Annotated in this window: 52 protein-coding genes, 1 tRNA gene, 2 pseudogenes and 1 riboswitch; of the genes and pseudogenes, 19 read left to right on the top strand and 36 right to left on the bottom strand. The window is 71.4% G+C overall.

Features of this window, described 5'->3' with window-relative positions:
• Positions 1-212: 212 nt before the first annotated feature.
• The gene (locus tag ABZW11_RS19235) at positions 213-644 is read right to left on the bottom strand and encodes a PadR family transcriptional regulator (protein ID WP_355418853.1); all 432 of its coding nucleotides are present in this window, start codon (positions 642-644) and stop codon (positions 213-215) included.
• Between the two features lie 5 nt (positions 645-649).
• On the opposite strand from ABZW11_RS19235, the gene ABZW11_RS19230 reads away from it, so the two are divergent.
• From ABZW11_RS19230 to ABZW11_RS19215, 4 genes and pseudogenes are all read left to right on the top strand, one after another.
• Positions 650-892, top strand: coding sequence for a hypothetical protein (locus ABZW11_RS19230; RefSeq protein ID WP_355418770.1), 243 nt, complete (start codon positions 650-652; stop codon positions 890-892).
• A gap of 48 nt (positions 893-940) precedes the next feature.
• A complete protein-coding gene (locus tag ABZW11_RS19225; protein WP_355418768.1) occupies positions 941-1,141 on the top strand; it encodes a DUF5302 domain-containing protein in 201 nt (66 codons plus the stop codon).
• 167 nt (positions 1,142-1,308) lie between these two features.
• Positions 1,309-1,449, top strand: a riboswitch (cyclic di-AMP (ydaO/yuaA leader).
• Between the two features lie 245 nt (positions 1,450-1,694).
• A pseudogene (locus tag ABZW11_RS19220) lies at positions 1,695-2,120 on the top strand (hypothetical protein); the annotation flags it as partial.
• A 164-nt stretch (positions 2,121-2,284) separates the two neighbouring features.
• Positions 2,285-3,130 (top strand): alpha/beta hydrolase, encoded by an 846-nt coding sequence (locus tag ABZW11_RS19215; protein WP_355418766.1) that lies wholly within the window; start codon positions 2,285-2,287, stop codon positions 3,128-3,130.
• A 33-nt stretch (positions 3,131-3,163) separates the two neighbouring features.
• Here ABZW11_RS19215 and ABZW11_RS19210 read toward each other — a convergent pair whose 3' ends face one another.
• A complete protein-coding gene (locus tag ABZW11_RS19210; RefSeq protein WP_355418764.1) occupies positions 3,164-3,520 on the bottom strand; it encodes a helix-turn-helix domain-containing protein in 357 nt (118 codons plus the stop codon).
• Between the two features lie 54 nt (positions 3,521-3,574).
• Here ABZW11_RS19210 and ABZW11_RS19205 point away from each other — a divergent pair, with 54 nt between their 5' ends.
• Positions 3,575-4,180: an NAD(P)-dependent oxidoreductase gene (locus tag ABZW11_RS19205; RefSeq protein WP_355418762.1), complete on the top strand. Its 606-nt coding sequence runs from the start codon at positions 3,575-3,577 to the stop codon at positions 4,178-4,180.
• A gap of 6 nt (positions 4,181-4,186) precedes the next feature.
• Here ABZW11_RS19205 and ABZW11_RS19200 read toward each other — a convergent pair whose 3' ends face one another.
• The gene (locus ABZW11_RS19200) at positions 4,187-5,395 is read right to left on the bottom strand and encodes a DUF4032 domain-containing protein (RefSeq protein WP_355418760.1); all 1,209 of its coding nucleotides are present in this window, start codon (positions 5,393-5,395) and stop codon (positions 4,187-4,189) included.
• Positions 5,396-5,417: 22 nt separating this feature from the next.
• On the opposite strand from ABZW11_RS19200, the gene ABZW11_RS19195 reads away from it, so the two are divergent.
• Entirely contained in the window at positions 5,418-6,986 is a 1,569-nt protein-coding gene (locus ABZW11_RS19195; RefSeq protein ID WP_355418758.1) for a DUF885 domain-containing protein, read from the top strand.
• 5 nt (positions 6,987-6,991) lie between these two features.
• Here ABZW11_RS19195 and ABZW11_RS19190 read toward each other — a convergent pair whose 3' ends face one another.
• Both ABZW11_RS19190 and ABZW11_RS19185 read right to left on the bottom strand, forming a co-directional pair.
• A complete protein-coding gene (locus ABZW11_RS19190; protein ID WP_355418756.1) occupies positions 6,992-7,624 on the bottom strand; it encodes a class II aldolase/adducin family protein in 633 nt (210 codons plus the stop codon).
• Positions 7,625-7,643: 19 nt separating this feature from the next.
• Positions 7,644-8,264, bottom strand: a complete 621-nt coding sequence (locus ABZW11_RS19185; RefSeq protein ID WP_355418754.1) for a TetR/AcrR family transcriptional regulator — start codon at positions 8,262-8,264, stop codon at positions 7,644-7,646.
• 46 nt (positions 8,265-8,310) lie between these two features.
• Between ABZW11_RS19185 and ABZW11_RS19180 the strand changes: the two genes are divergently transcribed.
• The 4 genes from ABZW11_RS19180 (at position 8,311) to ABZW11_RS19165 (ending at position 11,459) form a co-directional block, all read left to right on the top strand.
• Positions 8,311-9,225: a carbohydrate kinase family protein gene (locus ABZW11_RS19180; RefSeq protein ID WP_355418752.1), complete on the top strand. Its 915-nt coding sequence runs from the start codon at positions 8,311-8,313 to the stop codon at positions 9,223-9,225.
• 32 nt (positions 9,226-9,257) lie between these two features.
• On the top strand, positions 9,258-10,472 hold the full coding sequence (locus ABZW11_RS19175) for an aminotransferase class III-fold pyridoxal phosphate-dependent enzyme (RefSeq protein ID WP_355418750.1): 1,215 nt from the start codon (positions 9,258-9,260) through the stop codon (positions 10,470-10,472).
• 53 nt (positions 10,473-10,525) lie between these two features.
• On the top strand, positions 10,526-10,810 hold the full coding sequence (locus tag ABZW11_RS19170; RefSeq protein WP_355418748.1) for a 4a-hydroxytetrahydrobiopterin dehydratase: 285 nt from the start codon (positions 10,526-10,528) through the stop codon (positions 10,808-10,810).
• An 85-nt stretch (positions 10,811-10,895) separates the two neighbouring features.
• Positions 10,896-11,459, top strand: coding sequence for a hypothetical protein (locus ABZW11_RS19165; protein ID WP_355418746.1), 564 nt, complete (start codon positions 10,896-10,898; stop codon positions 11,457-11,459).
• A gap of 137 nt (positions 11,460-11,596) precedes the next feature.
• Here the strand turns inward: ABZW11_RS19165 and ABZW11_RS19160 are convergent, their stop codons facing one another.
• Positions 11,597-12,976 (bottom strand): serine hydrolase, encoded by a 1,380-nt coding sequence (locus tag ABZW11_RS19160; protein ID WP_355418744.1) that lies wholly within the window; start codon positions 12,974-12,976, stop codon positions 11,597-11,599.
• 160 nt (positions 12,977-13,136) lie between these two features.
• On the opposite strand from ABZW11_RS19160, the gene ABZW11_RS19155 reads away from it, so the two are divergent.
• Complete coding sequence (locus tag ABZW11_RS19155; protein ID WP_355418742.1) at positions 13,137-14,888, top strand: ATP-binding protein; 1,752 nt, start codon at positions 13,137-13,139, stop codon at positions 14,886-14,888.
• Positions 14,881-15,555, top strand: coding sequence for a response regulator transcription factor (locus tag ABZW11_RS19150; protein ID WP_355418740.1), 675 nt, complete (start codon positions 14,881-14,883; stop codon positions 15,553-15,555). The genes ABZW11_RS19155 and ABZW11_RS19150 overlap by 8 nt, the downstream gene beginning before the upstream one ends.
• Positions 15,556-15,559: 4 nt before the next feature.
• Here the strand turns inward: ABZW11_RS19150 and ABZW11_RS19145 are convergent, their stop codons facing one another.
• The 6 genes from ABZW11_RS19145 to ABZW11_RS19120 form a co-directional block, all read right to left on the bottom strand.
• A complete protein-coding gene (locus ABZW11_RS19145; protein WP_355418738.1) occupies positions 15,560-16,717 on the bottom strand; it encodes a DUF418 domain-containing protein in 1,158 nt (385 codons plus the stop codon).
• 228 nt (positions 16,718-16,945) lie between these two features.
• Positions 16,946-17,596 (bottom strand): GPP34 family phosphoprotein, encoded by a 651-nt coding sequence (locus ABZW11_RS19140; RefSeq protein ID WP_355418736.1) that lies wholly within the window; start codon positions 17,594-17,596, stop codon positions 16,946-16,948.
• Positions 17,571-17,822: a hypothetical protein gene (locus tag ABZW11_RS19135; RefSeq protein ID WP_355418734.1), complete on the bottom strand. Its 252-nt coding sequence runs from the start codon at positions 17,820-17,822 to the stop codon at positions 17,571-17,573. Before ABZW11_RS19135 ends, ABZW11_RS19140 begins: the two co-directional genes overlap by 26 nt.
• A 3-nt stretch (positions 17,823-17,825) precedes the next feature.
• Positions 17,826-18,674, bottom strand: a complete 849-nt coding sequence (locus ABZW11_RS19130; RefSeq protein WP_355418851.1) for an SPFH domain-containing protein — start codon at positions 18,672-18,674, stop codon at positions 17,826-17,828.
• A gap of 254 nt (positions 18,675-18,928) precedes the next feature.
• Positions 18,929-19,234, bottom strand: a complete 306-nt coding sequence (locus tag ABZW11_RS19125) for a hypothetical protein (protein ID WP_355418732.1) — start codon at positions 19,232-19,234, stop codon at positions 18,929-18,931.
• 44 nt (positions 19,235-19,278) lie between these two features.
• Positions 19,279-20,100, bottom strand: coding sequence for a fused MFS/spermidine synthase (locus ABZW11_RS19120; RefSeq protein WP_355418730.1), 822 nt, complete (start codon positions 20,098-20,100; stop codon positions 19,279-19,281).
• Between the two features lie 50 nt (positions 20,101-20,150).
• Between ABZW11_RS19120 and ABZW11_RS19115 the strand changes: the two genes are divergently transcribed.
• From ABZW11_RS19115 to ABZW11_RS19105, 3 genes are all read left to right on the top strand, one after another.
• Positions 20,151-21,683 (top strand): penicillin-binding transpeptidase domain-containing protein, encoded by a 1,533-nt coding sequence (locus ABZW11_RS19115; protein WP_355418728.1) that lies wholly within the window; start codon positions 20,151-20,153, stop codon positions 21,681-21,683.
• 234 nt (positions 21,684-21,917) lie between these two features.
• Positions 21,918-22,565 carry a hemolysin III family protein gene (locus ABZW11_RS19110; RefSeq protein WP_355418726.1) on the top strand — a complete coding sequence of 216 codons (648 nt, stop codon included), beginning with the start codon at positions 21,918-21,920 and terminating at the stop codon, positions 22,563-22,565.
• A 93-nt stretch (positions 22,566-22,658) separates the two neighbouring features.
• Positions 22,659-23,879 (top strand): NAD(P)/FAD-dependent oxidoreductase, encoded by a 1,221-nt coding sequence (locus ABZW11_RS19105; RefSeq protein WP_355418724.1) that lies wholly within the window; start codon positions 22,659-22,661, stop codon positions 23,877-23,879.
• A 6-nt stretch (positions 23,880-23,885) separates the two neighbouring features.
• On the opposite strand, the gene lat is transcribed toward ABZW11_RS19105, so the two are convergent.
• From lat to ABZW11_RS19050, 11 genes and pseudogenes are all read right to left on the bottom strand, one after another.
• Positions 23,886-25,166: an L-lysine 6-transaminase gene (lat, locus tag ABZW11_RS19100; RefSeq protein ID WP_355418722.1), complete on the bottom strand. Its 1,281-nt coding sequence runs from the start codon at positions 25,164-25,166 to the stop codon at positions 23,886-23,888.
• A 58-nt stretch (positions 25,167-25,224) separates the two neighbouring features.
• A complete protein-coding gene (locus tag ABZW11_RS19095; RefSeq protein WP_355418720.1) occupies positions 25,225-25,767 on the bottom strand; it encodes an HdeD family acid-resistance protein in 543 nt (180 codons plus the stop codon).
• A 171-nt stretch (positions 25,768-25,938) separates the two neighbouring features.
• Complete coding sequence (locus tag ABZW11_RS19090; protein WP_347699805.1) at positions 25,939-26,163, bottom strand: helix-turn-helix transcriptional regulator; 225 nt, start codon at positions 26,161-26,163, stop codon at positions 25,939-25,941.
• A gap of 211 nt (positions 26,164-26,374) precedes the next feature.
• Positions 26,375-26,450 (bottom strand) — tRNA-His (locus tag ABZW11_RS19085).
• Between the two features lie 68 nt (positions 26,451-26,518).
• Positions 26,519-27,112: an oligoribonuclease gene (orn, locus tag ABZW11_RS19080; RefSeq protein ID WP_355418718.1), complete on the bottom strand. Its 594-nt coding sequence runs from the start codon at positions 27,110-27,112 to the stop codon at positions 26,519-26,521.
• Positions 27,113-27,181: 69 nt separating this feature from the next.
• Positions 27,182-28,114, bottom strand: a complete 933-nt coding sequence (locus ABZW11_RS19075; protein WP_355418863.1) for a hypothetical protein — start codon at positions 28,112-28,114, stop codon at positions 27,182-27,184.
• A gap of 147 nt (positions 28,115-28,261) precedes the next feature.
• Positions 28,262-28,366, bottom strand: a pseudogene (locus tag ABZW11_RS19070) (DUF2510 domain-containing protein); the annotation flags it as partial.
• Between the two features lie 46 nt (positions 28,367-28,412).
• Positions 28,413-29,774, bottom strand: coding sequence for a hypothetical protein (locus ABZW11_RS19065; RefSeq protein WP_355418716.1), 1,362 nt, complete (start codon positions 29,772-29,774; stop codon positions 28,413-28,415).
• Positions 29,775-29,912: 138 nt separating this feature from the next.
• Positions 29,913-31,481 carry a serine/threonine-protein kinase gene (locus ABZW11_RS19060; RefSeq protein WP_355418714.1) on the bottom strand — a complete coding sequence of 523 codons (1,569 nt, stop codon included), beginning with the start codon at positions 31,479-31,481 and terminating at the stop codon, positions 29,913-29,915.
• Positions 31,482-31,663: 182 nt separating this feature from the next.
• Complete coding sequence (locus tag ABZW11_RS19055) at positions 31,664-34,081, bottom strand: serine/threonine-protein kinase (RefSeq protein ID WP_355418712.1); 2,418 nt, start codon at positions 34,079-34,081, stop codon at positions 31,664-31,666.
• A gap of 85 nt (positions 34,082-34,166) precedes the next feature.
• Positions 34,167-34,805 (bottom strand): pyridoxamine 5'-phosphate oxidase family protein, encoded by a 639-nt coding sequence (locus ABZW11_RS19050; RefSeq protein WP_355418710.1) that lies wholly within the window; start codon positions 34,803-34,805, stop codon positions 34,167-34,169.
• 71 nt (positions 34,806-34,876) lie between these two features.
• Between ABZW11_RS19050 and ABZW11_RS19045 the strand changes: the two genes are divergently transcribed.
• Entirely contained in the window at positions 34,877-36,262 is a 1,386-nt protein-coding gene (locus ABZW11_RS19045; protein ID WP_355418708.1) for a PLP-dependent aminotransferase family protein, read from the top strand.
• 5 nt (positions 36,263-36,267) lie between these two features.
• Here ABZW11_RS19045 and ABZW11_RS19040 read toward each other — a convergent pair whose 3' ends face one another.
• The gene (locus ABZW11_RS19040) at positions 36,268-37,392 is read right to left on the bottom strand and encodes a DegT/DnrJ/EryC1/StrS family aminotransferase (RefSeq protein WP_355418706.1); all 1,125 of its coding nucleotides are present in this window, start codon (positions 37,390-37,392) and stop codon (positions 36,268-36,270) included.
• Positions 37,389-38,243 (bottom strand): GNAT family N-acetyltransferase, encoded by an 855-nt coding sequence (locus ABZW11_RS19035; protein WP_355418704.1) that lies wholly within the window; start codon positions 38,241-38,243, stop codon positions 37,389-37,391. Before ABZW11_RS19035 ends, ABZW11_RS19040 begins: the two co-directional genes overlap by 4 nt.
• Before the next feature lie 381 nt (positions 38,244-38,624).
• On the opposite strand from ABZW11_RS19035, the gene ABZW11_RS19030 reads away from it, so the two are divergent.
• From ABZW11_RS19030 to ABZW11_RS19020, 3 genes are all read left to right on the top strand, one after another.
• Positions 38,625-39,662 carry a phosphotransferase family protein gene (locus tag ABZW11_RS19030; RefSeq protein WP_355418702.1) on the top strand — a complete coding sequence of 346 codons (1,038 nt, stop codon included), beginning with the start codon at positions 38,625-38,627 and terminating at the stop codon, positions 39,660-39,662.
• Positions 39,663-39,691: 29 nt separating this feature from the next.
• Positions 39,692-40,444, top strand: coding sequence for an SDR family NAD(P)-dependent oxidoreductase (locus tag ABZW11_RS19025; protein WP_355418700.1), 753 nt, complete (start codon positions 39,692-39,694; stop codon positions 40,442-40,444).
• A gap of 142 nt (positions 40,445-40,586) precedes the next feature.
• Complete coding sequence (locus tag ABZW11_RS19020) at positions 40,587-41,975, top strand: xylan 1,4-beta-xylosidase (protein WP_355418698.1); 1,389 nt, start codon at positions 40,587-40,589, stop codon at positions 41,973-41,975.
• Here ABZW11_RS19020 and ABZW11_RS19015 read toward each other — a convergent pair.
• From ABZW11_RS19015 to ABZW11_RS18965, 11 genes are all read right to left on the bottom strand, one after another.
• Complete coding sequence (locus ABZW11_RS19015; RefSeq protein WP_355418696.1) at positions 41,947-43,125, bottom strand: acyltransferase; 1,179 nt, start codon at positions 43,123-43,125, stop codon at positions 41,947-41,949. The two genes, ABZW11_RS19020 and ABZW11_RS19015, sit on opposite strands and share 29 nt — an antisense overlap.
• Positions 43,118-44,002: an alpha/beta hydrolase gene (locus ABZW11_RS19010; RefSeq protein ID WP_355418694.1), complete on the bottom strand. Its 885-nt coding sequence runs from the start codon at positions 44,000-44,002 to the stop codon at positions 43,118-43,120. Before ABZW11_RS19010 ends, ABZW11_RS19015 begins: the two co-directional genes overlap by 8 nt.
• Before the next feature lie 84 nt (positions 44,003-44,086).
• Entirely contained in the window at positions 44,087-46,972 is a 2,886-nt protein-coding gene (locus ABZW11_RS19005) for a hypothetical protein (protein ID WP_355418692.1), read from the bottom strand.
• 86 nt (positions 46,973-47,058) lie between these two features.
• Entirely contained in the window at positions 47,059-48,375 is a 1,317-nt protein-coding gene (locus ABZW11_RS19000; RefSeq protein ID WP_355418690.1) for a polysaccharide biosynthesis C-terminal domain-containing protein, read from the bottom strand.
• Positions 48,368-49,171 carry a polysaccharide deacetylase family protein gene (locus ABZW11_RS18995; protein ID WP_355418688.1) on the bottom strand — a complete coding sequence of 268 codons (804 nt, stop codon included), beginning with the start codon at positions 49,169-49,171 and terminating at the stop codon, positions 48,368-48,370. Before ABZW11_RS18995 ends, ABZW11_RS19000 begins: the two co-directional genes overlap by 8 nt.
• Positions 49,168-50,121, bottom strand: a complete 954-nt coding sequence (locus tag ABZW11_RS18990) for a glycosyltransferase family 2 protein (RefSeq protein ID WP_355418686.1) — start codon at positions 50,119-50,121, stop codon at positions 49,168-49,170. Before ABZW11_RS18990 ends, ABZW11_RS18995 begins: the two co-directional genes overlap by 4 nt.
• 12 nt (positions 50,122-50,133) lie before the next feature.
• Positions 50,134-50,967, bottom strand: a complete 834-nt coding sequence (locus ABZW11_RS18985; RefSeq protein ID WP_355418684.1) for a glycosyltransferase family 2 protein — start codon at positions 50,965-50,967, stop codon at positions 50,134-50,136.
• Positions 50,968-51,121: 154 nt separating this feature from the next.
• Positions 51,122-52,252, bottom strand: a complete 1,131-nt coding sequence (locus tag ABZW11_RS18980) for a GNAT family N-acetyltransferase (protein WP_355418682.1) — start codon at positions 52,250-52,252, stop codon at positions 51,122-51,124.
• Positions 52,249-52,620, bottom strand: coding sequence for a hypothetical protein (locus ABZW11_RS18975; protein WP_355418680.1), 372 nt, complete (start codon positions 52,618-52,620; stop codon positions 52,249-52,251). The genes ABZW11_RS18980 and ABZW11_RS18975 overlap by 4 nt, the downstream gene beginning before the upstream one ends.
• A gap of 265 nt (positions 52,621-52,885) precedes the next feature.
• The gene (locus tag ABZW11_RS18970; protein ID WP_355418678.1) at positions 52,886-54,505 is read right to left on the bottom strand and encodes a sigma factor; all 1,620 of its coding nucleotides are present in this window, start codon (positions 54,503-54,505) and stop codon (positions 52,886-52,888) included.
• Positions 54,506-54,616: 111 nt separating this feature from the next.
• Positions 54,617-56,299, bottom strand: coding sequence for a substrate-binding domain-containing protein (locus ABZW11_RS18965; RefSeq protein ID WP_355418676.1), 1,683 nt, complete (start codon positions 56,297-56,299; stop codon positions 54,617-54,619).
• Between the last annotated feature and the right edge of the window lie 125 nt (positions 56,300-56,424).

Genomic DNA, 56,424 nt, shown 5'->3' with positions numbered 1-56,424 from the left:
ACGACCGAAAACGCTCATCGCCGGACATATTTCCTGAGTCGCTCCAACGCAACACCAGGAAGAGAACTGGGCATTTTTACTGAACCGGCGTTAGCGCCGCGATACTGGACGCGTGCTCGACTACGACCGGGCAACCGCCCGCCAGGGCACGTCCGGTACCCCCGGCCCGGTCTTCCGCCTCCTGGCCTTCACCGCCGCCTGGCCTCGTCCGCTCAGGGTCTCCTGAGCTCGGCGAGGGTGTCGTCGGCCCACTGGAGGCCGGTGCGGGCCATGGCGAGGCCGAGCGTGTGGGCGTGGTGGCCGAACTCGCCGGGCCGCAACGACTCCAGCTTCTCCAGCCGCGCCACGTAGCGTGCCCTGATGCGCTCGACCACGGCGACGGCCTGGTCGCGGTCCACCAGGTGCAGCAGGAACGCCTGGAGCGCGACCTCGCTGCGTACGGTCATCGCGGCGTCGTGCTCCTCCATCCACCCGCGCAGCTCCCGGCGGCCGTCGGGCGTGATGCGGTAGATCTTGCGGCCCCTCGCGCCCTCCGACTCGACCTCCACGAGCCCGTCGGCGGTCATCTTCACCAGCTCGGGATAGATCTCCGTGTGCCCGGCCTGCCAGACGTGGTTGAGCGAGTGGTCGAACGTCTTGGCCAGGCGGCATGGTGGCGGTCCTCATCGTCTACACGGCGGAGTTCGCCGCGAGCGTACCCGGGGCGGGCGCGGCCGCCGCGCACGCCTCCGCCGCCGCGCTGGTCGTGCCGTCGCTCGGGGTGGCGGGCGCGGCGATCGCCCTGGTCGCGCTGGTGGCGCTGCCCGACAGGCGGCTCGCGGACCCGGCAGAGCCGGCGGACCGGCCGCCACGGCGGCCTGAAGACACGGTGGAGGCCGGTTTCGCGTCATGAGCGGGGGCGTGCGAAGCTTTGTGTGTCCCCAACACCATGGAGGTCCTCATGGCGGATACACCGGAGCCGGAAGTCAGCGAAACTCCCGAGGACGAGATGAAGCGCAAGTTCCGCGAAGCGCTGGAGCGCAAGCGCAGCCAGCAGGCGGGCGCGGGCGCGGGTGGCAGGGGCGTCGACCCATCGAAGATCCACGGGGCGCACGGCCCGGCTGCCAATAAGAGATCGTTCAGGCGCAAGAGCGGCGGCTGAGGACTGATTCCTCAGGGGGCACGGCATGCCGTGCCCCCTTTTTGTATGCATTCCCGCTGAAGGTAGATCTTTGTCCGATTTGTGGTGAAACGTTTGCGGGTGTCCGATCCCATCGTTAGAGTGTTCGCCATTACCAGCCGGTGACCTAGTCCTTACCCAAGACGGACGACCGGCTGGCGCCGAATCCCGAACCATTCGGGAACCGGGGAACCACCCTCATCCGGGGTGAATCCGGCCCGCGCGGCCGGTAGGGCAACTCCACCGCCCGAACCCGTCAGCTAACCCGGTAGGCGTGATGGAGAGGATTGCGTATCACATGTTTCAGCGCGTCGTACCCCCAGACCGCTCTTTGACGGCCGCCCGCTGAGCGGCCCCCTTCCCCAGGCTCGTCATTTGCGCTCCGCGTAGCGCCGCGGGGTCCCCGCCCCGCCGCGCCCTCATCCCCTCGCGCCCGAGCGCAACTCCCCTGTCCCCTCGTGAAGGGTTTTGCTGCTTCATGTCTGCCCGTTTCAGCCTGCGTTCCCTCGCCACGCTGACCGCCTGCTGCGTCGGCATGCTGACCTGCGCCAGTACCGCCGCGCACGCCGACACCCCCGACAAAAACAAGAAGATCCTGCTCAAGGGCTCGACCACGGCCTCGTACTTCTGGGACGACGGCTCCGGCCGGGCCGGTGACACCGGGCTGCCGGCCAGCGGCAAGCCCATGCAGAAGGGTCTGGCCGCCAGCCCGAGCTGGCCGCTGCTGACCGAGGGTTACGTGGTCTACAAGGGCAAGAAGGCGCCCTTCTTCGTCGGTGACCGCGGGCCGGGCGAGCCCTCCAGTCGCGGCATCATGCTCGACCTCGACGCCAAGACGTTCGCCGAGCTGACCGGCGGCAGGTTCAACTCCAGCACGCTCGGTGTGGACGGCGTCGGCGGCCAGGGCCACATCGAGGTCGAGTACGTCATCACCAAGTGGGGCGACGGCGTGGGCAAGAAGAACCACCCGGTCCCGTTCTCGACCGGCGCCTGGTCCAGGCGCGACAGGAACCCGGCGCCCCCGCCCGCCGAGCAGGAGCAGGGCTCCCAGGCCGGTGGCATCGCCGTACCGGCCGCCCGCTGACGGCTTTACGCCACACGTACCAGAATGACATTCTGGTCTGCGTGACGACCCGTGTAGCCGCAAACGGCATCGAGATCGCCTATGACAGCTTCGGCGCACCCACAGGGCGGCCGCTCCTCCTGATCATGGGGCTCGGCGCGCAGCTCATCCAATGGGACGAAGGGCTCTGCCGGCTCCTCGCGGAGCAGGGACACCACGTCGTACGGTTCGACAACCGCGACGCGGGACTGTCCACGCACCTCCACGACGCGGGCGTCCCCCAGCCGGGGGCGCCCGCGCCGTATTCGCTGACGGACATGGCCGCCGACACCGCCGCGTTCATGGACGCCATCGGCTGGCCGTCCGCGCACGTCGTGGGCGCCTCGATGGGCGGCATGATCGCCCAGACGCTGGCCATCGAGCACCCCGAGCGGGTGCTGACGCTCACCTCCATCATGTCCACGCCGGGACCCGACGTGGTCCCGCCCACCCCCGAGGCGATGACCGCGCTCATGACGCCGCCGCCCACCGACCGCGCCGGCGTGCTCGACCAGTCGGTGGTGACCTGGTCGGTGATCGGCTCACCGGGCTACGAGCTGGACGAGGAAGCCATCAGGGAACGGGCCGGCCTGGCCTACGACCGGTGCTTCGATCCGGCGGGCACGGCCCGGCAGTTCGCGGCCATCAGGGCGTCGGGCGACCGTACGCGGGCGCTGGCGGGCGTCCGCGCCCCCACGCTGGTGATCCACGGCGAGGCCGACCCGCTGATCCCGGTGGCCGGCGGCCGGGCGACGGCGGAGGCGGTGCCGGGGGCGCGCCTGGTGACGTATCCGGGGATGGGGCACGACCTGCCGAAGGCCCTGTGGCCCGACATCGTCGCCGAGATCACCAAGCAGACCGCGTCCTGATCCCTCCAGCTCTGATCGGCCCGCTGAGGCCGATCAGAGCTGGGCGTGCCTCTCGCGGCAGCGCATGATCTCGTGGACGTTGTCCTCCGCCCACTCGGCCACCACCGAGATCGGCCCGTGCAGCGAGCGCCCGAGGTCGGTCAGCGTGTACTCGACCCGCGGCGGCACCTCCGCGAACACCTCGCGCGTCAGCAGCCCGTCCTGCTCCATCGCCCGCAACGTCTGGGTCAGCACCTTGGGCGTGACCCCGCCGATCCGCGTCCTGAGCTGGGTGAACCGCATCGGCCCGCCGATGAGGCAGAGCAGCACGAGGGCCGACCACTTGTCGCCGATCCGGTCGAGGACCACCCGGGTCGGGCAGCCGGGATCGAAGACGTCGCCAGTATCCATGGGGTACTTATAGCACGATGAAGTAACCAGTACCCGATGGATACTCTTGGCCGTATGAAGATCCTTGTCTTTGGCGCGACCGGCATGGTCGGGCAGCGCATCGCCGCCGAGCTCCGCGACCGCGGCCACGAGGTGACCGGCGTCAGCCGCAGCGGCGGCCCCGTCAAGGGGGACGTCCGCGACACCGCCGCCCTGGCGCCCGGCCACGACGCCGTCGTCTCCGCCATCGCCCCGCCGCGCGACGGCACCGAGCCCGAGCCGCCGTTCATCGAGGCCAACAAGGCGCTCATCGACGGCCTGCGCGTGGCCGGGGTGCGCCGGCTGATCGTGGTCGGCGGTGCCGGCAGCCTCCAGGTGGCCCCCGGCCAGGACCTCGTGGACACGCCGGAGTTCCCCGAGATCTACAAGAAGGAGGCGCTGGCCGGGCGGACCCTGCTGCGCCTCTACCGCGAGGTCGACGACCTCGACTGGACGTTCGTCTCCCCGGCGGCGGAGATCGCGCCGGGGGAGCGCACCGGCGTGTTCAGGGTGGGCGGCGACACCCTGCTCAGCGACGAGCAGGGCCGCAGCTTCATCAGCGCAGAGGACTACGCGGTCGCGATCGCCGACGAGCTGGAGAAGAACGCCGGCGTGCGCAAGCGCATCTGCGTCGCCTACTGACCGGGCCTACTGATCGGCGTCCTCTGGTAGCAGCGCCCGCTCGTCGGGCTTGTGCACGAGGATGTTGTCCACGTACGACTCCACCGCCTTGGCCAGCCCGACGTCGGCACCCGACTGCTCCGACAGGTACCACCGGTGGTCCAGGATCTCGTGGAAGAGCTGCGCGGGCTCCAGCTTGCCGCGCAGCTCGGCCGGGATCGCCTCGACCGTCGGCTGGAACACCTCGGCCAGCCACCGGTGCGCCACGATGGCCTCGTCCTCGTGGCGCAGGCCCTTGGCGACCCGGAAGCCGTCGAGGTCGTTGAGCAGCCGCCTGGCCTGGTTCTCCTCGACGTCGAGGCCGGTCAGCCTGAGCAGCCGCCGCTGGTGGTGCCCGGCGTCCACGACCTTGGGCCGCACGATGAGCCGTCCTGTGCCGACCTTGCGCCGCACCATCATCTCGGCGACGTCGAAGCCCAGCAGGTTGAGCCGCCTGATGCGCTGCTCCACGCGGTGCCAGTCGACCTCCTCGATGATCTCGCTCTCGTTGATCTCGTTCCAGAGGCGGTGGTAGCGGGCCACGATGTCCTCGGCGGTCTCCATGGGGTCGATCGACGGGTGCAGCAGCCCGCCGGCCTCCAGGTCGAGCATCTCGCCGAATATGTTGGTGTGCGCCGTGTCGATGTCGCCGAGCCGCTGGCCCTCGCTGATCATCGGGTGCATCTCGCCGGTCTCGGCGTCCACCAGGTACGCCGCGAACGCGCCCGCGTCCCGCCTGAACAGCGTGTTCGACAGCGAGCAGTCACCCCAGTAGAAGCCGTTGAGATGCAGCCGCACCAGCAGCACGGCCAGCGCGTCGAGCAGGCGGGTGAGCGTGTCGGGGCGCAGGGTGCCCGACATGACCGCGCGGTAGGGCAGCGAGAACTGCAGGTGGCGGGTGATGAGCGCGGCGTCGAGGCCGTCCTCGCGGCCGGTGACGTACGCGACGGGTTCGACGGCGGGCGCGTCCAGCCTGGCCAGGTCCCACAGCAGCTGGTACTCCCGCTTGGCGTACCGTTCGCTGATCTCCTTGATCGCGTACACCTTGCCGGAGAGCCGGGCGAAGCGGACCACGTGCCGCGAGATGCCGCGCGGCAGATCGACCAGATGGTGCTGCGGCCAGTCCTGCAGCGGGACTTCCCAGGGGAGGCGGATCAGGTCAGGGTCACCTAGCGCGCCAGTGATCTGGAGGGGCATTTGCTCAGGATATGGTGCACCGGTGGACGAGTTTCTCAAGTGGTACTTTTCCGACCATCCGATCGTCGCCGCCACGCTGGGAGCCGACGGCTACGATCACACGCTCGGCGACTGGACCGCTGACGCCTGGCACAACCGCGAGCGCGAGCAGGTCCGCTGGCTCGAACGCCTCTCGGCCCAAGAAACCCCCACCCTGGACGACGCGATCGACAGGGACCTCGTCCTGTCGCAGCTCAGAGGCGCCATCGCGGAGGCCGCCTGGCCCGAGTGGCGCCGCGACCCGAGCGTCTACCTCGGCACGATCTTCACCTCCATGTACGCCCCCTTCCAGCACCGGCTCAAGCCCGAGCCCGAGCTGGTGAGCGCCGCGCTGTCCCGGCTGGCCGAGGTGCCCGGCGTGCTCGCCGCCTGCCGCGCCAACCTCGACCCGGACCTGGCCGCCCCGCTGCTGGTCAAGCGGGGGCTGGGGCAGGCGCGTACCGGCCGGAACTTCCTCACCCGCACGATCCCGTCCATGGTCGAGGACCCCGGGCTGCGCGCCCGCCTGGCCGAGGCCGCCGAGCCGGCCGCGCGCGCCTTCGACGAGCTGGTCACCTTCCTCGAGACCTTCGAGTGCGGCGGCACCTGGCGCATGGGGGAGCGGCTCTACTCCACGCTGCTGCGCGAGCGCGAGATGCTCGGCTACGGCGCCGCCGAGCTGCACGAGAAGGGCAGGGCCGCCTGGGCCGAGCTGGACGCTCGCATGCAGGAGGTCGCGGTCCAGGTCAACGGGAGCCGCGACTGGCGGGCCGCCATGGAGTTCCTCATGGACGACCACCCGGCCACGCTCGACGAGATGCGCGCCGAGTACGAGGCCGAGACCAGGCGCGCGCAGGCGTTCGTCCGCGAGCACGACCTGGTCACCTTCGCCGACGGCGAGGAGTGCCTGGTGCTGCCGTCCGCCGAGTACAACCGCCCGGTGCTGTCCGTGGCCCACTACATGGCGCCGCCGCCGCTCAGCGCCTCGCGCCAGGGCGTCTTCTTCGTGCCGTTCACGCCGGACGGCTTCACCCCCGATCAGGTACGCCAGCGGCTGCGGACCAACGCGCACGCCCAGATGCCGTCGATCGCGGTGCACGAGGCGTACCCGGGGCACCACTGGCACCTGTCGTACATCGCGGAGAACCCGCGTACGGTCAGGAAGGTCTTCAGGACGCCTTACTTCACCGAGGGCTGGGCCCTCTACGTCGAGAAGCTGCTGCAGGAGCACGGCTACTTCGACACCCCGGCCACCCTGCTCGCGCACCTCGACTTCCGGATGTTCCGTGCCGCCCGCATCATCGTGGACACCGCGCTGCACTGCGAGGACATGTCGATCGAGGAGGCGGAGACGTTCATGTCGACCAAGTCGTCGCTGTCGCCCGGCACCGCGCAGGGCGAGGTCAACCGCTACTGCGCCTGGCCGACGCAGGCCCCCTCCTACCTGACGGGCGCCATCGAGATCGACCGCATCCGGGAGTCGTTCCGCGGCACCCTGAAGGAGTTCCACGACCGCATCGCGGGCTCCGGCGGGCTCCCGCTCGGCCTCGCCGAGCAGGTCGCGCTGGCGTGACGCCGTCAGGCCCGGGGGAACTCGGGCGGGTTGAGCGCGCGTTCGACCACGGCGGTGAGCTGCTCGTCCGTCAGGACGGCGGGCGTGCCGACGCCGGACGCGCGCACGTACACCTCGCACAGCCACTCCAGCACCCGCGTGGCCTCGAACGCCTCCTCCAGCGTCGCTCCGATGGTCACCCCGCCGTGGTTGGCCATCAGGGCGGCCCGCCTGCCCTCCAGGGCGGCGCGCACGTTCGCGGCCAGCTCGGGCGTGCCGTACGTGGCGTACGGCGCCACCCTGACCACCCCGCCGAGCAGCAGCGTGTTGTAGTGCACCGGCGGCAGCTCGGTCATCGTCGTGGCCACCACCGTGCCGAAGACCGAGTGCGTGTGCACCACGGCCCGCGCGTCGGTGGTCTCGTAGACGGCCAGGTGCATGGGGGTTTCGCTGGACGGCTGCAGGTCGCCCTCGACGAGCCGGCCCGCCGGGTCCACGATCGGGCACATCTCGGGGGTCAGCCGGTCGAGCGCGACGCCCGACGGGGTCACCGCGATCCGGTCGCCCTCGCGCACGCTGAGGTTCCCGGACGTCCCGATGACCAGGCCCAGCTCGACGGCGCGGCGGCCGTACTCGCACAATTGCTCGCGAAAGGTCATATGCCGGGAATGTAGTCCATCACAGCCGCTCGACAGCGCCCAGCATGATCCGCTCAGCCCGCTCCCGGCTCAACCGCCCGGGATAGAGCAGCAGATGCAAACTCAACCCATCGACCAGCGCCAGCAACTCCTCGGCGAGGTCGTCGAGGTCGTCGGGTTCGCCGCGCGGCTCGCCCGCCTTCCTGGCGCCGTGGCGCAGCTCGCCCGCCTCCTGGGCGCGGCCGAGCAGGTCGCGGACGGCGGCTCGTAGGTCGCTCGCCTCTGCGCGCTGGACCTCGGCCAGCTCTTCGGTGGCGAGGCTGCGGCTCCAGAAGCTGACCTCCAGGCGGGTCTCCTGGGCGCGGTCGGCGTCCAGGGGCAGGTTGTCGAGCAGGAGCTCGCGCAGCGCGGCCAGCGGTCCGTCCGCACCCTCGACCTTGGCGGTCAGGCGGGCGCGGATGCGCTCGTGCGACTGCCGAAGGGCGGAGAGCAGGATCTCGTCCTTGTCAGCGAAGTAGTGGGCGAGGACCCCGTTGGAGTAACCCGCCTCCTTGGCGATGGCGCGGGTGGTGGCGGCGTCGATGCCGTCCCTGACGATCACCCGGCGCGCCGCTGCCATGACCTCGCGCCTGCGCTCGTCGTGATCGACGATCTTCGGCATCGGCCCCTCCGTTGACTTTTTATTCGGACGTCTGTCTATTTAGACTATGACCGTCGTCACCGTCGGCGTCCACATCGTCGACATCCTCGCCAGGCCCGTCGATCACATCCCCGAGGGCCAGGACACCGTGCTGGTCGACCAGATCCGCCTGACCGCGGCGGGCGCCGCCGCGGGCACCGCGGTCGATCTGGTCAAGCTGGGCAACGACGTGGTCACCATGGGAGCGGTCGGCGACGACGATCTCGCCGACTTCCTGCTCATGGTGCTGGCCAAGCGCGGGGTCGACACCTCCGCGCTGGTCCGCAGGGCAGGGGAGCGCACGGCGGCCTCGATCCTGCCCATCAGGCCGGACGGCGGCCGCCCCAGCTTCCACGTGCCGGGCGCCAACCTCACCGTCGCCTACGCCGACCTCGACGTGGCCGTGCTGCGCCGCGCCAGGGCGGTGCACCTGGGCGGCATGGACGTCACGTTCGGCCTCGGCGACCCCGCCTTCTTCGCCCTGCTCGACGAGCTGCGCGCGGCCGGCACCATCGTCACGATGGACCTGCTGTCGGAGATGCCCGACCTGCTGGGCATGGCCAGGGCGTTCCTGTCGCACGTGGACTACGTCCTGCCCAACGAGTCGCAGGCCCTGCTCATGACCGGCGAACCCGACGTCGCCTCCGCCGCGCGGGCCCTACTGGCCGACGGCCCCCGTGGCGCGCTCGTCACGCAGGGGGAGGCGGGCAGCCTCGTCGTCACGGCGGACGGTGAGGAGCGGGTGCCGGCGCTCAAGACGGAGGTGGCCGACACGACCGGGTGCGGTGACGCGTACTGCGCCGGGTTCCTGACCGGGCTCCTCCACGACCGCGACGTCCTGACCGCCGCCCGCTGGGGCACCGCCGCGGCCGCCCGCGTCGCCACCGGCCTCGGCTCCGACGCCGGGCTGACCGATCTCGACTCCACCCTCGCCCTTCTGTGAAAGGGCGTCTCCCTCCTCAAGGACTCACACCCATGACCGACGCAGAGCTTCGTCAGCGCGCACTCAAGGTCGTCCCGGGCGGCATGTACGGCCACCTCAACGCCGCCCTGTTCGCCCCCGGCTTCCCGCAGTTCTTCGAGCGCGGCCAGGGCTGCCGCCAGTGGGACGCGAACGGCCGCGAGTACATCGACTTCATGTGCAGCTGGGGCCCGGTCGTGCTGGGCCACCACCACCCGCGCGTCGAGGAGGCCGCCGCCCGGCAGGCCGCGCTCGGCGACTGCCTCAACGGGCCTGGCGCGATCATGGTGGAGCTGGCCGAGCTGCTGGTGGACACCATCCCCAGCGCCGACTGGGCGATGTTCTCCAAGAACGGCACCGACGCCACCACCCAGGCCCTCATGGTCGCGCGGGCCGCGACCGGCAGGACGAAGGTGCTGATGGCGCACGGGGCGTACCACGGGGCCGACCCCTGGTGCACGCCGTCGCCCGCCGGCACCACTCCCAACGAGCGGGCCGACCTCGTCGAGTTCGCCTACAACTCGCTGGAGTCGCTGGAGGCCGCGGCCGCCACCGTCGAGGGCGACGTGGCGGCGATCATCGTCACGCCCTTCAAACACGACTCGTTCGAGGACCAGGAGCTGGTGGAGCCCGCCTTCGCGCGCGGCGCGCGGGCCCTGGCCGACCGCATCGGCGCGGCGCTGGTCATCGACGACGTGCGCGCCGGGTTCCGCATCGACCTGCGCGGGTCGTGGGAGCCGTACGGCGTGCGCCCCGACCTGACCGCCTGGTCGAAGGCGATGGCCAACGGCTACCCGATCGCCGCCGTCACCGGCACCGACGCGCTGCGCGGCGCGGCCCAGCAGCTCTACTCGACCGGCTCGTTCTGGTTCTCGGCGGTGGCGATGGCGGCGGCCAAGGCCACGATCGAGACTCTGCGCGACACCGACGGCATCGCCGCCATGGAGCGGGCCGGCACCCGGCTCAGGGAGGGCCTGTACGCGCAGGCCAAGTCCCACGGGTTCACGATCAACCAGACCGGCCCCGTGACGATCCCGTGGCTCAGCTTCGACGGCGACGCCGACCTGTCGGTGGCCATGCACTGGACCGACGCCTGCCTGCGGCACGGCGTCTACCTGCACCCCTGGCACAACTGGTTCCTGTCGGCCGCCCACACCGAGGAGGACGTGGCGGCCGCGCTGGAGGGCACCGACCAGGCGTTCGCGGAGACCAGGGCGCACTTCGGCTGACACCACGACGGCGCCTCCGGACGCTCACGGGGGCGCCGCCGTACGGTGGTGTCATGGACATCGAGAGCAAGCTCGCCGCAGTGCCGGCCTGGCAGCGCGTGGGTGAGGAGATCAGGCGTACGGTCACCGCGCCCGACTTCCCGACCGCGATCCGCATCGTGGACGAGATCGCGGTACGTGCCGAGGAGCTCGACCACCACCCCGACATCGACATCCGCTGGCGCACGCTGCACCTGGCGCTCACCACCCACTCGGCGGGCCGCCTGACGGACAAGGACGTCACCCTGGCGGCACAGATCGACGAGATCGTGGCAAAACATGGCGCCGCAGCGGAATGACGGTACGTAGCGGTCCGGTCACTCGTTAGAGTGGGTGCCTCTCGGAGCCCGCGTGCCGGAAGGGCTCGGATTCATGGGGGGTCTCATGCGTGTGTCCGCGTTCCTGCTCAGCCTGGCGGCGACCGCTGCTGTGGCGGCTTCCATCACGTCGTGCGCGGGGCCGTCCGCGCCGGTCCAGAACGCCAAGACCGCGCCCGACGAGACGATCAACCTCAGCGCGGCGGGCGAGTTCTCCAAGGACGACACCGCGGCCATCGTCTACGACCGCAAGCTCGCGCCCCAGGGGTCGCAGGCCAGCGTCACCGTCGAGTCGTCCGGCGGGCAGACCCGCACCTCGCTCGTGGTCGAGGGGCTGCTGCCGCGCCGCTCGTACGGCGCCCACCTGCACGCCAAGCCGTGCGGCACCGACCCGGAGGCCGCCGGCCCCCACTACCAGCACCGCCCCGGCCAGATCGACCCGGTGAGCGAGGTGTGGCTCGACTTCACCACCGACGAGGAGGGCCAGGGCCGCTCGGCCGCCCGCAACGACTGGGCACTGGAACGTGCCAAGCTGCCCGGCTCCCTGGTCATCCACTCCAAGGCCACCAAGACGTCCGGCCCCCAGGTCGGCACCGCCGGCGACCGCGTCGCCTGCCTGACACTGAAGTAGGGCCGCCCGGAGCCAGGCGCCCGCTCGGAGGCAGGCGCCCGCCCGGAGCCAGGCGCCCGCCCGGAGCCGGGCGCCTGGCCGCTGGAGCCCCGCAGCGACGCTCGTCCGATGCGGGGCGCCCGGCCGTTTCGGGTGCGTCAGGAGCCGTTGGCGAGGGTGAAGGCGCCGCGCGCCACGGCGACCTGGTCGAGCGTCGACGCCTCGCTGATCGGCGCCTTCCCGTCGGCCCCCATCGCGACCACCACGTACGTCTTCCCGCCGGCCGTCCGCGCGAGGAAGCTCAGGTCCGACAGGCCGGGCTCCGACCCGCCCTTGAACCACACGGTCGGCCACGCCTTCTTGTCCAGCCCGAGCCCGGCGTCGTTGATCGACATGGCCTGCCCGATGTGCTCGTCACCGAGCTTCACCAGCTCCGCGTAGGCGCGGCAGATGTCCTTGGGGGAGGCGAACCACTCCACGGTGTCCAGCTCGCGCGGCGCCGTGTACAGCTCGAACGCCGACAGGTCCTGCCCGGCCACCACCTTCTCCAGGTAGGAGCGCTGCTTCGCGTCGCTCATCGCCAGATACTTCCTGGCGTGGCGCGGATACTTCACGCCCTTGAGCACGAACAGGTCCCTGGTGGTCAGCAGCGGCTCGTTGCGCCGGTCGCGCACGCCCCAGGAGCGCAGCGTCCGCTCGACCGCCTCGCGGCCCACCTTGTGAATCAGCAGGTCGGTGGCCGTGTTGTCGCTGATCGAGATCATCAGTTTGGCCGCCTCGAGCACGGTGACCTTGCTGCCGTCGGGCCGCCCGTGCAGCTCGCCGCCCGGCAGGCTCTTCAGCTCCGGCGTGATCGTCAGCTCGGTGTCCCAGCCGAACCGGCCGCTCTTGATCTGCTGGGCTACCGTGCCCAGCACGTACAGCTTGATCATGGACCCGAGCGGCCGGCGCTTGCCCGCGGCGATGGCGTGCACGGGGCGGCATCTGCCGCCGGCGGTCAGCTCGGCCGCCAGGAAGCCGGTGCGCGGCGCGATCGCGCGCAGCCGCCGGTCCGCCTCGCTCCAGCTGCGCACCTCAGGCGCGCCGAACCGCAGCCCGTCGATCAGCCCGCCGCCGTCGACGGTGAGCGCCAGGTCGATCGGGGTGCGGCCGACCAGCACGCGGGCCGCGAGCTGCCGATCCTGCGCGGACGTCAGCCGCTCCAGCTTCATGCCCTTGAAGGTCGCCAGCGCCTGGTTGAGCTGGGCCGGCGGGATGTTCGCGAGGAAACCGGCGGCGAAGTGCGCGCGCAGCTCGGCCTCGGGGAGCGGCGCGCGGGACACCGCCCCCAGCACCCAGCCGAGCTGCCTGCCCGCCGGCGTGTCCGGGATCGCCGGCGCCGCGACGGCGCCCGCCGCGGACGTGGTGGCGGCCTGGGCGGGTACGGCGGCGCTCCCGTGAGCCGCCGTCACACCCGCCGTCAGTGTCGTCGTCACCGTCATGGCCGCCGCGAGCGTGGCGGCGGCGAGGAACCGGGCGGGCTTCGATCGGGTGGTCATGCACCCTCCTTCGGGGTCGGCTACGTGACCACCATTCGATCGCCGTCGCCCGGCCGGGGACCACCGTGTGAACCACCGTCATGGCAGGTGCGGATGGCCGTACGAAATATGCGGATAACCTCATAGACGCCCACCTGCCCGCTCGCCACGATGGGAGCCTATGAGTTCGAGGCCGCTGGCCGGGCTGACGGCGCTGACCGCGGCCGCGACCGCCACCACGGGCGCGCTCCTGGAGAGCGGGCTGCCCGCCCCGGCGTCGCAGTGGGTCTACGCCGTGATCGCGCTGCCGCTGCCCGCGCTGGGCTGGCTGCTGACCGTGCGGCGGCCCGAGCTGCGCTACGGCCCGCTGCTGCTGACCGCCGCGCTGCTGTTCGGGCTGGCCGGGCTCGGCGTCGGGCTGGCCGCGCGCGGCGCACCCGACCTGCTCGTCATCCCGCTCACCGCCCTCTACGCCCCCTTCTACGCGCTCACCTGGGTCTTCGTGCCGCTGCTCTTCCCCGACGGCCGGCTGCCGTCGCGGCGCTGGCGTCCGGTGGCGTGGATCTCCGCCGCCGCGCTCGTCGTGCACACCGCCGGCACCGTGCTGATGACCTGGAACCCCTACGGCCCGCCGGCCGGCCCCATGACGCCGCGCGATCTCGCCGTCGGGCTCGTGCAGGCGTCCGGGCAGCTCGTCGTGATCATCATGGCGGTGGTGGTGTTCTGCGGGCTCGTGGTGCGCTGGCGGCGCAGCGCGCCCGGGGAGCGCGGCCAGTACGCGTGGATCGTCGGCGGCACCGCCGCCACCCTGGCCGGCGTGGTCGCGCTCTTCTTCGGCCTGGGCGGCTCGTTCGGCGCCCGCGAGCAGGCCTGGCCCGTCATCATGGTCGGGATGCTGGCGACCGTCGGGGCGCTGCCCGCCGCGATCACCGTGGCGATCTTCCGGCACCGGCTGCTCGACGTCCGCGTCGGCATCAGGGGCTCGCGCCTGCACCTCGTGTTCGACCTGCGGCCGACCGCGGACGAGGTGCTGTCCGACCTCGGCACCGCGCTCGCCGGCACCTCCGAGCCCGTGGAGCAGCTCGGCAGGCTCGCCGCCGCCATCCGCGCCGGACTCGACCTCAGGTGGGCGGCCGTCACGCTGGCCGACGGCACCCGCGTGGTCGCCGGCGAGGAGGACGGGCCGCCCGCCCTTGAGCTGTCCGTGCCCGGCGACCTCGGCCGCATCGCCTGCGGGCCCAGGGACGGCGGGCCGCTCACGCGTACCGACCGGCGCCTGCTCGAAGCGCTCGCCGTGCCCGCCGGGCTCGCCATCCAGAGCGCCGGGCTCGTCACCCGCCTGGTCAACGCGCAGGAGGCCGAGCGGCGCCGCATCGAGCGCAACATCCACGACGGCGTGCAGCAGCAGCTCGTCGCCCTCATCGCCGGACTCGAACTCGCCAGGGCCACGGGCGCGGGCCCCGACATGCTGACCCACCTGCGCGAGCAGGCCCGCCAGACGCTCGACGACCTGCGCGAGCTGGCCGCCGGCATCCACCCGTCATCCCTCAGCCAGGGCGGGCTGGTCGAGGCCGTGGAGGAGCGCTGCTCGCGGCTGCCCGTCCGTACGACGGTGAGCGCGCCGCCGCCGCTGCGCGCCCGCCGCTTCGCCGACGAGATCGAGGGCGCCATGTACTTCACGGTCAGCGAGGCCGTGGCCAACGCACTCAAACACGCCGCACCCGGCCACATCGACGTACGCCTGACGCAGGACGGCGGACGCCTGCGGGCCACCGTGGCCGACGACGGCACGGGCTTCGACCCGCGTACGGCGGCCCGCAGAGGGCTCGCCACCCTCGCCGACCGCCTCGACGCGCTCGGCGGCGGACTGACCGTGGACAGCGAACCGGGGAAGGGGACGCGGATGGACGCATGGGTGCCCGTCGATGGCTGAGCAGATCCGCACGGTGGTGGCCGACGACCACTACCTCGTCCGCGAGGGCACCAGACGGCTGCTCGAACTGTCGGGCGAGGTGAGCGTCGTCGGCGCGGTCGGTGACGCCGACGAGCTGCTCGACGCCGTACGCCGCCTGCGTCCCCACGTCGTCGTCACCGACATCAGGATGCCCGGCGGGCGGTGGCGGCAGGGCTTCGAGGGCATCGACGCCGCCCACCGCATCCGCGCCGCGCACCCCGAGGTGGGCGTGGTGGTGCTGTCGCAGTTCTCGGACGCCCTGTTCGCTTTCGAGCTGTTCAAGCACGGCACCGAGGGGTACGCGTACCTGCTCAAGGACCGCGTCGGCGACCTGGACGAGCTGCTCGGCGCGATCCAGGCGGTGGCCGCGGGCGGCTCCGTCATCGACCCCAAGGTGGTGGAGGGCCTGCTGGCCAGGCGCGACGTGCGCGGCCAGCAGGAGGAGCTGACCGCGCGCGAGCGGGACGTGCTGCGCGAGATGGCCCACGGCCGGACGAACGCGGCCATCGCCCGCGCCCTGCACCTGTCGATCTCGTCGGTGGAGAAGAACGTCAACGCCATCTTCACCAAGCTCGGCCTGGAGAACAGCGGCGACGTGCACCGGCGGGTGGCCGCGGTGCTGGCCTACCTCGGCCCGGAGCCCTGACGGCTCAGCGGTAGGCCAGGCGGCGCAGCAGCAGCTCGGCCGGGCCCCGGTGACCCGCCCGCCGCATCACGTCGGCCAGCAGCAGCGACAGCGCCCAGGTGGCCGCTCCGACCAGCGTGGCGCCCGTCCTGCCCAGATCGTCCTGGAGGCCCAGCGCGTACGGGGCGAAGAGCAGGACGAACGCGACCGACTGGAACAGGTACATGCTCATCGACCGCCGGCCGAGCGACTCGACCATGGTGGTGAACCGGCCGCGCCGCTTCGCCGCCCTGATCGCGATGAGGGCGACGATGGCCGCCATGCCGATGCCGCCGGCGTGCCCGGTGAGCGGCTGCGCCAGCACCGCCGCCCACAACGCCGCACCGGACGGATCGGTCCACACGCCGGCGTGCATGAGCGCGGCGGGCAGCGAGCCGGCGATCGACACGATGGTGGTGAGCACGGCCGCGCGCACCAGGAACGGGCGGTGCCGCTCCGGCTCGTCGAGGAAGCGGCGGCGGGCCGCCCACATGCCGAGCACCACGCCGGGGATCACGAGGAGCAGCTCGATGAGCAGCGCGAGCGGCCACACGGAGAGCCGCTCGGCGATCCCGGCCGCGTAGGAGGCGCCCTGCTCCACGGCCACGCCGTTCACGTCGTACGTGCGCCGGCCCTGCGACATCGGCAGCCACATGGCGGCCCCGGTCAGCAGCGTGGCGGGCACCAGCGTGAGCCCGGCCGTCCACAGCAGCGCCCTGTCCGTGCGGCGCAGCAGAGGGACCAGGATCAGGGCGGCCACGCCGTAACCGGCCAGGATGTCGATCGGGACCAGCAGCGCCGTGTGCGCCAGCCCGAACACCACCAGCCACCAGCCGCGGCGGCGCAGCAGCTTGCGCGCCCCCACCCAGCCGGCGCCGCGCGCGAGCCGCCTGTCGAGCAGCTGGACCAGGGAGTAGCCGAACAAGAACGCGAACAGCGGCCGCGCGTGGTTGTTGACGAACAGGAAGTGGAAGACGTCGGTGATGACGCCGGCCAGGGGCGGGCTCTTGCTGGTGCCGTCGAGGAACAGCGGCGCGTGCGCGAACGCGATCGCCAGCAACATCGCGCCCCTGGCGAGATCGGGCGCCAGCGCTCGGGAAACGGTGCCCGCCGGCACGGCCGGCGCCCGCGTGGACATGGTCATGAGGCTCCCCCTCGGGGATGTCGTCGTGCTCACTGGAGGTACGCGGATGAGGCGATCGCCGCTGTCGTCGTGCGGGGTCCGGGAGCTGCGCGAAGAGGCCGCCCCGGTCGGGCGCGGCTCGGCCTTGCGCGGTGAGGCCGTCCGGCTTGGGACGGCTCGGCCTTCTGCGAGGTGTTCGGGGAGGCCGCCCCGCTCGGGGCGGCCGCGCCTTATAGGAGGTGGGGTGGGTCAGCCTGCGCTGGCTGAACTCTTGATGGCGTCGATGATCTTGCGGAGGGCGGTGGCGATCGGTTCGACGGGCTGGGCGAGTTGTTCGACGCGGTCGCGGCCGTCGTGCGGACCGCCGTCCCCGACGACCGATCTGATGCGGGCCGCCGCCGCCAGCGCGGCGAGCACCCGGAGGTCGGGCTCGACGCGGCTCACCGGCCGGCCGCCGCGCACGGCCCTGCTCACCCGTTCGGCGAGCCGGCGCGAGACGTACGGACGGCGCGGCACGACCCGCTCCACCGGGAAGAGCAGCACCCGCCGCCGCTCCACCCGGATCAGCCGGTCGGCGGCCAGCTCGTCGCGGACCAGCGTGACCGCCTTCGCGTAATCCTTGCGGATCCAGCGCCGCCAGGAGCGCGGCGGCGAGGTGGAGATCTCCTCCCAGACGACCGCGGGGAGCGAGGCGGGGGCGAGGCCGGCGGGCGGCCGCACGGCCTTGGCCTTGCCCCCGTCATCGGCCAGGCTGCCCTGGAGCAGCAGCTCGGCGAGCGCCGCGGCGCGCAGCAGGTGGCCCAGCTCCGTCTGCTGCACCAGGCGGTCCTTGCGCAGGTCGAAGGCCAGCAGGAAGGCCGAGCGGGTCAGCGGCTCATGATGCCTCACCGGCGTCTGCATCGGGTGGTTCCTCCTCGTCGCGACTCTCACCGTCGGGGGTCTTGCGCGGGCGGCCCCGCGTGCGCATCCGCCCCACCCCGTCGGGCAGGCGTCCCGCCTCGGCCAGCGCCCTGCGCAGCAGGAACTCGATCTGGGAGTTCGTACTGCGCAGCTCGTCGGCGGCCCACTTGGCGAGCGCGTCGTGCACCACCGGGTCGAGCCGGAGCAGGATCTTCTTGCGTTCCACGGGTTACTGGTAGAGCGTGCCGGCGTTGACGACCGGCTGGGTGTCGCGGTCGCCGACCAGCACCACGAGCAGGTTGCTCACCATGGCCGCCTTGCGCTCCTCGTCCAGCTCGACCACCTCGCGCTCGGCCAGCTTGTCCAGGGCCATCTCGACCATGCCGACCGCGCCGTCGACGATCCGCTGCCTGGCCGCCACGATCGCGCCCGCCTGCTGGCGGCGGAGCATGGCGTGGGCGATCTCCGGCGCGTAGGCCAGGTGGATGATGCGCGACTCGATGACCTTGACGCCGGCCGACGACACCCGTGCCGCGATCTCCGCCGACAGCTGCTCGTTGATCTCGTCGGCGTTGTCGCGCAGCGAAAGCCGCGGCTCGCCGTGCGCGTCGTACGGGTAGCTGCCCGCGATGTGCCGGACCGCCGTCTCGGCCTGGATGGCCACGAACTCCAAGAAGTCGTCCACCTCGAACACCGCCTGCGCGGTGTCCTCCACCTGCCAGACCACCACGGTCGCGATCTGGATCGGGTTGCCGTCGGCGTCGTTGACCTTCGTCACGTCCGTCTCGTGGTTGCGGATCCTCGTGGACACCCGCCGGCGCGCGGTGATCGGGTTGACCCACTGGAAGCCGGGGGTGCGCAGCGTGCCGACGTACCGGCCGAGGAGCTGCACCACCCTGGCCTCGCCCGGCGCGACCGCCGTCAGCCCGAAGAACATCACGAACCCGATCAGCAGCACCAGCGCGCCGGCGATCATCGTCCACAGCCCGCCCTGCCCGGCCCCCGAGGCGAGCAGCGCGATCCCCACCACCAGCAGCGCCACGCCGGCCAGGAACACCAGCGTCGAGACCGCCAGCATCACGAACCCGTTGGCCGCCCTGACCGGGCGCTCGTGCGTGCGCGGGGTCGGCATCTCCACGACGGTCCCCTCAATCGCGACCCCACCCGATGTCTCCGCCATCGTTGCGTCCCCTTCTCCGTGACTTCATCTTGCTAGCAAAGTGATATCACTTTTTACGAGAAGGGGGAACCCCTCTTGGGGTGACCCTTCCGCGCTCGGCCGCGGCGGCGGGTGGTTGGGCCGGGAGGGCGGGGTGCGGGTGGGGCTGATGGTCAGGGGCCGCCGCCCATGGCGCGCGTGATGAGGTCCGCTTCCAGCACGCTCACGGTGTCGGTGTAGATGAGCCGGCGGTAGCCGAGTGCGGCGTAGTTCGCCCAGACGGCGGCCAGGTTGGCCTCGGTCATCGCGGTCCTGTGCGGGTCGGCGTCCGGCGCGGGATGAGCTTCGCAGAGGTTGTCGCCCTCGATGAGGCAGTGGGCCACGTCGGCGGCGCGCAGCAGCCGCGACACCTCGTAGCCGGTGGTGGACTTGCCGGAGCCGGCCCGGCCGCCGATGAGCAGGACGTCCTGAGAATTCATGGCGGCCAGTCTCGGCCCGGCCATCGAGGGCGCGAAACCGGTTTTCAGCCGAAGACGGCGGGCGGCGGCACCGGAGCCAGCACGGCGTCACCGTCGTTGATGGCGGCGGCGCCGGCGATGAGGTTCGTCAGCGCCTCGCCGTGCACGCAGCGCGCCTGCGTCAGCCCGCCGGCCGCGCGCCGGGTGAGCAGGTCGGTCGGCAGCTCGGTCCGCGAGGCCGCCACGATGAGGTTCCCGAACCGCCGCCCCCGCATGACGCCGGGCTCGGCCAGCAGCGCGACGTGCCGGAACGTGGCGGTCACGGTGGCGAGCAGCCGCTTGGCGAACGCGAGCCCCTTGCCGTCGGCCAGGTTGATCAGCAGCGTGCCCCCGGGCCGCAGCACGCGCGCGATGTCGCCCATGTACTCGGCGGTGGCCAGCTCGACCGGCATCGTCGCCCCGCTGAACGCGTCGAGGACCACCAGGTCGGCGGTGGTGTCCCAGACCTTGCCGGTGCCCTCGCGCCCGCCCGCGACGATGACCTTCAGCTTGGGCACCGAGCGCAGGTCGAGCTGCTCGCGCACGAGGTTGACCAGCAGCCCGTCGGGCTCGATCACGATGTGGCGGGAGCCGGGCCGGGTGGCGGAGAGATAGCGGGGGATCGTGCAGGCGCCGCCGCCGACGTGGACGCAGCTCAGCGGCCCTTCCGGCAAAAGGTCGATCACATCCGCCATGAGTCGTACATACTCGAATTCCAGAAATGTCGGGTCTTGTAGATCAACATACGACTGCGGTACGCCATCCTTGGACAGCACCCAGCCGTCCTGCCGGTCGAGGTCTCGGAGCAGCTCGATCTCTCCGAACGTCACCGGATAACGGCCGGGCATAGGTTCCCGCTGTCCACGTGCCACGTCTCATCGCCTCCTGGGAGCACCGTATGCGACGTCGAAGGCTGATTGTGCTCGTTATCGCCGTTGTCGCGGTAGTTGGGGCCGGTGCTTTCGCCGTCATCGCATCGAACAGGGTCAAAGGCAGCGCTGCTCGGACGGCCGCCGCGTACTTCGCCGCCTGGGGCAAAGGGGACCTGCTGGCCATGGCGCGGCTGGTCCACCAGCCTCCCGGCGACTTCTCCGTCCGGCATCGGGAGCTGAGCGAGGACCTGCACGTCGAGTCGCTCCAGCTCGCCCCCGGCGCGCTGCGGGGCACGGGGGAGGAGAGCGCCGAGGTGCCGTTCTCGGGGGTGCGGGTGCTGGCGGAGCTGGGGGAGTGGCCGTTCGACGGGGTCCTACGCCTGGCCGTACGCGACCGCGCGTGGAAGGTCTTATGGACCCCCGAGACGCTGCACCCGCTGCTCAAGGACGGCGGCACGCTGGAGCTGACCGAGATCGACGCCTCCCCGGCCGAGCTGGTCACCAGCGAGGGCGACAAGATCCCGGTCGACAGCTACGCGGAGGCGTACCTCGAACCGCTCAGACCCGAGTTCGAGCAGGCCAACCACGGCTGGGCGCTGGTCGCCAAGGCGCCGGGACGCCCCGACCGGAGACTGCTCACCCGCAAACCCGAGGCCGAGGTCGAGCGCACCACGCTGTCCCGCCCGGTGCAGGCGGCGGCCGCGCGGGCGCTGGACGGCGTGGACGACTCCACGATCATCGTCATCCGGCCGAGCACCGGCGAGATCCTGGCGCTGGCCGACCGGCTGGAGGACAGCTACAGCGCCGTGCGCGACGTCTTCCCGCCCGGCTCGGTGTTCAAGACGATCACCGCGGCGGCCCTGCTCAAGAGCGGCCTCGACCCGCAGGCCCAGGTCGGCTGCCCCGGGACGTACCAGATCCCGTTCCACCGCCTCTACAGCAACGACGGCGAGGTGGACCGCGGCGTCGTCACCTTCACCGAGGCGTTCGCGCACTCCTGCAACACCACGTTCGTCGAGCAGACGACGACCAGGCTGACCAGCGCGGACCTGCGCGCCGCCGCCGAGGAGTGGGGGTTCGGCCGGCCCATCGCGACCGGGATCGGCGGCAGCTGCGGCGCGGTGCCGGAGACCGACGACCCCGACATGCTCGCCGCCGACGCCATCGGGCAGGGCGAGGTCGTCACCACGCCGCTGTGCATGGCCGCGCTGGCCGCCGCCGTCGAGAGCGGCACCTGGCGCTCGCCGCGGCTGCTGTCGAAGGAGCAGGTACGCCGCATCGACGGCGTCCCGCACGGCGACGTGGTGATGGACTCCCGGCTGGTTTCCGCGCTGCGCGACATGATGGCCGCCGTGGTCGACCACGGGACGGCCGGCGGCGCGGGACTGCCCGCCGACGTCTCGGGCAAGACGGGCACCGCCGAGGTGCCGGACGGCACGGCGCACGCCTGGTTCATCGGCTTCCGCGACGATCTGGCCTTCTGCGTCTTCGTCCGGCACGGCGGCTCGGGCCGCTCCGCCGCCGTCCCGATCGCCGCCCGCTTCTTCAGCGGCTTGTAGGGCGCTCCCCGGCGGGGGCTTGTGAGGCGCTCCTCAACAGCCTCCCGCTCTGGCCCGCCGCTCCCAGCGGTCTCCCGCACCTGGCCCGCCGCTCTCCGCGGTTTCCCGCTCTGGCCTGCCGCTTCCAGCGGTCTCCCCCACCTGGCCCGCCGCTCCCAGCGGCTCAAGCGTTTCACCCTTTTTCTCCGGGTCCCGATACCTTTCCAGCTAGTAACCTACGGTACCGTAGGTTTCATGACGACCATCACCGCCAAGCCCAGGCTGCGAGGCTGGTTGCACACTGGAGCGCTGCCCGTGACGCTGGTCGCCGGGTTCGTGCTCGTGGCGCTCGGCCCCACCCTGCAGGCCCGGCTGGCCTCCGCCATCTACGCGATCACCTCGGCGTTGTTGTTCGGCATCTCCGCCACCTACCACCGCAGCACCCTCGGCCCCCGCCTCGCGGAGTTCCTGCGCCGGGTCGACCACGCGAACATCTACCTGATCATCGCCGGCACCTACACCCCGTTCGCCCTGCTGGCACTCGACGGCACCCCACGGGTGGCGGTGCTGTCGGTGATCTGGGGCGGCGCCCTGGCCGGCGTGCTGTTCCGGGTGTTCTGGATGAACGCGCCCCGCTGGCTCTACACCGTCCTCTACCTGGCGCTCGGCTGGACCGCCGTCTTCGTGATGCCCCAGCTCCTGGAGGGCGCGGGCGTGGCCGCCGTCGTGCTGGTGGCGGTCGGCGGCGTCTTCTACTCGGCGGGCGCCGTCGTGTACGGCCTGCGCCGCCCCGACCCCGCACCTCGCTGGTTCGGCTTCCACGAGGTCTTCCACGCGTTCACGGTGGCGGCCTACCTCGTGCAGTACATCGCGGTGTCGATCGTGGTCTACTCCCACGTCTGACGCACCGACCTGCGACTTGTCCGGCCCCTGGTTTAAGAGAAGCTGGCGCGCCCATAGGCATCCATGACGCTTCTCAGGGGGAAGGACCTTGTCATGGGCAAGAGAGCACGGGTCGTCGTCGTGGGCGCGGGTTTCGCCGGGCTGGCCGCGACACGCGAGCTGGCCAGGAGCGGCGCACTGGTGACGCTCGTCGACCGCAACCCGTACGCGACCTTCCAGCCGCTGCTCTACCAGGTCGCGACGGCCGGCATGAGCACCTCCGACGTGTCCTACCCGACCCGCACGTACGCCGCCCGCTGGCCGAACGTGCGGGCCAGGCGGGGCTCGCTGAGCAAGATCCTGGCCGACGACCGGCGGGTGGAGTTCGAGGACGGCACCTCGCTCGACTACGACTACCTGGTGCTGGCCACCGGCGTCACCACCAACTGGCTCAACGTGCCCGGCGCCCACGAGAACGCGCTGCCGATCTACTCGCTCGGCGACGCCGCCGTGCTGCGCCGCCGCCTCCAGCACCACCTGGAGGACACCGCGGCGGGCCGGCGCGAGAGCATGCACGTCGTGGTGGTGGGCGCGGGCGCGACCGGCGTCGAGATGGCCGGCACGCTGGCCGAACTGCGCCGCAACACGATCCCGCTGACGCATCCCGAGCTGCGCGACGACCAGACCAGTGTGACGCTGGTCGAGCGGTTCGATTACGTGCTGGCGCCGTACAAGGCGCGGCTGCGCGACGCCGCCGCGGAGGCGCTGCGCAGGCGCGGGGTGCGCCTGCGGCTCGGCGCCACCGTGGCCTCGGTCGAGCCCGACGCGGTCGTGCTGGCCGACGGCACCCGCCTGCCCAGCGACGTCACCGTGTGGGCGCTCGGCGTCACCGCGCCGCCCGAGGTGGGCTCGTGGGGGCTGCCGCAGGGCAAGGGCGGGCGGGTCACGCTCACCGACGCGCTCAACGTGCCGGACCATCCGGAGATCTTCGTGGCCGGCGACCTGGCCGCGCCGCCCGACGTGCTGCCCCAGCTCGCCCAGCCGGCGATCCAGATGGGCAAACACGTGGGCAAGCAGATCGCGGCGGCCTGGCGGGGCCGCCCGCTGCAGCCGTTCTCCTACCGCGACCCTGGCATCATGGCGACCGTGGGCAAGGCGGAGGCGGTGCTGCAGCTGGCCAACGGGCTGACCATGCGCGGCCTGCCGGCGTGGCTGGTGTGGATCTTCGTGCACGTGGCGTACCTGCTGGGCGGCCGCAACCGCGCGGGCGTGCTGCTCAACTTCTTCTGGCGGTACGCCGGCCCGCACCGTAGCAGGGCCAGCGTCACGCAGTAGAACCGGCTAGAGGGCCGCCGACAGGGCGGCGCACAGAGCGGCCAGGCCGTGGTCCACGTCGGCCTCGGGGATGCTGAGCGCCGGGCGCAGGCGTACGGACCTGGGCCCGCACGGCAGCACCAGCACGCCGTGCTCCTCCCTCAGCCGGGTGATCAGGGCGTCGCGGGCGCCCGTGTCGGGCAGGTCGAAGGCGCACATGAGGCCGCGGCCCCGTACGTTCGAGACGGTCTCGGGGTGCTCGGCCTCCAGCTTCGTCAGGCGTTCGAGCAGCGTGGCGCCGAGGGTACCGGCGCGCTCGATGAGGCCGTCGCGCTCGATGATCTCCAGCAGGCCGCGGCTGCGGACCATGTCCACCAGCCCGCCGCCCCACGTCGAGTTGATGCGGCCGCTCTGCTGGAAGACGTTGTCGGGCACCTCGTCCACCCTGCGGCCCGCCATGATGCCGCCGACCTGCACCTTCTTGGCGAAGGCGACGACGTCGGGCTCGAGGCCGAGCTGCTGGTAGGCCCACGGCGTGCCGGTGGTGCCGCCGCCGGTCTGCACCTCGTCCAGGATGAACAGCGCGTCGTGGCGGTGGCACAGCTCCTGCATGGCGCGCAGGAACTCGGGCCGCATGTGGTTGTCGCCGCCCTCGCCCTGGATGGGCTCGGCGATGAAGCAGGCGATGTCGTACGGGTAGCGCTCGAACGCCTCCCGCGCCTGCGCCAGCGCCCGCTCCTCGGCCGCCTCGACGTCGCCGAAGTGGATGGCGGGCACGTCGATGCGCGGCCAGTCGAACGTGGGGAAGCGGTCGGTCTTGCCCGGCTCGGTGTTGGTCAGGCTCAGCGTGTAGCCGCTGCGGCCGTGGAAGGCCTTGGTCAGGTGCATGACCTTGGTGCCGAGGTCGCGCGAGCGTCCGGCGGCCTCGTTGCGCCGGCTCTTCCAGTCGAAGGCGGTCTTGAGCGCGTTCTCCACGGCGAGGGCGCCGCCCTCGACGAAGAACAGGTGGGGCAGGTCGGGGTCGCCGAGCACGCGGCTGAAGGTGTCGACGAAGTCGGCGAGGTGCTCGGTGTAGATGTCGGGGTTGGCCGGTTTGTTCCGCGCGACCTGGCCGAGGAGCTGCGCGAAGTCGGGGTCGAACGGGGGGTTCACGCCCAAGGGGGCCGAGGCGAAAAACGTGTAGAAGTCCAGATATCGACGACCGTCGCGGGCGTCGACCAGCCAGGATCCCCGGCTGAGCTCCAGGTCGAGCACGAGACGGTAGCCGTCGACGAGCAGGTGGCGGGCAAGGCGGGCGTGTACGTCCATGGCGCCTCCACAGCGATTCTGACATTCCTCTTGAGGAACGCCGTCACGTATACAAAATTTACGGTACGGGAGCGCCAGAAGTGAAGTTCTTCACGCGGAAAGCCAGAGCGATCATCGCGATGCCGTACAGGACGGCGAAGATCCCGATCAGCCACGCCAGGCTGAGCAGCCCCGCGCCGGGCCAGGCGAGCAGCAGCACACCGAAGATCACCGACAGCGCGCCGCCGAGGATGAGCAGCCATTCGTTGTCGATCTGCTTGCGCAGCTGGATGCCGGCGATGATCTCGGAGACGCCGGAGACGATCGCCCAGACGGCGACGACGAAGAGCAGCGCGATCGAGGTGATGCCGGGCCAGGCCAGCGCGACGAGGCCGGCCACGATGCCGATGATCCCCGACAAGATCAGCCAGCCCCGCGACTGCGCCCCGTGGCGGAACCCGGCGAACAGCGCGAAGATCCCGCTGACGAGGGCGTACGCGCCGAAGAAGATGACCAGGGCGAGCAGGGTGAGCCCTGGCCAGATGAGCGCGAGGATGCCGAAGATGATCGCCGCGATGCCGCGAATCAGCAGCAACCACCACGACCGCGTGATATCTCCCATGTCTGGTCTGCTTTCCGCGACGTGCTCGCAAACAGACCAGTGCGGAGTCAAAAGTCAGTGACCCACCGGCCGCGGGACGCGCGTGGGCGCGGGGCGTGCGGCCCGGCACGCCACTGACGAGGCGGGAGCGACGCGGCCCGGGGGTGGCCGCGTCGTCTCAGGCGCCCGGTGTCATTCCTGGCGTGACAGCCACAGCCCGATGGCCGTCACCCGGGAGTCGACGCCGAGCTTGGCGTAGATGCGGTTGACGTGGTTCTTGACCGTCTTCTCGCTCAGGAACAGCCGCTGGGCGATCTGCCCGTTGGACTGACCCGTCGCGATCAGGTCCATGACTTCGGCCTCGCGTTTGCTCAGGGACGTGAACACGCTTTCGAACGCTGCGTCGTCGACTCTCATCCGGCCTCCGAGGGCGCGCGCGGACGGTGATCGCCGATGGCCCCCGTGCTCCCGGCGTTGGCAGTAGACAGCGAGCATAACCCGCATTGTCATGTTTTGGGGGTGTTGCCCGGGAAAAACGCGGACGTCGACCGGAACAACGAAAAGGGCGAGGCCCGAACCCGCGACCGAGACGATCTCTCAGGTCACAAGGTGCGGAACCTCGCCCACATGGGGTGAGTGAAGGGACTTGAACCCTCGACATCCAGGACCACAACCTGGCGCTCTGCCAACTGAGCTACACCCACCATGGCCGCCCGCGGAGAAGCGGCACAGGAAAAGTGTAGCGGGGTTCGGGAGTCTTTACGCCACTCCTTCAGCCCGTGACACGCTCGGCGAGTGCTCGGGCGGTCGCCGAATCGGGCCCCGGCTGACCCACGAAGATGGCCGCGCGGTAGTAGCGCAGCTCCCTGATGCTCTCCGTGATGTCCGCCAGAGCACGGTGTCCGCCCTGCTTTTCCGGCGCCGCGAAGTAGACCCGGGGATACCAGCGGCGCACCAGCTCCTTGATGGAGGAGACGTCGATCATCCGGTAATGCAAATAGCCATCGACCCCGGGCATGTCGCGGGCGATGAACGTGCGGTCGGTGCCGATCGAGTTGCCGCACAGCGGCGCCTTCTTCGCCTCGGGCACATGGCGGCGGATGTAGTCGAGCACCAGCGACTCCGCCTCCGACAACGTCACGCCGCCCGCCAGCTCGGGCAGCAGCCCGGAGGCCGTGTGCATCTCGCGTACGACCTCGGACATCTGCTCAAGCGACTCCGGCGGCGGCTTGATGACCACGTCGACGCCCTCGTCCAGTTGGTTGAGCTCGCTGTCGGTGATGACGCACGCCACCTCGACGAGCGCGTCGCGGCTCAGGTCGAGCCCGGTCATCTCGCAGTCGATCCAGACCAGCAAGTCACTCATTCGATCTCCTCGCCCAGCGGCTCGGAGCAATCCGCCCGCTTGTTACATCCACCAGCCTAGTGCCACCCGTCAGGCGGGCTTGAGCGAGTCGAGAACCTCGCCGACCACGCCGGTGCCGAGGTTGTCGGGGACGGAGACGTACACGATGGCCGGGCTCTGGCCCGCACCCCGATCCATCAGCACGACCGCGCCGTTCTCCTTCTTCCACTTGTAGCCGTTGTCCTCGGCGACCTTCGTGAAGTCGAGCTGAAACTCCAGCACCCACGCGTCCTTGTCGCCGATCTTCATGGCCTTGTCGGCGACCACCTTGCTCTCGTGGGCCGGCCCGTAGTACTGGGTCGTGAAGTGCACGAAGACGGCCTTGGCGGTGTCGCTCATGCCGGAGACGCCGTTGTAGGGATAGAGCTCGTTGAGCACGCCCGTGTAGACGTTGCCCACCCAGTCGGACTGGCCCCGGTAGTTCTCCTGCGCGATCTTCTGCACCGCCGCGGAGAACTGCTGCTCCACCGGGCTGCCGTTGTTGACCGCCTCCCACCGCGGCACCGTCCAGCCGTCGGGCACCTCGAACGAGACGCCGGCGCGGGCGTCGGTGATGCGGTCGCCGGACGGCTGCGGGAACTGAGCGCCCTGGCTGGGCAGTGGCTCCTGCGACGGGGGCCCCTGCGACGGGGGCTCCTGCGACGGCGGGCGCTCAGGCTCGAACGTGGGCGTCGGAGCGGCGCTCGGCGTGGTGTCGCGGTTGACGAAGAAGATGCCCGCGACCACGATCAGCGCCAGCACCACCAGCGCCGCCAGCCCGCCGAAGATCCACGGCAGCGGGTTGCTCTGCTTGGGCGGCGGCCCGTAGCCGGGGCCGGGCAGCGGGGTGCCGCCCCAGTGCGCGCCCGACGGCGGTTGCTGCTGCGCCGGCGCGCCGTAGGCGGCCTGCCCGTACGTCGGCTGGCCGAACTGCAACGTGGGGTTGGCCGGTGTCGTCGCCCATCCCAGCCCTGTCTGGGGCACTGTCTGGGGCACTGTCTGGGGCCCTGTCTGGGGCCCTGTCTGGGGCCCTGTCTGTGGTCCTGTCTGTGGTCCTGTTCGGGGCCCGGTCTGGGGCCCGGCCTGTGCTCGGGGCGACTGGGGACCGGAGGGCTGCTGGGCCGGACCCGGCTCCTGGGCGTGTGTGGCGTCCGTCCATTGGGTGCCGTCCCACCAGCGGAGCTGCGGCTCTCCATAGGGGTCCGGGTACCAGCCCGCGGGGGTCTGCGTGGTCATGGTCGCCAGATTAGTCAGGTTCGCCGGGCCACGCACAGGGCGGTGATCAGCACTTGTACGTGAAGCTCGCCTTGTCGCTGCGCACCGGGCCAGGGGTGAGGATGCGCAGCGTGGCCGTGGCCTTGACGTTGCTCTTGCCCTGCAACGTCCACCGCAGCGGCACCTTGTACGACGTCTTGTCGGACTCGGTACGCAACGTCCCCTTCACCACCTCATCGTCCAGGTTCTTGCGCCACTCGTACGTGATCTCGCCCGGCGCCCCGTTGGTGACCACGGTCGCCGTGACCAGGACCGCGCTGTCGCAGCCCTGCGTCTTCTTCGGCGCCACCACGTTCACCGACTTGACGGCGAGGTCGGCCGCGTTGCCCAGTCGCAGCCAGGCCAGCACGGCCCCGGACATGATGACCGCGAAGAGCACCCCGGCCAGGATCGTGCGCCGCCGCCTGGCCCGCGCGGCCCTGCCCTGGCGTTCCGTGCGCTGCAGGGTGGCCGCCTCGTCGCGGCCCTCCCGCCAGATCCGCTCGACCGGCGTCTCCGGCCGTTGCGGCTGGGTGCCGGTCTCCGCGCCCACCCCGGGGCCGAAGTGGACAGGCTGCACCGATCCTGCCGGAACGTGCAGGAGGGTGACGATGTCGCCCTCGTCCTGGGGGACGGGCACCGGCGCTCGGGCGTACGACGGGGCCTGCGCGAACGCCGACCGCCCGCGTGCCGCCCGCGCCAGGCCGTCCCTGCTGATCCGCCCGCCCGGCAGCCTGCCCCGCTCGTTGACCAGCAGGTCCCTGGCCGGGCCCAGCCCCAGGGTGGTCGCGGCGGTCGCGGCCCGCTCGAACAGGTCGGCCGGCGCGCCGTGACCGAGCGAGGCCGCGAGCCCGCGCGCGAGCGACGCCCAGCCGGCCGCGTCCCGCTCGGGCGGTGAGACGCGGGCGCGGATGGCGTCCGACAGCCCGCGCTCGGACAACAGCGACACGCCCTCGGCCGTCACCACCACCGTGCCGGGGTGCACGGAGCCGTGCGTCACCCCGGACGCGTGCAGCGCCCGCAACGTCTGCGCGGTCTCGACCAGCAGCGAGGCGGCCCCGTTCGGGTCCACAGGTCCGGCGGCCAGCAGGTCGGCCAGCGTGGGGCTGACCGCCTGCGCGGTGAGCAGCCACACCTGATCGCCGGCCGCCACCACGTCGGCCACCGGGATGAGCCCGCCCATCCCGGACATCACCAGCCGCTGATCCGTCATGACGGCCTGCACCACGCGGTCACGCACGCCCGGCAGGCCGATGATCTTGGGATCGAACAGCAGCGCGCCCGCCCGCCGGCCGTCGGGCGAGATGGCGTCGATCCAGTTGCCGAGTTCGGTCATCCACGTGTGCTCGGTGAGCCGGAACCCGGCGATACCGTTTCCAGGGTTGTTCATCGCCGTTCGTGCCCCCAGGCGCCCATCAACGCTTGTTTCGGCTTGGTCCCGTCCTGCGGCCCTTCACCGCAAGTGTGACCGGTGGCGCGCCCCTCGTCACGAGGGCGAGCCCGAGCAGCTTCTCTCCGTGCCCGCCTTTCAGCGGGGGACGTCGTCCGTCGGCGTCTGCGCGCGCGGCGACTCAGGGGACGTCCCGCCGGTCTGCGTCGGCCGGTCGGTGGGCCGGTCGGTGGGCCGGTCGGGGTCGCGGGTCGGCGGGTTGATCGTCGGGGCGGGCCTCGACGTCCGCGTGGGCGTGCTCTCCGGCGTGACGCCCCTGGGATCGTCGATGTCGCCGGTCATCCGCGGCTCGTCGGGCTCTTCCGGCTCGTCGGTCGGCGTGCTCGTCGGCGTGGGCTTCGGAGCGGGCGTCCTGACCGGGCGGCGGGTCGGCCGCGTCCGGGTCGGGGTCGCCTTCGGCGTCCTGGTGGGCCGCACCACCGGCGGCGCCTGGGTCCGCGTCACCGTCGGGACGGTCGCCGGCGTCTCCTCCGCGAACGTGGGCGGCGCCTCCTCGGGCTCCTCCGGCTCGCTCGGCTCCTCCTCGGGCTCCGTCTCCACCGGCTCCGGCGTGCCCGGCTCGGCCGCGGTCGGCGTGACCTCCGTGGTCTGCGCCTGCAGCACGGTCTCGTCCGACCTGTTCCCGACCGCGAACACCACGGCGCCCACGATCACGCCCACGCCGACCACGGCGACCGCGATCTTGGCGGGCAGCTTGCTGAGCAGGCCCTTCGGCTCGGGGAAACGCGTCTCGGCGAGCGAGGTGTCGGCCTGCGCCGGCTCGTCGGCCGGCGCCGTCGGGAAGAGCGGCACCAGCGCGCCGGCCAGGGCGGCCAGGCGGCGGCGGCCCCGCTCCTCCCAGTCGGGTCCGTACGCGGCCGCCGCGATCTCCTCAAGCTCGGCCAGGAACGCCTGCGCCGACGCGGGACGGTCGTCCGCCCGCTTGGCCAGGCCGCGCTCGACCAGCCCGCGCAGCGGCTCGGGCACGTCGCCCACGGGCGGGGCGGCGCTCTGGTGCTGGCGGGCCAGGGCCGCGACGTTCTGGGCGCGGAAGGGCCGGTTGCCGGTCAGGCACTCGAAGAAGACGACGGTGGCGGCGTACACGTCGGTCGCGGGGCTCGCCGGGGTGCCCGCCCACTGCTCGGGCGCCATGTACGGCGGCGTCCCCGCCGCGCTCGCCCCCTCGCCGACTCTGACCGCGATGCCGAAGTCCACGAGCTTGCTGGTGCCGTCGCGCTGCACCATGACGTTCTCGGGCTTGAAGTCGCGGTGCACGATGCCGATCGTGTGCGCCGACGACAGGCCGCGCAGCGAGCCCTTGAGCACGGTCAGCGCCGCCTCGGGCCCCGTCGGCCCCTCGGCCCTGATCAGCTCGCGCAGCGAGGCGCCGTCGATCAGCTCCATGACGATCGCCGCGCCGTGACCGGACTCGACGTAGTCGATCAGCCTGGCGTGGTACGCGCTCTGCACCGTGGCCAGCAGCCGCGCCTCATGCCGGAACCTGGCGACGAACGAGACGTCCGACCTCAGCTCGTCGCTGAGGTACTTGATGGCCACCTCGACGCCGTCGTAATCGCGCCTGGCGAGGACCACCCGGCCGGCGGCGCCCGAGCCCAGCTCGCGCACCTCCGTGTACCCGGGGACCCCCCATGGCCCATCACCGTGCATAACGGTCTCCTCTGGAGTCTGTTGGGCCCCCACCCTCATCAAACGGACCGTAGCTTAACCAGAAGCGAGCACTATCCCGCTACCTAAATCCAGACATGCGGAGAAATATCACTTGATCATGCCTTGACCGCCGGATCGCGCGCGGCGGGCGGCGGCGCTCACGCAGCCGCCCGCGACCGCGTTCACCTGGGACGGGCCTCCTCCGAGGGGGTCCGCTCGGCCGGCGGCTGCTCCTTGGACGGGCTGTCCTGCGGTACGGGGGAGGACTGCGGCTCTGGCTCCTCCTCCCTGGGGCAGGGCGGTGTGCTGCCGCTACGGGTGGCCGCGCCGCCCGCCGCCGCCGGAGCGGTGACGGCCGTGATCGACCAGCGCGTGCCGCAGGGCAGCTTGACCGGGTGACTGAAGGACCGGCTGTAGGAGGTCGCGCCCGACAGCGTGACCGTCTGCGCGCCGCCGCCCTCACCGGCCGCGAACCTGACCGTCAGCCGTACCGGCCGGGTGTTCGCGGTGGTCACCCTGACCTGCGCGCGCAGGCCGCCGTCCGCGCCCGCCGCCACGATGGCCACGCGGCGCACCTGCGGGGGACAGGGCACCGCGATCCGGGCGGTGTCGGTCCTGCCGCCCGCGCTCACCTGGACCGACAGCGTGGACCCGCAGGGACGGGAGCGCAGGGCGAGGGCGAACGACTCGGCGTAGGACGTGCGTCCCGACAACCGCGCGCTCCGCGTTCCCATCGGCTCCCCGTCCACCGCGAACCCGGCCTGCACCGGGATCACGCCCGTGCCGCTCGCCGTGACCCTGACCCGGGCCGTGGCGGTGCGCGCGGGCGCGGCGGGGAGGTTGAGCGCGACGTTCAGCGCGGTCACCCGGGTCGGGCAGGGCGGCACGGACACCGTCGCCGTCGCGGGACCTCCGGGAGCGGCGGGCGAGGTGGTGACGGCCAGGGAGACCCTCTCACCGCACGGGCGCTCGCCCATCGACCAGGTCAGCGGGCGGGTGTAGGTGCGCGCGCCGCTGAGCCTGACACGCTGGGTCCGCCCGTCCTCGCCGGCGGCCGTCCAGGCGGCGGTGGCGGTGACGCGGCCCTCGCCGCTCGTGCGGAGGGAGAGCGTGCTGCGGGCGACGCCGTCCGAGCCGACCGTGATCCGGCCGAGTGACACGGCCTGCACGGAGGTGACGGGCTCGCCGGTCTCCGTCGGGGTCGGCGTAGGAGTGGGTGTGGGTGTGGGCGTGGGTGTGGGTGTGGGCGTAGGAGTGGGGGTGGGTGTGGGCGTGACGGTGGGCTCGGTCGTCCTGGTGCCGGTGGGGGCGGAGGACGACGGGCGCGTGGGCCGCGCGTCGTCCGGTTCCGGGACGCGGGCGCTCCGCGTGGGCCTGGCCCGTTCCGGCTCGCCGGCCTCCGGCGAGCCCTGTGGCACGACCTGCGGCGTCGCCTCGGGTTCCGGGCTGGTCGGTTCAGGCGTCGGTTCAGGCGTCGGCTCCGGCGTCGGCTCGGTCTCGGCAGGTGTCGCGGGCGGCCCGGTGGCGGGCTCCGTCGCGACCTGACTCGGCGGTACGACCGCCGCCGCCCCCGCCGCCTCCTCGACCGGTGGCTGCCGGTTGATGAGCACGACCACGACCGCCACGGCCGCCGCGGCGGCGATCGCGCCGCCCATCGTCAGCCGCCGCGCGTTCGACCGCATGCCGCGGAAGACGGTCCGCGCCAGCGAGGTCGTCACCTCGGGCGTGGACGCCTGCGGTCTGGGCAGCAGCAGCGCGAGCAGGGCCACGAGCGCGGCCAGCCGCCGCCTGCCGCGCTCCTCCCAGTCCTCCCCGTACGCCGCCCGCGCCGTGGCCTCCAGTTGGGCCACGAACTCCAGGGCGCTGCCCGGCCGCCGCGCCGGGTCCTTGGCCAGCCCGCGCCTGATCAGCTCGCGCACCGGCTCGGGAGCGTCGTGGAAGGGCACGGGGGCGTGGAGGTGCTGGTAGCCGAGGACGCTCGGCTCGGTCGAGCGGTAGGGGCGGTGCCCGGTCAGGCACTCGAAGAAGACGGCGGTGGCGGCGTACACGTCGGTGGCGGGCGAGGCGGGCCCGTTCTCCCACAGCTCGGGCGCCATGTACGGCGGCGTCCCCTCCGCCCTGGTCGCGCTGCCCTGGCGGACCGCGATGCCGAAGTCGACGAGCTTGCTGACGCCGTCGTCGCGGACGATCACGTTCTCCGGCTTGTAGTCCCGGTGCACGAGCCCCAGCGCGTGCGCCTTGGCCAGGCCGAGCAGCGAGCCCTTCAGCACGACCAGTGCCGCCTCCGGCTCGGTGGTGCCGTTCTCGCGTAACAGGGCGCGTAGGGAGACGCCGTTGACGAGTTCCATGACGATGGCGGCGCCGCCGGCGTCCTGGACGTACTCCCACATCGTGGCGATGTGGGGATCGCGCAGCGTGGTGAGCAGCCGCGCCTCGGACTGGAACCTGGCCAGCGCCGCGGGATCGCGCAGCAGGTCGTGGGACAGATATTTGATCGCTACTTCGAGCCCGGTGTCGTCGTGCACGGCCAGCGCGACGCGCCCGCTGGCACCCGCCCCGAGCTGCTTGACCTCTGTATAACCGGGAGCGCTCCACTCCATATGCCTCTCCCATCAGGAGCCGGCCCACCTGATGAGACGTGTGATCAAGGGGTCTGGTTTGCCAGGTGGTTCCGGAATTATGGAACTACTCCCGATGGAGGATGTGAACAGGCGTGGCGATACCTTCTGGGAGCACCGAATCCGGCTCGGGTTCGCCCCACGAGGTGACCAGCGGCAGCACGCCGGCCCACACCGGCAGCGCGTAGTCCTCCTCCTCGTCCTTCGGCCCGCCGCTGCGCATCTTCACCGACGCCTCCTCCAGCGACAGCGCGAGGACGGCGGTCGCGGCCAGCTCCTTGCGCGAGGGGCGGCGGACGTAGTCCCACTGGCCGGGCGCGAGCCGCTCCGACAGGGCGCGCAGGCCCTCCACGCGCTCGTCGGGGTCCGTCACCGGCCTGGCCCGGCCGTAGATGATCGCCGAGCGGTAGTTGACCGAGTGGTGGAAGATCGAGCGGGCCAGCACGATGCCGTCGAGGTGGGTCACCGTGACGCAGACCTCCCCGCCCTCGCCCGCCCGCAGCGAGGTCGCGCCGGTGGAGCCGTGCAGGTAGAGGGTGTCGCCGATGCGGCCGTAGCCGGTGGGCACCACCATCGGGTGGCCGTTCACGATCACGCCGAGGTGACAGATCAGGCCGGTGTCGAGCACCTCGTACAGGTCGTTCCTGTCGGTGCTGCCGCGCTCCTTGGAGCGCCCGAGCGTGGTCCGCGGAGTGGTGGAGAGCATGATTCGACCGTAACCACGAAGTGGACCTACGCTGTAGGGCCACTATCGCCGCCTTCCTAGAGACCACTTGCATGCGTACGCCCGTTGACCTGCCGCTCTCCCTCTCCCGCACGTCGGCCGAGCCGCTGACCGCCCAGCTCGCCGGGCGGCTGCGCCGGGCCATGCTGGACGGCGCGCTGGCGCCCGGTGAGCGGCTGCCGTCCACCCGTGCGCTGGCCGTGCAGCTCGGGGTGAGCAGGACGGTGGTGACGGAGGCGTACCAGCAGCTCTACGCGGAGGGCTGGCTGGACGGCCGGCACGGCTCCGGCACCTTCGTGGCCGACCTCACCCCTGGAGTTCCGCAGGAGGCGGGACCGGTCGAGCGTCCTCACGTGCCGGCCGCGCCGCCGCCTCCGGACGGCGCGATCGACCTCACGCCCGGCAGCCCCTGGGTGCGCGACTACGACCAGGCGGCGTGGAAGCGCGCCTGGCGCAAGGCCGCCGACCTGCCGCCGAGCGCCTCGCCCGACCCGTACGGCCTGCCGCGCCTGCGCGAGCTGCTCGCCGAGCACCTCAGGCGGGCCAGAGGCATGGTCGTCGGCCCGGAGAACGTCCTGGTCACCAGGGGCACCGGCAACGGGCTCGACCTGGTCGCGCGCATCCTCCTGAAGCCCGGGACGAAGGCCGGCGTGGAGGACCCCGGCTACCCGGCGGCTCGGGTGATCTTCGGCTCCAGGGGCGCCGAGGTGGTGCCGTGCCGGGTGGACGAGGACGGCGTGATCGTCGATCGCCTGCCCACGGACCTGCGCCTGCTCTACACCACCCCCGCGCATCAATATCCGCTGGGCGGCCGCCTGCCGATCCCGCGCAGGGAACGGCTGCTCGCCTGGGCGAGGCGCACGGGCGCGACGATCGTCGAGGACGACTACGACGCCGAGTTCCGCTACGACGTGGCCCCGCTGCCCGCACTCTACGGCCTCGACCCGGCCCGCGTCGTGCTGCTCGGCACGCTGTCGAAGACGCTGGCGCCCGACGTCGGAGTGGGCTGGCTGGTCGGCACCCCTGAGCTGCTCGCCGAGGTGGCCGCGCTGCGCGTGGCGGTGGCCGACCGCACCAGCGGCCCCGTCCAGCAGGCGGTGGCGACCCTGATCGAGCGCGGCGACCTCGACCGCCACCTGCGCAGGATGCGCCTGGAGTACGCCCGCCGCCGCGCCGCCGTGGTGGAGCTGCTCGGCCCGTTCTGCCGCCTGCGCGGCGACACGGCGGGCCTGCACGTGCTCGCCGAGCTGCCGCCCGACCTGGTGCCCGTGGTGATCGAGCGGGCGGCGCGGCGCGGGGTGCTGCTCGACTCCACCCTCCGCCACCACCACGCGGAGCCCCGCCTGCACGGCCTGGTCATCGGGTACGGCTCCGCGTCGCTGGCCGACGTGCGGCGCGGCTGCCGGATCATCGCCGGGCTGATCCGCGACGCCGGTTGAGCAGGTCAGCCGTGCGGGCCGCGCTCCGGTGGCTCCAGCCGGCTGAGGACGGGCAGCGAGCGGAAGGTGTACATCGGGTCGACGGGCAGCACGTGACGGGCCCACCAGCGCGCGGGCAGCGGGTCGGGGGAGGGGTCGGTGAAGCCGGGGGCGTAGTCGTCGTACGGCGGGTCGTACAGGTAGCCGGTCGAGACCCCGCGCCGCTCCAGCTCGGCGATCGCCGCGTCGCGGTCGCGCACCAGCAGCGGCACCCGGAACAGCGGCCTGGACAGGTCGTCGAGCACGGCGGGCACGACGGTGGGCAGCTCGGCCAGGCGCTGCACGCCCGCCAGCCGGCGCGCGCGGTCGCGCGGCACCCGCTCCACCCGCCTGGCCTGGTACCAGCGCGCCAGACGGCTCCTGCGCGCCCGGTAGTGATGCAGGTCGGCGCGGACCCACGGGTCGAAGGGCGGCAGCACGGGCACCTGCTTGAGCGCCTCCTTGAGCCGGTCGGCGGCGAGCGGGATGCGGTAGCCGTCGCGCGGCTCCATCAGGCCGAGGCGGCGGGCGAGCGCGAGCGCGGGGCGTACGAGGTCGAGCTTGAGCGCCGCCTGGCGGGCCATGGAGGTGGCCACGCTCAGCATGTCGGCGCGCAGCGAGCCTGGGGCGAGCAGCGCGTCGCGGGCGCGGGTGAGCGCCTTGAGGTCGGACTCGTGCTCGACGGCCAGCACGCCGCCCGAGCCGGCTGACGGGTGCTTCGACAGGCTGAAGACCCCGGCCTGCCCGAACGTGCCGAGCGGGCGGCCCCCGAGGTCGGTCTCCATGGCGTGGGCGACGTCCTCGATGAGGATCTTCCCGGCGAAGGCGGGGACGTCGTCGGGCAGGCCGTACAGGTTGGTGGTCAGCACCGCGTCCACGCCGGCGAGGTCGACGCGCGAGGTGTCGATGTTGCCGTCACGAGGTGACAGCGGCGCGATCACCGGGAGCAGGCCGGCCGCCAGCACGAGGAAGAGGATCTCGTCCGCCGAGACGGGTGACATCAGCAGCCGCTGGCCGGGCGTGCACCAGTGACGCAGCGCGAGGTAGAGCCCCAGCCGGTTGGACGGAAGCGACAGACAGTGACGGCCTGTGCGCTCTGCGATGCGTTTCACCCTTGTAGGACAGTACGCAGTCTCCCGTACGTTTTCAACGCTTTGTCGGCGGTTTTGAGCAGCACCGGATTGGCCATCACCGTGGCTCTGGTCTTGCGCACCGGCACCCGCATCATCCAGTGGACGCCCGCCGCCACGCCGGCCCTGGCCACCCGGCCCTCGGCCACCTCAAGCTGGCCGTTCTTGAGCTTGTCCTTGTACTCCTTCTGGCCCCGGCCCATGTCGATGATCTGGACGCCGTCGGCGGCGGCGCGCTCGGCCATCGCCAGGTGGTGAATGAGCCCGGGGGAGTATTTCGCGAACGCGGTGTCGTAGGCGGGGAACCAGCCGGCCAGCGTGGTGCGGGTGCGCACCCCGAAGTGCCCCGCCACCGGCCGGTCGTCGACGTAGACCATGTCGAGCACCCCGGCGAACGTCTCGGTGCGGGTGGCCAGCAGCCGCTCGACCAGCTCGACGATCCACTTGTGGGCGAACCTGTCGGTGCGCCCGGTGCGCCGGTATTGGTCGGTCTTCCAGCCCAGCAGCGTGCGCAGCGGCGCGAGGTCGGTGGTCGCGTAGTCGTGACGCAGCGTGCCCATCTCGCGCTGCAGCTTGCGCGACTTGGCCAGGGTGGACTTGTAGGTCTTGCCGGACTGCTTCTTCAGTGTCTCGGTGTAGGGCTCCCAGCCCTCGCGCAGGTCGATGATCGGCGAGGGGTGCCGCTCGGCGCGCGCGTTGAGCAGCGGCTGCCCGCCGACCAGGTGGTCGAACTCGTAGACCGAGAGCCCGCACTCCTTGATCAGCCGCATCGGGTCGATCTCGACGTCCTTCGCGTAGACCAGGCCCTGGGCGTCGGTGAGCCCGGCGGCCACGGGTCTCCCGATGCCGAGCGGATGCCGTTCGAAGGGGAAAAATCCCACTATTTCCGGGCCGTCGTAAATGACGGCGACACGTACGACGTCTCGGAGTTCGCCCACAATGAGGGTGAATTCTGGGGATAGGAAGGGGTTATCGAAGGCGGTGTCCGCTTCCTGCAGGGCACGCCATCGGGTCACTTCCGGCTGACCCAGTTCACGAGGCAGGGCAAGGGTGACGCGCATGGGCTCCTACTGTCGGCATGCACTCTGTCCAGCATGTGGCAGGGGTGTATTACCCAGAGTAAAGGATCGCGCCCCCTGCAATCGCCGCAGCTTCGGAACGTTACAAGATTCCCAGCTAGCGCTCAGGACCGAGTGACGTTCTAATGTGTGTTCATGACCGCATCTGGGACCGTGCCCGGCATCGACCACCCCCGTCTGGTCGCCTGGATGGGCCGGAACGTGCCCGACGCCGGCGAGCCCGGCTCCGTCTCGCTCATCTCGGGCGGCAGGTCCAATCTCACCTACCTCGTCGAGGCCCCGGGACGCCGGCTGGTGCTGCGCCGGCCGCCCCTCGGTCACGTGCTCCCCACCGCCCACGACATGCGCCGCGAGTGGCGGGTCATCTCGGCGCTCGCGCCGACGCCCGTCCCGGTGCCGGAGCCGGTCGCGTTCTGCGCCGACGAGGACGTGATCGGGGCGCCGTTCTACCTCATGGGGTACGTCGAGGGCGCCGCCGTACGCACCCGCCACGAGCTCGGCGACCCGGCGCCCGGGCGCGTCCAGCGGCTGTCGGAGCGGCTGGCCGAGGTGCTCGCCGCCATCCACGCCGTCGACTACAGGGAGGTCGGCCTCGGCGACTTCGGGCGGCCGGAGGGCTACCTGGCCAGGCAGCTCGACCGCTGGTGCCAGCAGTGGGAGCGCTCGAAGACGGCCGACCTGCCCGACTACTACCGCCTGGTCGAGCGGCTGCGCGCGCGGCTGCCCGCCGAGGCGCCCGGCACGCTGGTCCACGGCGACTACCGGCTGGACAACACGCTGCTGCGGCTCGGCGACCTGGAGATCGCGGCGGTGGTCGACTGGGAGATGTCCACGCTCGGTGACCCCTTGGCCGATCTGGGGCTCACGCTGACGTACTGGCATGACAGGGACGACGAGGAGCGGGCGCGCATCCCCGTGGCCGGTGACGTGACGGTGGCGCCGGGGTTCATGAACGCGGCGGAGTTCGCCGCACACTACGCCAAGGTGTCGGGTCGCGAGATATCCGATCTGGGGTTCTATGTGGCGTTCGGCAATTTCAAGCTCGCCGTCATCGTGGAGGGTATCCACGCGCGCTTCCGTCAGGGTAAGACCGTTGGAGAGGGCTTCGACCGCATCGGCGCGGCCGTGCCCACGTTGATCTCGCGCGCCCATCGCATGCTCGACCAGCACTGAGCGCCTCGACTCCCCAGGCAAGGAGCGTCATGAGCACTGTTGCACTGATCACCGGAGCGGCGAGCGGCATCGGGGCCGCCGTCGCGCGGCGCCTGGCGTCGGGCGGCGCCCGCTGCGTCCTGGTCGACCTCGACGCCGAGGGCGTGGAGCGGCTGGCCAAGGAGGTCGACGGCGCCTGGCTGGCCGCCGACGTCAGCCAGGAGGAGGCGTCGCTTGAGGCCATCGCGCTGGCCGAGCGCCGCTACGGCCGGCTCGACCTCGTGCACCTCAACGCCGGCATCACCGGCAAAGTGGACTTCGCGGACTTCGACGCCGAGCGGTACCGCAAGGTGGTCGGGGTCAACGTGGACGGCGTGGTGTTCGGCGTGCGGGCCGGCGTGCCGCTGCTCGTCCGCTCGGGCGGCGGCGCCATCGTGGTCACCGCCTCGCTGGCCGGGCTCGTGGGCTTCGCCGGCGACCCCGTCTACACGATGACCAAGCACGCGGTGGTGGGCCTGGTCAGGGCGCTGGCCGAGCCGCTGGCCGCCCAGAACATCCGCATCGGCGCGGTCTGCCCCGGCTTCACCGACACGCCGCTCGTGGCCGACGCGCGCGAGCTGTTCGCCAACGCCGGCTTCCCCCTGCTCACGGCCGACGACGTCGCCGCCGCCGTCGAGAGCGCCTTCTACGCCGACACCCCAGGCACCCTCCTCGTCGTGCAGCCGGGCCGGCAGCCCGTGCCGTACCGGTACGCCGGCGTGCCGGGACCCGTCACCGGGCAGCGCCCACCGAACGTCGGCTGACGAGTCCGGATCAACGGCAAGCGCCTCGCAAGCGGGACCACTACCGTGAGGAGGGCCGGGCACGCTGCCCGGCCCTCGTCACTTTCCGGACCTTGTAGGTTCGTTGTTCCCCCTACCATCTCGCGAGGATGAGGAGCGTTCAGTGATTCCGACCGACGGCCGACACGCGCGCAGGCGATCGCCGTGGCCGATCGCGCTCGGGGCGGGCGCGCTCGCGGTCGTGCTGGTGGCGGGCATCATGATCTACGCCGCCATCCGCACTCAGACCCGCAGCGAGTTCAAGGGCAGCGACGTCGCCACGTCCGTGCCCACCCAGCCCGCCCCCACGCTGGAAGCGCCGCCCGCGTTCGACAAGTGGCCGCGCTGGGGCGTCACCCACACCCAGTTCAGCGCCGACAACGAGCCGGAGCACGTCGCCGAGCAGGCGAAAGGCGTGCTCGGCCGGGTCCCCATGCTGCAGAACCAGCACATCATGGGCTGGGGCGTGGGCAACCCCGAGCCGAGCCCGGGACAGTTCAACTTCCGCGACCTCGACCGGCGGCTGACGTTCATGGCGTCCTCGCGAGCGATGCCGATCATCACGCTGTGCTGCGCCCCCGACTGGATGAAGGGCGGGCAGGCCGGCCGCACCGACTGGAGCAAGAACCACACGGTCGCGCCCAAGAAGGAGCACTTCGACGACTTCGCCAACCTCGCCGCGCGGGTGGCCAAGCAGTACCCGACGGTCAAGCACTACATGGTCTGGAACGAGTTCAAGGGCTTCTGGAACGCCGACACCAACCGCTGGGACGCCGAGGGCTACACCGAGCTGTACAACAAGGTCTACGACGCGCTGAAGAAGGTCGATCCCGAGATCAAGGTCGGCGGGCCCTACGTGCCGATCGGCACCCTGTCGGGCACCGGGCCGTCGGAGCTGACCGGGCCCTGGGGCACCGTCGACCAGCGGGCGCTCGACGCCATCCAATACTGGATCGAGCACAACAAGGGCGCCGACTTCATCGTGGTCGACGGCGCCTCGATGACCGGCGACAAGGGCAACGTGCCCGACGACTTCAGCGCGCAGGCCAAGTTCAGCGCGATCACCACCTGGCTGCGGCAGAAGAGCGGCGACAAGCCCGTGTGGTGGGCCGAGTGGTACGTCGAGCCGGAGAACTCCGGGTGGAGCGAGGACAAGCGCACGGCCGTGCAGGCGAGCGCGCTGATGGAGTTCGTCAAGAGCGGCGTCACCACCGCCCTCTACTGGAACCCCCAGCAGGACGGCGAGGGCGAGTGCCCCGGCTGCCTATGGGCGCCCAAGGTCGGCGGTGAGATGCCGATGGCGGGGCTGCTCAGCGGCTTCACCCGGTGGTTCCCCGCCGGGGTGAAGGCCGAGGCGGTGAGCTCGTCCGACCCGAAGGTCAAGGCGATCGGGCAGGAACAGCAGCTCGTCATGGTCAACACCAGCGACCGGAGCGTCACGGCCACCGTGGACGGGCGTCAGGTCAGCCTGCGGCCGTACGAGATCAAGTGGTCGGGGCGCGGCGGCGCCTGACCCCCGCGAGCGCGCAGCACGCCACCAGCACCGCCCCGAACGCCGGCAGCCAGGCCGGCCTGGCTGCCACCCAGGCCGCCGACTCAGGGGCGGTGTGCAGGCCGGGCAGCACCCGGCCGGACAGCAGGCCGAGCGCCGTCACGGCGATCATCGCGGTCTGGTGCCACAGGAAGATCGTGATCGCGTGCACGTTCACCACGGCTACGGCGGCCCAGGCCAGGGGGCGGCGCAGCGCCCGGCGTAACGGATCGGCCAGCAGCCGCGCCGCCCCGCACTGCGCCAGCCCGAACATGACGACGGCCAGCGTGGGCGGATCGAGGTTGGACACCGCCGCCCCCGGCACACCCACCATCGAGGCCGGATAACCGGCGGCGAGCACGAGGGCAGCGGTGCCGCCGATGCCGCCCAGCAACAGCACCCACCCCGTACGCCGGGACGGCATCCCACCCGCCCAGGACGCCCCGAGGCAGTACGGCACCAACCACCCCGCCACCACGTTCACCCACCCGAGCCACCCAGGCCCACCCGCCCAGAACCGGCCCAGATCGACCAGCGCGACCACGACCACCAGCGCCGCCACGGTGACGGCGGGCGCCCGCCGCGCCGATGCCGACGTGGTCGGGGCGGGGGTCTGCCGGGCCGGTGCCGTGGCGGTCCTGGCCGAGACCGACTTGGTGACCAGGGGGGTCAGGGCCGTGAGTGCCGCGAAGACCAGCAGGAACCACAGCGGCGACCAGACCAGCCTGGCCAGGGTGAGCACGACGTTCAGGGAGACGCCAGAGGCCAGCATGGTCACGGCGGCCACCGTCCACACGGCGACCACGGTGACGACCGGCCCGAACAGGCGCGCCAGCCGCAGGCCGAGCCACACGCGGTAGCGCTCGGCGGAGCGGGCCCGGCCGCGCGCCGCCACCAGCCCGCCCACCAGGAAGAACACCGACAGCGTCTGGAACAGCCAGGACACCGGCGCCAGCTGCGGCAGCGCCCTCAGCGGGCTCGCGCCGCGCAGCGTGCCGGAGTCGGCGACCAGGGCCGTCACCATCCAGTGGCCGAGCACCACGCCGCCGATGGCGAGTGCGCGCAGCCCGTCCACCGCCCGGTCCCGGTCCGCCGGGGTGGCGCGCTCGACGCGCTCGAGGAGCTCACGCATCGCCGGAGACGATCCGCGCGATGGCGCGCAGCGCCGGGGAGCCGGGCCGCAGGTAGTCGCTGTGCCCGCCGTCCCCGGCGGGGAAGACGCGCGTCCCGGCCGCCGGATCGACCGGGTCGAGTCCCAGGCCCAGCGTGACGAACGGCAGCTCGAACCGGGCGTGCGGCACGCGCGCGATCCAGTCGCCGCCGGCCCTGGCCGCCCACACCGGGGCCTGGGTGCGCAGCGGGCCGGCGGTGCCGGTGCCGGGAGCACCGAACAGGACGATGCTCGCCACCCCGCCCAGATCAGGCGCGGCCCGCCCGCACACCACGGCGCCGTACGAGTGGCACAGCAGCGAGACCCGGGCAGGCCCCAGCTCGTCCACCAGGGCCCGCAGGGCAGGCGCCGCCGCGTCGGCCCGGTCGGGGGTGAGCAGAGCGGCCTCGTACGTGCCGGGCGTCCGGTACCCCAGCCACGCGACCACCGCCGCCCGCCCGCCCAGCTCCTCATGCAGGGCGGAAGCGCCGGAACGCAGCCGCCCGTACCGGTCGAGGCTCGTGTCGGAGCCCGGCACCAGGACCGCGACCCGCTCTGCCGTGGCCGGATCGCCGAACACCTCCGCCGCCCTGCCGCCGTCCCGCCCGTCGAAGAACAGGAACCGCCGCGCGGGATCGGCCATCGCCCGCAGCACCTCCGCACGGCGCCGGTGCCCGTGCGCGGCCGCCGTCCGCTCGGCCGCCACGATGCCCTGCCGGACGGCGGCGTAACGGGCCTCGGACAGCCCTGAAGGCGGCTGGACGGGCTCGGGAGCGGGAACCTCGGCACCGGACAGCGGGGCCGCTAAGGAGACCGCCAGAGACGCGATGAGCAGGCTGCGGCGAAACGGGAAGCGCATGCAGCCGAAGCTACGAAGCGCCTCCCGTCATCGTCGTCACGCCACGGAGTGGACCAGGAACGTACCCCTCAGGTACTACGCCGCTCAGTTGTTCGCCGCGATGTAGAGGAATCTCTCCACGATCACCGCCAGCGCGACCGCGAACGCCGGCACGGCCAGGAACAGCAGGCGTCTGCGGGCCCGCGGCGCCCGGTTCGGGCCGTTGAGGCGGATGATCTCGTAGCTGAAGAGCGCCACCCACGTCACGGCCAGCGCGGCGATGCCCACCGGCGTCCACGGCGAGGTCGGGTCGCCCCTGCCCTCGTACGGGTTCGGCTCCGGGATCTCCGTGCCTCTGACGAACTTCTTCCACGTGTAGAGGGCCGCGTCCTGGTTGGCGTAGACCCGCTTGACGTCGGGTGACCTGTCCAGGGCCGCGCGGAACCGTTCGCCCCAGTCGGCCGGGAAGCCCTCGTTGAGCTGCAGGTAGCTCACCTGGCCCCGGCTCACCATCAGGTACGAGTTACGCGGCGCGCTCTTCAGCTTCGCCACCGCGTTATCGATCTTGGACGGGTCCTTGAACACCAGCGCCTGCTCGGAGAAGCTCACCCGCTCGATGTCCCGCTCGCCCCACGGCAGCGTCGGCGTGACCTCGGGGCCCTCCTTCGGCACCAGGTAGAGCACGCGGGCGCTCGGCTTGTCGTGGTCGTAGACGTAGTGCAGCGCCGCCACCTCGCCGGTGGTGACCCGCTCGAACTTCTCGTTGCCGTACCTGGCCAGCAGGAAGGCCATCGCGAACACCACCGCGAAGCAGGCCGCCAGCACCAGCGAGATCCGCTTGGTGAGCTGCGGGTCGAAGCGCACGTTCCGCCTGCGCAGCGGCACCGTCTCCTCGCGTACGTCCGCGCTGTCGGCCGGCAGGTTCGGGAAGAACGCGTACGCGGCCAGCAGGCACGCGCCCGGCAGCGCGAACATGTAGATGCGCAGCCCGATCTCGCCGCCGTAGCTCTGCAGGCCGAGCGCCAGCACCGGCACGCAGAGCAGGATCAGCGCGGAGCGGTCGAACACCCCGCGCCGCAGCCGGCGGAACAACCCGGCCGCCGCGCAGGCCAGGATCACCGCGAGGATGCCGAGACGGGCCTGCAGCACCATCGCGTGCGCCGGGTCCGTGCCCTCGATGCGGTCGCCGGTGTTGCTGCGCAGGTTCTGCAGGATGTTGCCGAGGCCGCCGAAGATCGTGTCGATCTGGCTGGCCCAGAAGCCGACCGTCATGTAGCTGATCCAGGCCAGCACGATCAGGCCGAGGAAGAACGGCAGCGCCCACGTCAGCGTCGTCCGCTTGAACAGCAGGAACGCCGTCACCACGCCCAGCATCATGAACGGCGTGATCTGATGCGAGGCCACCGACGCCAGGAACAGCGCGATGAGCATCATCAGCATCAGCAGCTTGTCGGCGCGGAACGTGCCGGTGTTGGCCAGCTCGCCCGGCGTCATCGCGTCCAGCTTGCCGATCCACTTGCGCAGGCCCTTGGGCGGCACCGGCTTCGTCCGCTGCTCCACCCGGCCGAACCAGCGCAGCAGGATCGCCACGAACGCCAGATAGAGGGCGAACGTGAAGCCCTGCGGGGAGAAGTAGTCCTGGCCGATCCACTGCACCAGCACGAACAGCAGCGCCGCGAACCACCTGGCCCGCGTCGTCGCCACCACCTGGCGCAGGATCAGCACGAACGGCAGCAGGTAGAGCAGGTTCGACAGCAGCGGCGTCCACTGCAGGATCGTCGTCATGTCGCTGATGCCGGCCGCCTTCGTCACGAAGGCGAACAGCGCGAAGAAGCCCGGCCAGCCCATGCGGGCGTCGATGTTGATCGCGGTCTCGCCGGTCCTGCCGATGAACTCCACGAAACCGGCGTGGATGTACGCCGTGGGGAAGCGCGGCTCATCGGCCACCAGCGCGCCCGCGCCGTGCAGGGCGAACGTGATGGCGGCGATCTGGAACAGCAGCAGGAACTTGCGGTCGGTGCTCTGGGAGACCGTGACGAAGAACGACACGAGCATGATCAGGATGGCGATGAACGCCGTCGCCGGCAACGCCGAGATCAGTCCGAGCCCGTCGATGTCGGCGGGATCGACCCCACGCCAAGGCCCAGGGGGCACCTTGAGCGCAAGGACGTACATGACCAGGCCCTCAAGGACCAGCAGGACGGGCAGCCACTTGGGCGCGCTGGCGACCAGCGCCCCCAGCCGCGCCCCGATCCCCTTCTTGGGCGCCTGCTGCCGCTGGGGCCCGCCGTAGGGCGCCTGCTGAGGAAGCGGCGGACTGCTGACCGGCGGGCTCTGCACCGCCACCCCGCCACCGGGCGGCCCAGGGACGGTCATCGGCTGCACGAGGTCCGCCAGAGTCCGCGCCCCAGCAGGTGCCTGGGAGGCTGCCGGCGCGCCGCCGGACGGCACAGCCGCCCCTCCGGCGGGCGGCACGTCGGAAGGGCCGCCTTCGGTCGTGGCGCTCGTCGTGCTGGGCGCGTCAGAGGGCTTGGGCACGTCCGCGGGCTTGGGCGCGTCGGCGGGCTTCGGTGGTGTGGCGGGCTGCACCTTCATGGGCTGCGTCCCCCCGACCTCCTCACCCGCACCGGAGGCGGGCGGCTTCGGGGGCTCCGCGACGACCGGGGGTTTGACGCCGGCCGGGTTCGTGTCGGCGGTGTCGGTGTCGGCGGTGTCGGTGTAGGTGGTGTCAGGGGCGGGCGGAGGGAGGGGGAGCCGGATGGCCGTGGTCGTCTCCGCGTCGGCGCCGCCCTCGTCCGCAGCGCCCTTGTCCGCAGCGTCCTCGTCCGTAGAGCCCCTGTCCGTGGAGCCCTTCTCCTCGGTGCCCTCGGTCTCGGTGCCCTCGGTCTCGGCGCCCTTCGGGGCCTCCTCGGCCGCGTTCGCGCCCTTGCCGGACGGGGGCTCGAACGTCAGCTTCGGGATGACTCCCGTAGCGTCCGGATCGAAGGGCACGTCCGACTCCTCCTTGTCACCACGAACGTCCGGGGAAGTGGTCCCCGTGGTCTTGCCATCGCCGTCCCGTTGCCTCACGTTGACCATCATGCGGCCCCGGACGACCCCTGGGTGACAGGCGACCGGCCAGTTTCGTCCACTTTGAGAATCTTGCGAAGATTTCCAAAGATCACAAGTGCGACGAGCACCTCGCTGAACAGCAGACCGTACCCGACCGCGTTCACCCCGAAGTACGGGAAAAGCAGCAACGTGGACACCAGCACCAGAACGGCGAGCCCGATCTGCACGATGGCCAGCGTCCGCGCCTGGCTCTGCGCGCGCAGCGCACTCAGGTACACCTCGATCAGCACCCGGGGCAGCACCGCCAGCGCCATCAGGCGCAGCAGCAACGTGCCCTCATCGGCGAACTCGGAGCCGAAGATGCGCAGGATCAGCGGCGCACCCAGCACCGCGACCGTGATGATCGGCACCACGATCATGAACGCCCGCCGCAGCGCCCGCCGGCAGTTCTCCGCCAGCGCGGCCCGGTCGAAGGAGCCTTCGACGGTCAGCGACACCGCCATGTTCATGGCCAGCAGCTCGATCATGCTGGCCAGCGTGTGCGCCATCGAGAAGCGGCCGAACGTGGCCTCGCCCACCTGCGTCGCCACCACCACGGGCACCAGGTAGACGATGGCCAGGATGGACAGCGTGCCGGGGAAGTCGCCGGCCAGGAAGCGGCCGACCTCGCGCAGCCTGGGCGGCTCCTTCACGGGGTCCGACTCGCGGACGTGCCGGCGTACGACCACGCCGAAGATCAGCCACTGCACCGGGATCAGCGCCAGCGCGGTCGGGATGACCCACGAGACGAAGATCCCGCCGGAGGGCAGCGCCCCGGCCAGCGCCACCAGCAGGCCCATCTTGACCAGGCCGAAGACCAGGTTGTTCAGCGGCACGAACGGCGCCCTGCGCAGCCCGGTCAGCACGACGTCCTGGAGCGTGAAGACCGCCCACACCACCACGGACGCCAGGAAGAACAGGCCGGGCCCGAACCCGGCGAGCACCGAGTACGTCTTGCCCCACAACGGCAGCGTCAGCAGGAAGCCGAGCGCGGCGACCCCGCCGGTGGCGGCGGCCAGGCCGTACCCGCGCAGGATCAGCTCGGGCGTGCGGCGGCCGGCGATCGGCAGGAAGCGGGCCAGCGCGCCCACGAAGCCCAGCGCCGTCAGCGAGGCGAACAGCCGCATCGCGGTGATCACCGCCTGGCCGCGGCCGAACTCCTCGGGCGTGTAGAAGTGGGCGGCGAGCAGCCAGTAGCCCATGCCGAGCACGCCGGTGATGACCGTGTTGGCCATCAGCGCGTAGCCCTGCCGGAACAACGGGTTACGCAGGTCGGTGAGGACTCTCGCCCAGACCCTAGACATTTCCGCGCACCCGCTGCAGCCCGTACCTCGTCCTGCGCACGACCGCGTACCCCTTGGTGAGGATGCGCTCGCGCAGGTAGATGAGGGGTACGGCGGTGCCTTCGACGGCGCGCTTGAACATGTTGATGGTCGTGCCCTTGCCGACCGTCAACCGGGGGATGGCGAGCATGTCGTGACGATCGGCGGCGATCGTGTTGCTCACGGCGCAAGCGGCGAAGTATCCGGCTTTGCGCACTTCACGGCGTACGCGGGCGCTGGAGTACCCGTACGGGTAGGCCATGGTGGCGACCGGCGCGCCGATCTTCTCCTCCAGCAGGCCCTTGTTCTTGCGCAGCTCCTGCCGCAGGTCCTCGATGCGGAGCTGGTCGAGCTGCGGATGGCTGTGGCTGTGGCCGCCGATCTCGATGCCGGTCTGGGCGGCCTCACGGGCCTGGCCCCAGGACAGCATGTCGTCCAGGGGCCGGCCCGCGGCCTCGTTGCCCGCGTCGGAGACCCAGCCGCTGGTCAGGAAGACCGTGGCCGGGAAGTTGTAGCGGTCCAGCAGCGGCAGCGCGTGGCTGTGGAAGTCGGCGTACCCGTCGTCGAACGTCACCACGATCGGCTTGTCCGGCATCGAGCGGCCGTTGTTCTTGTTGAGCGCGGCCACCAGGTCGCCCAGGGTGAGCGGGGTGAAGCCGCTCTCCTTCAGGTAGGCGAGCTGCTCGGCCAGGTCGGACGGCCGCACGGCGTGCGGCCTGGTGTCGTCGTTGGGCGTGTCGGTGACCGAGTGGTACATCAGAATCGGTACGCGGGTCATGACCGTGCCCCCTCTTGGGCCACCTTCAGCCGTGCGGAACCGACGACGTAACCCCAGGTCGTCCAGGCCAGCCCGATGACGATGGCGGCGGCCCTGCCGAGCCCGCCCAGGTCGCCGCGCAGGGCCTCGCCGACCCCGCGCAGCGCGCCGAGCGGCAGCGTCTTCATGGCGTGCGCCCGCTCGCTCGACAGCCCGTCCTGGGTGCCGACCTCGCGGGTCACCAGCGCCTTCGACAGCCCTTCCGCGTAACACCTGGACCTGAAGTACGCGAACCGCTCACGCTGCCTGGACACCTTGTGCCCGATCACCGCGCGCGGCTCGAAGAGCATGACCGAGCCCGGCTTGCGCTGCGAGAGCCTGATGCAGAACTCGGTCTCCTCGCACCCCAGCGGGCGCGACTTGCGCCCCTGCACGCTGCGGCCGATGCCGCTGTGGAAACCGCCCACCTCGGACACCGCGTCGCGCAGGAAGGCGGCGTTGCCGCCCATGACGTTGCGGATCGGCGCCCTGACCGCGGGCATGCCGCGGTAGGTGCAGCCGACCGTCCAGTCGAACTCGTACGGGAACCACGAGGGCCGCCGCCCCGACGCCCACAAGGGGTCGGTGCGGCCGCCCACGCCCACGACACCGGGTTCCTGGAAGCCCTCCTCCAAAGCCTCCAGCCACCCCGGATCGGCGACGGCGTCGTCGTCGAGGAACGCGACGAGCTCACCGTTGGCCGTGGCCACCCCGGTGTTCTTGCCACCGGACAACCCCTGCTCGTGCGTGTTCTCCACCACGATGGCCTGCGGGTACTCGCGCTTGAGCTTGAGATGCAGGTCGGGGTTGTGATCGACCACCAGGATCAGCTCGTGTGCCGGGCGCGTCTGGTTCTCGACCGACTCGACTGCCTGCCTGATGTCCTCCCACCGCTCCTCGGTGTAGACGCAGATGACAACAGACGTGTTCACAGAGATCCTTTTTTAAGCGACGCCTCGGTCAGCGGCGGGAGTGGCGGTGGGCTCGGGCTGAGGGGGAGCGGGCTGGCGACGCCACTCCTTCAGGATGGTCTTGAGCACGCGGAAGCCGTCCCGTACGACGTGCAGGTTGCTCTCGCCGTGGATGCGGTTGCGCTCGTGGCTCGGCACCTCGTGCACCTTCAGCCCGGCCTTGGCGGCCCGCACGTTCATCAGGGTCTCCACCTCGAAGCCGTCGCAGTCGAGGTCGAGCACGTCCAGGTGGCGCGCCCAGAACGCGTTGTAGCCATAGCAGAGGTCGGTGTACTGGGTGCGGTACATCACGTTGACGATCCCCGTGAGGATCTTGTTGCCGAGGCGGCGGTTGAGCGTCAGGTCGTCGCTGCCGCCGCCGGCGGCGTAGCGCGAGCCCTTGACGAAGTCGGCGCCCGTCACCAGCGCGCCCACGAAGTTGATGATCTCGCGGCCGTCGGTGGAGCCGTCGGCGTCGATCATCACGATGATGTCGCTGGTGCACGCGTCGAAACCGGCGGCGAGGGCGTCGCCCTTGCCCTTGCCCTTCTGGGTCACCACTTTGACGTTGGGCCGCAGCCGCTTGGCGACGGCCACGGTGTCGTCGACGGAATTGCCGTCGACGAGCACGATCTCGTCCACCCACTGCGGGATGGTGGCGAACACATGAGGCAGGTTCTCGGCTTCGTTCATCGCCGGCACGACCACGCTGACCGTCGGGGAGATGGCCAGGTGCGGAGTGACCGGCGTGAAGCTGGAGGGCGGAGGCATCGACCGCAGGGGTGCGGAGTGGACCTTGCCGTTGTGCTTGGTTATCTCGGGACTCATAGCGAGGGAATTCCTTCCGGGACCCCGCATCACGCGCCGGGCACGGACCCTTCCCGGGTGCTGCGGGAACGGTGAAACCGGCGAACGATGCATCGGTGGATCCAGTGGAGTGAGGGTGTTGGTGCTGTGCCGGGGGGTCTTGCCCGGGAGCGGTCTAACGTGCTCCCGTTGGTTCCTGACTTACCGCATTGGATGGCTCCTGATGTTGCATCGAGGTGCGCACCCGACCGAAGCCCTTGAGCACACGGTCGGCCGCCCTATAAAGAGACGGCCGATCCATGACAATTGTTCGGGCCTTGTTGAAAGGAGTTCGGCCCATCCAGTGGACCGCCGCCGACGGCGACGGCCGCGAGATGCGGCCTTCCGCGACGTACAGGACGCCGCTCTTGAGCCAGTCCTTGTACTCCTTGCCGCCCTTGCCCATGTCCACCATGTGCAGCCCCGCGTTCGCGGCGGCCTCGGCCATCTGGAGATGGTGCACGATGCCCGGCGAATAGCGGCCGAACTCGGTGTCGTAGGCGGGGAACCACCCTACAAGCGTGGTCGCCGTACGGAGGCCGAAATGCCCGGCCACCGGCACGTCACCGGCATAAAGCATGGTCAGCACACCCGCGAAGTCCGATGAGTTCTCGGCATGCATCATGTCGGTCAGCTCGACGATCCACGGCTGGGCGAATCTGTCCACCCGGCCGGTTCTTCGATACTGGTCGGACTTCCACGCCAGCAGGGTGCGCAGCACCTCGGGGTCGGGCGAGGCCCACTCCAGGCGCAGCTCGCCGTGCTCCCTGCCGAGCTTGCGTTCCTTGTACCTGACCGTCTTGAGGTTCTTGGGCGAGTTGGACTTGACCTGCTCCAGCCAGGCGTCGAAGCCGGTGGTGAAGTCCATCACGGGCGCGGGCCTGACGTCGGCCTCGTACGCGGCGAACGTCGGCTGGCCGGCCACGAGGTGGTCGAAGTCGAACACGCTGAGCTTGCAGGCCCGCAGCAGGGCCTTGGCGTCGAGCTTGAGGTCGGGGACCGAGATCAGGCCGTGGCAGGTGGTGAGGAAGCCGCCGAGGGGTTTGCCGATGCCGAAGCTGTGCCGCTCGTACGGGAAGAACCCGACGATGCGGCCTCCGTCGGAGATGACCGCCACCCTCACGTAGTCGCGCAAACGATCCATCGCCACGGCGAATTCGACCGACAGAAACGGGTTGTCCAGACTCGGATCGGCCTTCTGCAGCTCGCGCCAGCGCGCGCGCTCGGAGTCGCCGAGTTCTCTGGGCCGGACTACCTGGATGTTCACCTTGCCCTGGCCCCCTGTTCGGTCTGCATGCTCTTCCCCCGGTACAACACCCGAAGCACGTACATGAACCCACCGAGCACGGCGACCGTCGCGACACCGGCCCGGGGCGACCACGCGTTGAAGAGCAGCATGGCCTGGGCGAGCAGTACGTTGAGCACAAGGCTCGCTGCTGCTCCTACGGAGAGTGCGGCAAGGGGGTCACGATCACGCAACAGTCCCACCACTGCCGCCCCTGGCACGACCAGGAGGAACAAGGAGATCAGGAACGGGCGCAGCGGTGTCTCGATATCGAACAGCGCGATGACCGCTCCTGCGATGCAGGCGAGCGCGACCAGCCAGGCCAGCGCTCTGCGGTGCTGCTTGAGCATCTCCTGTCTCTCTCCTGCCCTTGCTGGTTAGGACGCCGAACGATCGCAATTCATGGGACCAATCGGCGCCTGGACACGTCAATGCCGACGCTTGGCGACGCGCGCCGGTTTACCGGCAGGCGGGGTCTTTCGTGTGACCTTCAGCACACGGTCAAGTGATCGCCCACCCCGAAGCGGTCCCCAAGCACACCAGAATGCCCTATGTGGCCTAGGATCTTCGAGTCAGGGTCCGATTTATACCCGTTTGTCGATCAGGTTTGGCAATCTACCGCGCGTTGACTTCTGCTTTGCGCAGGCCCTCGGCATCCGTCCCATCGGCGGATGAGGTGGCCACCCCTGACGTGGGAGCGGGGGACGGTTCCTCGCTCGCCGTCGGCTGGTCGGTCGGCGGCTCGGGGAACTCCTCGCCCTGCCAGGACAGCGCGCACGTGGCGGTGCCCGCGTTCGAGGTGAACGCGACCCGTCCGGTGCCCGGCTCGTACGGGTCGGCGACCGTCACCCTGACCGTCGCGGCGGCCCCCGCCTTGATCGAACCGCTGGCCGGGAACACGTCCAGGCCCTGCGAGGCGGTCGCCACCCAGGAGACCGCCGCGTTGCGGGCCCGCAGCCCGATCTCGCCGGCGCCGGTGATCGCCTTCGGGCACGTGGTGGCCAGCCGGGCGCTGGGCGCGGGGCGGCGGCGGGTGGCCGTCGGCGGTGCGGGCCTGCTCCTCGGAGGCCCGGCCGCAGGTCGTGAGGCCGGTCGTGAGGCCGGTCTTGAGGCCGGGCGCGAGGGCGGGGCGGCCGAGGGCGTACGGCTGGGCGACGGCGTCGGGGCCGGCTCGACCTCGTCGATCTCCGGGTCCTCCGGGCCCTCCGTGGGCTCCAGGCTCTCCTCGACGGGCGGCGGCGTGGTCACGGTCGGGCGGGGGGCCGCGGTGCCGACGTCGGAGGCGTTCGAGCCGTTGATCACCACCACCGTGCCCGTCGCGGCCAGCAGGCAGGCGCCGGCCAGCACGAGCGGACCCACGCGGCGCGAGCGGCGCCGGCGCGGGTGCGACTCGGCCACCACGGGGAACCCGCCGCGGTCGAAGCTGTCGCCGCGATCGGTGATCAACTCCCGCGTCTGGTCCAGCTCGGGGCTGACGCACGTGTCGATCACCCGCCGGCGCAGCGAGATCCCCGGGTACGCCACCGGCACCAGGTCGAGCAGCCGCGCCGCGGAGACCTGCCGGTGCCGCCCCTCCGTGCACACCTCGCACCCGCCGATGTGCCCCGACAGCCGCCGCCGCAGCAGCGGGGTCAGCGGGCCCTCCCACGAGTCCACCATCGCCGACAGGTCGGGGCAGTGCGCCCGTCCGGTCCGCGCCAGCACGACGGCCGCGGCCGCGATCTCCAGATGGTCGCGGGCCCGGCTCAGCCTGCCGGCCGACTGGCGGCCGGTCAGCCCGAGCACCGCGCCCACCTCCGCCGGGGTCAGGCCGTGGCGCAGCGACAGCTCCAGCACCTCGCGCTCGCCCCTGCGCAGCTCGCCCAGCGTCTCGTGCACCAGGTCCGCCAGCTCGGGGTCGTCCTGCCCGGCCGGGTCGGGCAGCGTCAGCCCGGCGGGCGGGGCGCCGGGGCGGTGGGCCAGGCGGGCGCGTACCTGGAACCTGGTCAGCGCGTACAGCCAGGCGCGCAGCTTGGCGGGCTCCTTCAGGCGCTCGACGCGGCCCTGAGCGGTGACCAGCGCGTCGTGCACGGAGTCGGCGGCGAGGTCGCGGTCGGCGGCCATCGCGTAGGCGTAGTCGTACAGGCGCTCGCCGTAGGAGTCGTAGAGCGTGGCGGGAGCTTCGGGGTCCGCACGCCGCAGAGCCTCGATCAGCTCCTGGTCGTCGGCGCGATCGATGGTCGGCCATCCAGGCACGGATTTCCCTCCCCGCGGGTAGTACGGGCACTCGAGCCCCACGCGGAGAGGACGCGGCCTGGTTCGTACCGGTTCGCCCTTCATACCCAATGGGCATGAAGGGCGAAAGGGTCAGCCGTCGCAGTTCGGGGTGCAGAGGCGGCGTTCCATGCCCTGCAGGAAGAAGTCACGGACCTGCAGGATGTCCTCGGCGATGTACGCCTCGCCGCCCGTCGCCTTGGCCAGCGCCTCCATCTGCCGCTTGCCCTTCTTGGCGTCCGGGCCGAACGCGATGAGCAGGATGCTGATCGGCCGCTTCGGGTCGTAGGTCTGCTTCAGGAACTGCAGCAGTTCGGCGTTCTTGACGCCGCCGTCCGGGTCGTCGTTGCCGGCGCCGTCGGTGAGGATGAGCAGGGTGTTGACCTTGTCCTGCTTGTACGTCTCGGTGAGCTGGGTGTAGGCCGCCTTGACCGTGTCGTTCAGCCCGGTGTCACCGGTGGCCTTGGCCTTGATCTGCGCGAATGTCGTGGCCAGCACCTCCTTGCGGAGCGCGCCGTCGATCGACTCGCTGAGCGGCCCGAGCGAGACGTTCTCCTTCCAGTCCCTGCCCTTGCCGTCGAGGTGCGTGGAGAACGTCCACAGGCCCATCTCGGAACCGGCCGGGAACAGCGCGAGCCCCTCGGTGGCGATCTTGTTGATGGCCTGCATGCGGGTCATGCCGGTGCCCGGCACCGGCAGCGCCATCGTGCCCGAGACGTCGAGCAGGGTGAGCAGGCGGGTGCCGAGGTTCAGCCGGGTCCAGGTCTGCACCATGCGCGCCACGGTCGCGCCGTCCGGCGGGTCGAGCGCGGCCGGCGTGTCCTGGGTGAAGCCGTCGTCCTCCGCCAGCACGTCGCCCGGCTTGCCGTCGGTGCCGCGGAAGCCCGCCTCACGCAGCGTCCGCTTGGCCGGCTCCGAGGACAGGTCCTGCTTGAAGTCCGCGGCGGCCTTCAGCACCTCCGGGTCCTTCGTCAGGATCGTCACCGGGTAGTCGAGGCTGAGCGTGCCCTCCTTGGGATAGAGGGCGACGACCGGCGCGTCCGGCTTCTTGCTGTTGTGCGCGTAGATGGCCTGCTCGGAGGTGACGCCCACGGGCACCTTGCTGCCCGGCTTGACGGTCAGGCTGGCCAGCAGCGCGTTCGAGTCGGCGGCGAGCTGGCCCGACAGCTCCTTGAGCGCGCCCACCAGCGCCTTGTCCTGGCCGGCCTCCTTGGCCGTGCCGGCCGCGGCCAGCAGCGCGGCGAGGCCGGCGGAGTTCTTCTGCGGGTCGAGGGCGAGCACCCTGACCTTCCTGCCGGGGCCGTCCACGTTGGCGACGTTCGCGGCGGCGATCATCGAGGTCCAGCTCGGCTGGAGCGCGCCCGACAGCTTGCCGGCCGCCGACCTGGCCGCCGCCAGCACCACGGGCGACGTCGCGATCGACCCCTCCACCTGCGGCAGCGCGTCACCGGCCGGGGTCTGGCGCATGCTCTCCATGAGCAGGCTGGAGTCGGCCACCCAGAAGTCGGCGGTGGCCTTGCCGGCCGCCAGCGCGTTCGCGGTCCGGGCCGATGCCTCCTTGGCCACCGTCACCTCGACGCACCTGCCGTCGATCGAGTGCAGCGCCTTGTTGTAGCGGCCGGCGATCTTGTTGAGCGCGGGCTGGATGTCAGGGGCGGCGACCACCTTCAACGGCAGCTTGCCGCCGGAGCAGTCGTGGTCGCGGGTGAAGATGACGAACGCCGCGACACCGAGCAGGACGGCCATGGCGACGGCGCCGGCCAGCGGGACGAGCACCCTGCCACGGCCGTTCCTCGGCCGTCTGCGCGGGACGGGTTCGCCGGCTCTGTAGTCGCCATCGAGATCGTCTGTGCGGTGTCGCCCCACGATGTCCTCTTAGGTGTTCTAGAGACCGTCCGGAG

The sequence above is a fragment of the Nonomuraea sp. NPDC004580 genome, assembly GCF_040609855.1.
Classification (GTDB): Bacteria; Actinomycetota; Actinomycetes; order Streptosporangiales; family Streptosporangiaceae; genus Nonomuraea; species Nonomuraea salmonea.
This window is presented reverse-complemented; position numbering and strand designations above follow the sequence as displayed.

Coding starts and splice junctions, on each gene's coding strand:
- ABZW11_RS19230 (WP_355418770.1), top strand. CDS start 650: ATGGTGGCGGTCCTCATCGTCTACACGGCGGAGTTCGCCGCGAGCGTA.
- ABZW11_RS19225 (WP_355418768.1), top strand. CDS start 941: ATGGCGGATACACCGGAGCCGGAAGTCAGCGAAACTCCCGAGGACGAG.
- ABZW11_RS19210 (WP_355418764.1), bottom strand. CDS start 3,520: ATGGATACTGGCGACGTCTTCGATCCCGGCTGCCCGACCCGGGTGGTC.
- ABZW11_RS19205 (WP_355418762.1), top strand. CDS start 3,575: ATGAAGATCCTTGTCTTTGGCGCGACCGGCATGGTCGGGCAGCGCATC.
- ABZW11_RS19200 (WP_355418760.1), bottom strand. CDS start 5,395: ATGCCCCTCCAGATCACTGGCGCGCTAGGTGACCCTGACCTGATCCGC.
- ABZW11_RS19190 (WP_355418756.1), bottom strand. CDS start 7,624: ATGACCTTTCGCGAGCAATTGTGCGAGTACGGCCGCCGCGCCGTCGAG.
- ABZW11_RS19185 (WP_355418754.1), bottom strand. CDS start 8,264: ATGCCGAAGATCGTCGATCACGACGAGCGCAGGCGCGAGGTCATGGCA.
- ABZW11_RS19180 (WP_355418752.1), top strand. CDS start 8,311: ATGACCGTCGTCACCGTCGGCGTCCACATCGTCGACATCCTCGCCAGG.
- ABZW11_RS19175 (WP_355418750.1), top strand. CDS start 9,258: ATGACCGACGCAGAGCTTCGTCAGCGCGCACTCAAGGTCGTCCCGGGC.
- ABZW11_RS19170 (WP_355418748.1), top strand. CDS start 10,526: ATGGACATCGAGAGCAAGCTCGCCGCAGTGCCGGCCTGGCAGCGCGTG.
- ABZW11_RS19165 (WP_355418746.1), top strand. CDS start 10,896: ATGCGTGTGTCCGCGTTCCTGCTCAGCCTGGCGGCGACCGCTGCTGTG.
- ABZW11_RS19160 (WP_355418744.1), bottom strand. CDS start 12,976: ATGACCACCCGATCGAAGCCCGCCCGGTTCCTCGCCGCCGCCACGCTC.
- ABZW11_RS19155 (WP_355418742.1), top strand. CDS start 13,137: ATGAGTTCGAGGCCGCTGGCCGGGCTGACGGCGCTGACCGCGGCCGCG.
- ABZW11_RS19150 (WP_355418740.1), top strand. CDS start 14,881: ATGGCTGAGCAGATCCGCACGGTGGTGGCCGACGACCACTACCTCGTC.
- ABZW11_RS19145 (WP_355418738.1), bottom strand. CDS start 16,717: ATGACCATGTCCACGCGGGCGCCGGCCGTGCCGGCGGGCACCGTTTCC.
- ABZW11_RS19140 (WP_355418736.1), bottom strand. CDS start 17,596: ATGCAGACGCCGGTGAGGCATCATGAGCCGCTGACCCGCTCGGCCTTC.
- ABZW11_RS19130 (WP_355418851.1), bottom strand. CDS start 18,674: ATGCTGGCGGTCTCGACGCTGGTGTTCCTGGCCGGCGTGGCGCTGCTG.
- ABZW11_RS19125 (WP_355418732.1), bottom strand. CDS start 19,234: ATGAATTCTCAGGACGTCCTGCTCATCGGCGGCCGGGCCGGCTCCGGC.
- ABZW11_RS19120 (WP_355418730.1), bottom strand. CDS start 20,100: ATGCCCGGCCGTTATCCGGTGACGTTCGGAGAGATCGAGCTGCTCCGA.
- ABZW11_RS19115 (WP_355418728.1), top strand. CDS start 20,151: ATGCGACGTCGAAGGCTGATTGTGCTCGTTATCGCCGTTGTCGCGGTA.
- ABZW11_RS19110 (WP_355418726.1), top strand. CDS start 21,918: ATGACGACCATCACCGCCAAGCCCAGGCTGCGAGGCTGGTTGCACACT.
- ABZW11_RS19105 (WP_355418724.1), top strand. CDS start 22,659: ATGGGCAAGAGAGCACGGGTCGTCGTCGTGGGCGCGGGTTTCGCCGGG.
- lat (WP_355418722.1), bottom strand. CDS start 25,166: ATGGACGTACACGCCCGCCTTGCCCGCCACCTGCTCGTCGACGGCTAC.
- ABZW11_RS19095 (WP_355418720.1), bottom strand. CDS start 25,767: ATGGGAGATATCACGCGGTCGTGGTGGTTGCTGCTGATTCGCGGCATC.
- ABZW11_RS19090 (WP_347699805.1), bottom strand. CDS start 26,163: ATGAGAGTCGACGACGCAGCGTTCGAAAGCGTGTTCACGTCCCTGAGC.
- orn (WP_355418718.1), bottom strand. CDS start 27,112: ATGAGTGACTTGCTGGTCTGGATCGACTGCGAGATGACCGGGCTCGAC.
- ABZW11_RS19065 (WP_355418716.1), bottom strand. CDS start 29,774: ATGAACAACCCTGGAAACGGTATCGCCGGGTTCCGGCTCACCGAGCAC.
- ABZW11_RS19060 (WP_355418714.1), bottom strand. CDS start 31,481: ATGCACGGTGATGGGCCATGGGGGGTCCCCGGGTACACGGAGGTGCGC.
- ABZW11_RS19055 (WP_355418712.1), bottom strand. CDS start 34,081: ATGGAGTGGAGCGCTCCCGGTTATACAGAGGTCAAGCAGCTCGGGGCG.
- ABZW11_RS19050 (WP_355418710.1), bottom strand. CDS start 34,805: ATGCTCTCCACCACTCCGCGGACCACGCTCGGGCGCTCCAAGGAGCGC.
- ABZW11_RS19045 (WP_355418708.1), top strand. CDS start 34,877: ATGCGTACGCCCGTTGACCTGCCGCTCTCCCTCTCCCGCACGTCGGCC.
- ABZW11_RS19030 (WP_355418702.1), top strand. CDS start 38,625: ATGACCGCATCTGGGACCGTGCCCGGCATCGACCACCCCCGTCTGGTC.
- ABZW11_RS19025 (WP_355418700.1), top strand. CDS start 39,692: ATGAGCACTGTTGCACTGATCACCGGAGCGGCGAGCGGCATCGGGGCC.
- ABZW11_RS19015 (WP_355418696.1), bottom strand. CDS start 43,125: ATGCGTGAGCTCCTCGAGCGCGTCGAGCGCGCCACCCCGGCGGACCGG.
- ABZW11_RS19010 (WP_355418694.1), bottom strand. CDS start 44,002: ATGCGCTTCCCGTTTCGCCGCAGCCTGCTCATCGCGTCTCTGGCGGTC.
- ABZW11_RS19000 (WP_355418690.1), bottom strand. CDS start 48,375: ATGTCTAGGGTCTGGGCGAGAGTCCTCACCGACCTGCGTAACCCGTTG.
- ABZW11_RS18995 (WP_355418688.1), bottom strand. CDS start 49,171: ATGACCCGCGTACCGATTCTGATGTACCACTCGGTCACCGACACGCCC.
- ABZW11_RS18985 (WP_355418684.1), bottom strand. CDS start 50,967: ATGAGTCCCGAGATAACCAAGCACAACGGCAAGGTCCACTCCGCACCC.
- ABZW11_RS18975 (WP_355418680.1), bottom strand. CDS start 52,620: ATGCTCAAGCAGCACCGCAGAGCGCTGGCCTGGCTGGTCGCGCTCGCC.